The organism is Streptomyces sp. NPDC032091, from assembly GCF_055580265.1.
Genome location: NZ_JBVILR010000030.1, coordinates 57,672 through 104,469, shown reverse-complemented (window position 1 = coordinate 104,469; position 46,798 = coordinate 57,672). Strand labels below are relative to the sequence as shown.

Genomic DNA, 46,798 nt, shown 5'->3' with positions numbered 1-46,798 from the left:
AAGTACGTCCAGTACGGCGGCGCCCCGCCAAGGCGGCGATGCACGGCACCGGACGACGCGGGCTTGACCGGCAAGATCCGAAAGAGACGACCTAGTCCGGCGCCGGCGCCCGCGTCGGGTCCGCGGCCGGCGTCGACGGCAGCAGCCGGGGCGTGGCCGGGGGGAGCAGGGTCAGCGGGTTGCGGTAGGCGTCCTCGCCCGCCAGGAGCCCCCAGTGCAGGCAGGTCCCCGGACAGTGCGAGCCCTCCGTGAGCACCGCCACCACCTGGCCCGCCGCCACCGCCTCCCCCTCCGCCACCAGCGGCCGCACCGGCTCGTACGTGGTCCGCAGCCCGCCCGGAAGGGTGAGCGACAGCACGCCCCGCCCCGCGACCGGCCCCGCGAAGTGGACCCGGCCCGGTCCCACGGCCCGTACCTCCGCCCCCGCCGGGGCCGACAGGTCCACCCCGCGGTGCCCCGCCGCGTACGGGGTCGGGGGCGGATCCCACCACCGGGTCACGGACAGCGGCGCGGGGAGGGGCCTGACCGCCCGGAAGGGCGCCTGCGCGGCGGACCCGGCCGGGGCCGTCGGCAGCGCCCCGGACAGGGCGAACAGCAGGGTGAGCAGCAGTGTCGTCGTCATGCGCCCAGGGTCCCGCGCGGGACCGGCGGCCCGCCCGCGCCTGTGGACGGGCGAAAGGGTGTGGACAAGGGCGTCACCCGGCATACCGCCGGGTCCCGTACACTTCTTGTGGCGATCCGGGTCACCGGGTCGACTTCGCACGCCCCAGCGCCGACCGGTTCCGGTCGGGCGACAGCGTCTCTCGGTCCCTTCCAGGGGCAGGGCGCGGCGGGGCGTCAGGAACCAAAACCGAGAAACCAAGGAGATGGCCATGGCCGTCGTAACGATGCGGGAGCTGCTGGAGAGCGGCGTCCACTTCGGTCACCAGACCCGTCGCTGGAACCCGAAGATGAAGCGCTTCATCTTCACCGAGCGCAACGGCATCTACATCATCGACCTGCTCCAGTCGCTGTCGTACATCGACCGCGCCTACGAGTTCGTGAAGGAGACCGTCGCGCACGGCGGTTCCATCATGTTCGTCGGTACGAAGAAGCAGGCGCAGGAGGCCATCGCCGAGCAGGCGACCCGCGTCGGCATGCCGTACGTCAACCAGCGCTGGCTGGGTGGCATGCTCACCAACTTCTCCACCGTCTACAAGCGCCTCCAGCGTCTGAAGGAGCTTGAGGCGATCGACTTCGAGGACGTCGCCGCCTCGGGTCTCACCAAGAAGGAGCTCCTGGTCCTCTCCCGCGAGAAGGCCAAGCTGGAGAAGACCCTCGGTGGTATCCGCGAGATGTCGAAGGTTCCCAGCGCCGTCTGGATCGTCGACACCAAGAAGGAGCACATCGCCGTCGGCGAGGCGCGCAAGCTGCACATCCCGGTCGTCGCGATCCTCGACACCAACTGCGACCCCGACGAGGTCGACTACAAGATCCCGGGCAACGACGACGCCATCCGCTCCGTCACCCTGCTCACCCGCGTGATCGCCGACGCCGTCGCCGAGGGCCTCATTGCCCGCTCCGGCGCTGCGACCGGTGACTCGAAGCCGGGCGAGAAGGCCGCCGCCGAGCCGCTCGCCGAGTGGGAGCGCGACCTGCTCGAGGGCGAGAAGAAGGCTGACGCCGAGGCCCCCGCAGCCGAGGCCCCGGCCGTCGAGGCCCCGGCTGTCGAGGCCCCGGCCGCCGACGCCGAGCAGGCCTGACCCTCTGAGAGCGCCCGGCGTTCATCCGCCGGGCACTCGCAGCACGGACGATGACGGCGGGGGAGCCGTGCCACGAGCGCGCTCCTCCGCCGTTCACCCGTAGATCTACGACTTCGAGAGAGAATCACAGACTCATGGCGAACTACACCGCCGCTGACGTCAAGAAGCTCCGCGAGCTCACCGGCGCCGGCATGCTGGACTGCAAGAACGCGCTCGTCGAGGCCGACGGCGACGTCACCAAGGCCAACGAGATCCTGCGCGTCAAGGGCCTGAAGGGTGTCGCCAAGCGCGAGGGCCGTTCCGCCGAGAACGGTGCCGTCACCTCCCTGATCTCCGAGGACGCCACCTCCGGCGTGCTCGTCGAGCTCAAGTGCGAGACCGACTTCGTGGCCAAGAGCCCGAAGTTCCTGGCCGTCGCCGACCAGCTTGCCGCCCACGTGGCCGCCACCAAGCCCGCCGACATCGAGGCGCTGCTGGCGTCCGAGATCGAGGCCGGCAAGACCGTCCAGGCGTTCGTGGACGAGGCCAACGCCAACCTCGGCGAGAAGATCGTCCTCGACCGCTTCGCGGCGTACGAGGGTGCCTTCGTGGCCTCCTACATGCACCGCACCATGCCCGACCTGCCCCCGCAGATCGGTGTCCTGGTCGAGCTGGACAAGGCCGACGCCGACCTGGCCAAGGGCATCGCCCAGCACATCGCCGCCTTCGCGCCGAAGTACCTCACCGCCGAGGACGTCCCGGCCGAGATCGTCGAGTCCGAGCGCCGCGTCGCCGAGGAGACCACCCGCGCCGAGGGCAAGCCCGAGGCCGCGATCGCCAAGATCGTCGAGGGTCGCGTCAACGGCTTCTTCAAGGACGCCACGCTGCTCGGCCAGCCGTACGCGCTGGACAACAAGAAGTCCGTCCAGAAGGTTCTGGACGAGGCCGGTGTCACCCTGAAGCGCTTCGCCCGCATCAAGGTCGGCATCTGAGTCCGTCCGTACGCGACGGACACCGGACCCCGATAGGGTCTGAGGCAGTCGTCCGAGCTTGCGCCGGACGACCGCAGATCTGACGAGGAGGCCATTGCCGCAGAGGGAACCGCGAGGACCCACCGGCAATGGCCTTCTTCGTATGTGCACGAGGAGATCTCCATGAATCAGGGCGTGGACACCCACACCGCATCCCACGACAAGAGCGACCACGACAAGAAGGGTCGCCGCTTCATGCTGAAGCTGTCCGGCGAAGCCTTCTCCGGCGGCGGCGGGCTGGGTGTCGACCCTGACGTCGTGCACGCCATCGCCCGCGAGATCGCGGCCGTGGTCCGAGACGGCGCCGAAATCGCGATCGTCATCGGCGGCGGCAACTTCTTCCGCGGCGCGGAGCTTCAGCAGCGCGGCATGGACCGGGCCCGGTCCGACTACATGGGCATGCTCGGCACCGTCATGAACTGCCTCGCCCTCCAGGACTTCCTGGAGAAGGAAGGCATCGACAGCCGCGTCCAGACCGCCATCACCATGGGCCAGGTCGCGGAGCCGTACATCCCGCTGCGCGCCGTCCGCCACCTGGAGAAGGGCCGCGTCGTCATCTTCGGCGCCGGCATGGGCATGCCGTACTTCTCCACCGACACCACGGCCGCCCAGCGCGCCCTGGAGATCGACGCCGAAGCCCTCCTCATGGGCAAGAACGGCGTCGACGGGGTCTACGACTCCGACCCGAAGACCAACCCGGACGCGGTGAAGTTCGACGCGCTGGAGTACAACGAGGTGCTGTCCCGGGACCTCAAGGTCGCCGACGCCACGGCCATCACGCTGTGCCGCGACAACCGGCTCCCGATCCTGGTCTTCGAACTGCTCGCCGAAGGCAATATCGCCCGCGCCGTCAAGGGTGAGAAGATCGGCACGCTCGTGAGCGACCAGGGCACCCGGGCCTGAGCCCGTCGCACCGGGCCCCGCGGGGGCCCGGTCCGGGCGGCCCGACCGCCCCGCCCCGCCTGAACCATCCATATCTGACATGCAGGAGCACGTGGTGATCGAAGAAATCCTCCTCGAAGCCGAGGAGAAGATGGAGAAGGCCGTCGTCGTCGCCAAGGAAGACTTCGCGGCGATTCGCACGGGCCGTGCGCACCCGGCGATGTTCAACAAGATCGTGGCGGACTACTACGGTGCCATCACGCCCATCAACCAGCTCGCCTCCTTCTCGGTGCCCGAGCCGCGCATGGCCGTCGTGACCCCGTTCGACAAGAGCGCGCTGCGCAACATCGAGCAGGCGATCCGCGACTCCGACCTGGGCGTCAACCCCAGCAACGACGGCAATATCATCCGGGTGACCTTCCCCGAGCTGACGCAGGACCGCCGCAAGGAGTACATCAAGGTCGCCAAGAACAAGGCCGAGGACTCCCGCGTCTCCATCCGCTCCGTGCGCCGCAAGGCCAAGGACGCCCTCGACAAGCTGGTCAAGGACAAGGAGGCCGGCGAGGACGAGGTGCGCCGCGCCGAGAAGGAGCTCGACGACACCACCGCGAAGTACGTCGCGCAGGTGGACGAGCTGCTCAAGCACAAGGAAGCCGAGCTTCTCGAGGTCTGATGAACGACTCTCCCTGGGCCGCTGAGCCGGTACCGGCGGGTCCCGCATACGATGCGCTGGTGGGCCCGCAGACTGCGCCCATGCCCATCGTGCCCGATGCCGCCGGCCGTGCGTTCGACGACCGGGAAGCACGCGATCGGGGGGCCGCCTTCACCGGCGGCCCCCCGCTCCGTACCGAGATGCCGTTGCAGGAGCCCATGCCCAGCCCCCCGCCCCCGCCTTCGCAGGCTCCGCAGGACGCCTCGCCCCCGCCGCAGAAGAAGCGCGCCGGGCGGGATCTGCGTGCCGCCATAGGGGTCGGCGTCGGCCTCGGCGCGGTGATCTTCGCTTCGCTGTTCATCGTCAAGGCCGTCTTCGTCGGCGTGATCGTCGTCGCGGTCGTCGTCGGCCTGTGGGAGCTCACCTCCCGGCTCCAGGAGAAGAAGGGCATCAAGGCCCCGCTGGTCCCGCTCGCGGTCGGCGGCGCGGCGATGGTCATCGCCGGCTACGTCCGGGGGGCCGAGGGCGCCTGGGTCGCCATGGCGCTGACCGCGCTGGCGGTGCTCGTCTGGCGGATGACGGAACCGCCGGAGGACTACCTCAAGGACGTCACCGCGGGCGTCTTCGCGGCGTTCTACGTGCCCTTCCTGGCCACCTTCGTCGCGATGCTGCTCACGGCCGAGGACGGCCCGCAGCGGGTGGTCACCTTCCTCCTGCTGACCGTCGTCAGCGACACCGGCGCGTACGCCGTCGGCTGGCGCTTCGGCAAGACCAAGCTCGCCCCGCGCATCAGCCCCGGCAAGACCCGCGAGGGGCTCTTCGGCGCGGTGGCCTTCGCGATGGCGGCCGGCGCGCTGTGCATGGAGTTCCTGATCGACGGCGGCTCCTGGTGGCAGGGCCTGCTGCTGGGCCTGGCCGTCGCCGTCAGCGCGACCCTGGGCGACCTCGGCGAGTCGATGATCAAGCGTGACCTGGGCATCAAGGACATGGGCACGCTGCTGCCGGGCCACGGCGGCATCATGGACCGCCTCGACTCGCTCCTGCCGACGGCCCCCGTGGTCTGGCTGCTGCTGGCGGCCTTCGTCGGCACCGGCTGACCGGTCCGGGCCGGGTTATCCTGGAGGGCGCGCCGTGTTCCACGCGGCGCGCCCTTTCCGTCCGGCGGCGAGACGCCGCGGACCGGCCCTGCACGCGCGGGGTGACCCCCACCCCGTCGTACCGAGGAGTACCGCATGGCCCCCCGTCCCGTTCCGGGTGAGCTCACCTTCGTCGCCCCGCGAGGGGCCAAGAAGCCGCCCCGGCACCTGGCCGACCTCACCCCGGCCGAGCGCCGCGAGGCGGTGGCCGCGATCGGCGAGAAGCCGTTCCGGGCCAAGCAGCTCTCCCAGCACTACTTCGCCCGCTACGCCCACGACCCGGCGCAGTGGACCGACATCCCGGCGGGTTCGCGCGAGAAGCTCCAGCAGGAGCTGCTGCCCGAGCTGATGAACGTCGTCCGGCACATCAGCTGTGACGACGACACCACCCGCAAGACCCTGTGGAAGCTGCACGACGGCACGCTCGTCGAGTCCGTGCTGATGCGCTACCCGGACCGGGTCACCATGTGCATCTCCTCGCAGGCCGGCTGCGGCATGAACTGCCCGTTCTGCGCCACCGGCCAGGCCGGCCTGGACCGCAACCTCTCCACCGCCGAGATCGTGCACCAGATCGTCGACGGCATGCGCGCCCTGCGCGACGGCGAGGTCCCCGGTGGCCCGGCCCGCCTGTCGAACATCGTCTTCATGGGCATGGGCGAGCCACTCGCGAACTACAACCGCGTCGTCGGCGCCATCCGCCGCCTCACCGACCCCGAGCCCGACGGCCTGGGCCTGTCCCAGCGCGGCATCACCGTCTCCACCGTCGGTCTGGTCCCGGCCATGCTGCGGTTCGCCGACGAGGGCTTCAAGTGCCGCCTCGCCGTCTCCCTGCACGCCCCGGACGACGAGCTGCGCGACACCCTCGTCCCCGTGAACACCCGCTGGAAGGTCCGCGAGGTCCTCGACGCGGCCTGGGAGTACGCGGAGAAGTCCGGCCGCCGGATCTCCATCGAGTACGCCCTGATCCGCGACATCAACGACCAGGCCTGGCGCGGCGACCTGCTCGGCCGCCTGCTCAAGGGCAAGCGCGTGCACGTCAACCTGATCCCGCTGAACCCGACCCCGGGCTCGAAGTGGACCGCCTCGCGCCCCGAGGACGAGAAGGCCTTCGTGGAGGCGATCGCCCGCCACGGCGTGCCCGTCACCGTACGGGACACCCGCGGTCAGGAGATCGACGGAGCGTGCGGACAGCTCGCCGCGAGCGAGCGGTAGGCTGGCCCGCGTACATCTGCATATTCCGACAGGGGAGCGCCACAGCGCTGAGAGTGCGGCAACCGTCAGGCCGCAGACCCTCTGAACCTCGCCCAGGTCATTCTGGGTAGGAAGTTCGGTCACCACCTCAAGCTGTTGCGCCCTGCCCGGGCGCCCCGCTCCACCGAGCGCCCGGGCGGGGCCGCGTCTTCTCCTGGTCATACCCAGGAGGAATCAACCGTGAGCACCACCAAGAAGGTCGCGGGTGCGGCGCTGGCCGCGGCCCTCGGCGTCACCACGCTGACCGCGTGCGGCGGAGGCGGCAAGGACGAGGGCGGGGCCGCCGCGAGCGGGTCGCCGAAGTCCAAGACCGTCACCCTCGTCTCCCACGACTCCTTCAACGTGACCGACTCGGTCCTCAAGGAGTTCGAGCAGCAGAGCGGCTACACCGTCAAGGTCCTGAAGTCCGGGGACGCCGGCGCCGCCCTCAACCAGGAGATCCTCACCAAGGGCTCCCCGCGCGGCGACGTCTTCTTCGGTGTCGACAACACGCTCCTCTCCCGCGCCCTCGACAACGGGATCTTCACCCCCTACGAGGCCAAGGGCCTGTCCGAGGTCAAGCCCGAGTACGTCCTCGACAAGCAGCACCGGGTCACCCCCGTCGACTCCGGCGACATCTGCGTCAACTACGACAAGGCCTACTTCGCCGACAAGAAGATCGCCCCGCCGCAGACGCTGGACGACCTGGTCAAGCCGGAGTACAAGAACCTGCTGGTCACCGAGAACGCCGCGACCTCCTCGCCCGGCCTCGGCTTCCTCCTCGCCTCCGTCGGCAAGTACGGCGAGGACGGCTGGAAGGACTACTGGAGCAAGCTCAAGGCCAACGGCGTCGAGGTCGTCGACGGCTGGGAGCAGGCCTACAACGAGCGCTTCTCCGGCTCCGCGGGCGGCAAGAAGGCCAAGGGCGACCGTCCGCTGGTCGTCTCCTACGCCTCCAGCCCGCCGGTCGAGGTCCTCTACGGCGAGCCCCAGCCGGCCGAGGCCCCCACGGGCGTGGCCACCGGCACCTGCTTCCGCCAGGTCGAGTTCGCGGGCCTGCTGAAGGGCGCGAAGAACGAGGAGGGCGGCAAGGCCCTCATCGACTTCCTGATCGGCAAGAAGTTCCAGGAGGACATGCCGCTCCAGATGTTCGTGAACCCGGTGGTCAAGGACGCGAAGCTGCCGGAGGTGTTCACCAAGCACGGCGTGGTGGTCGACAAGCCGGAGAACGTGGCCCCCGAGGCCATCGCGAAGAACCGTGACCAGTGGGTCAAGGCATGGTCCTCGATCGTCGTGAAGTAGGACGCGACGGCTCTCCGCAGGAGGGCGGGCGGGCCACCGCCGTCAGACTCGCTCTGATGGCCGTGCCGCTCGCCTTCTTCGGGCTGTTCTTCGCCTGGCCCGTGGCCGCGATCGTCGGCCGCGGGTTCAAGGCGGAGGAGGGCTGGCGGTTCGGCCGGATCGGCGAGGTGCTCTCCGCGCCGGACATCGCCGGCGTGCTCTGGTTCACCACCTGGCAGGCGCTCGCCTCGACGGCGCTCACCCTGCTCGTCGCGCTGCCCGGCGCGTACGTGTTCGCAAGGTTCTCCTTCCCGGGCAAGCAGCTGCTGCGCGCCCTCGTCACCGTGCCGTTCGTGCTGCCGACCGTGGTCGTCGGCACGGCCTTCCTGGCGCTGGTCGGGAGGAACGGGCTGCTGGACGAGGTGTGGGGCGTCCGGCTGGACACCACCGTGTGGGCCATTCTGCTCGCCCACGTCTTCTTCAACTACGCCGTCGTCGTGCGGACGGTCGGCGGGCTGTGGGCCCAGCTGGACCCGCGCCAGGAGGAGGCCGCCCGGGTGCTGGGGGCCGGACGGTTCGCGGCCTGGCGGCGGGTGACCCTGCCCGCGCTCGCCCCGGCGGTGGCCGCCGCCGCGCTGATGGTGTTCCTGTTCACCTTCAGCTCCTTCGGCGTCGTGCAGATCCTCGGCGGGCCCTCGTACGCCACGCTGGAGGTCGAGGTCTACCGGCAGACCGCGCAGCTGCTGGACCTGCCGACCGCCGCGGTGCTGACGCTGGTCCAGTTCGCCGCCGTCGGGGTGATCCTCGGCGTGCACGCCTGGACCGTGCGCCGGCGGGAGACCGCGCTGCGGCTCGTCGACCCCGCGCGCACCGCGCACCCGCCGCGCGGCTGGGCGCAGCGCGGACTGCTGGGCGGGGTGCTGCTGACGGTGGCGCTGCTGATCGTGGCCCCGCTCGCGGTGCTGGTGGAGCGGTCCCTGGACGCGCCCGGCGGGTACGGGTTCGGGTTCTACCGGGCGCTCCAGGAGGCCGGTGCCGGGGGCGGAACGTTTCTGGTGCCGCCGCTGGAGGCCATCGGGAACTCCCTGCAGTACGCCCTCGCCGCCACCGGCATCGCCCTGGCCGTCGGCGGGCTCGCGGCCGCGGCGCTGGCCCGGCGGGCCGGGCGTTTCGTCCGGGGGTTCGACGCGCTGCTGATGCTGCCGCTGGGGGTGTCCGCCGTGACGGTGGGCTTCGGGTTCCTGATCACCCTGGACCGGCCGCCGCTGGACCTGCGGACCTCCTGGATCCTGGTGCCGCTGGCCCAGGCGCTGGTCGGCGTGCCGTTCGTGGTGCGGACCATGCTGCCGGTGCTGCGGGCGGTGGACGGGCGGCTGCGGGAGGCCGCGGCCGTGCTCGGGGCCTCGCCGCTGCGGGTCTGGCGGGAGGTGGACCTGCCGCTGGTGCGCCGGGCGGTGCTGATCGCGGCGGGCTTCGCCTTCGCGGTCTCGCTGGGCGAGTTCGGCGCGACGGTGTTCATCGCCCGGCCGGACCGTCCGACGCTGCCGGTGGCGGTGGCCCGGCTGCTGGGGCGGGCCGGGGAGATGAACTACGGGCAGGCGATGGCCCTGAGCACGATTCTGATGCTGGTGTGCGCGGTGTCCCTGCTGGTGCTGGAGCGACTGCGACCCGACACGACCTCGGGAGAGTTCTGATGACCCTGCTCCGGCTCGAAGGGGTGACGGTCCGCTTCGGCGACCGGGCGGTCGTGGACGCGGTGGACCTGGAGGTCGCCGAGCACGAGACCGTCTGCGTGCTGGGGCCGAGCGGCAGCGGCAAGTCCACCCTGCTGCGGGTGGTGGCCGGGCTGCAGCCGCCCTCGGCCGGACGGGTGCTGCTCGGCGGCGCCGACCAGGCCGGGGTGCCGGTGCACCGGCGGGGGGTGGGCCTGATGTTCCAGGACCACCAGCTGTTCCCGCACCGGGACGTCGGCCGGAACGTCGACTTCGGCCTGCGCGTGCGCGGCTCGGCGAAGCCGGAGCACGAGGAGCGGGTCGCGGACCTGCTGGAGCTGGTCGGCCTCCCCGGGGCGCAGCGCCGGGCGGTGGCCTCCCTGTCGGGCGGTGAACAGCAGCGGGTCGCGCTGGCCCGGGCGCTGGCCCCCTCCCCGAGGCTGCTGATGCTGGACGAGCCGCTCGGCCAGCTGGACCGGGGGCTGCGCGAGCGGCTGGTGGTCGAGCTCCAGGGGCTGTTCTCCCGGCTGGGCACCACCGTGCTGGCCGTCACCCACGACCAGGGTGAGGCCTTCGCGCTGGCCGACCGGGTGGTGGTGATGCGGGACGGGCGGATCGCGCAGGCGGGGACCCCGCTGGAGGTGTGGCAGCGGCCGGCGTCGGAGTTCGTGGCGCGGTTCCTCGGCTTCGAGAACGTGGTCCCGGCCACCGTCCGCGGGGACGCGGCCGCCACCCCGTGGGGTGAGGTCCCCGTACCGGCCGGCTCTCCCGAGGGCGAGCAGCGCCTGCTGGTCCGGCCGGCCGGGGTGGTGCCGGGCGCGGCCGGGCTGGAGTGCGTGGTGGAGTCCCGGACCTTCCGGGGCACGCACGTGGCCCTGCTGCTGCGGCCCGCGCGGGGACCCGTACTGGAGGCGGAGTGCGACCTGGCCGCCGCGCCGACCACCGGGGACCGGATCGCGGTGACCTTCACACCCTCCGAGGTGGTCGTCCTCCCGTCGGCTTAGACGGTCCAAGGGGGCGGCGGCCTATGCCGCCCGGATCCCGTCGACGGCGATCGGCAGGTGGCGCGGGCCGCGCAGGACCGCGTTCTGCCGGTAGGGGGGCGGGTCCTCCAGCAGCCTCGGGTTCTCCAGCCTGCGGGCCAGCTCGCTCAGCGCCAGGGCCGCCTCCAGCCGGGCCAGCGGCGCCCCGAAGCAGCTGTGGATGCCGCTGCCCAGGCCCAGGTGCTGGACGTCCGGGCGGTCGGGGTCGAAGCGGTCCGGGTCATCGAACCGCTTCGGGTCGCGGTTGCCGGAGGCCAGGATCAGCCAGAGGGAGGAGCCCTTGGGGACGGTGACCCCCGCCACCTCGATGTCGGTCAGCGTGCTGCGCTGCGGGAGCAGCTGCACCGGCGGCTCGAAGCGCAGCAGCTCCTCCACCATCGGTACCGCCAGGTTCGGCTCGGAGCGCAGCCGCTCCAGGTACTGCGGGTTGCGCAGCAGGGTGAGCATGCCGTTGGTGATCAGGTTGACGGTGGTCTCGTGGCCGGCGATCAGCAGCAGCGCCGCCGTGCTGAGCACCTCCATCGTGCTCATCGTGCCGTCCGGGCCCTGGCCGGTGGCCAGCTCCGAGAGCATGTCGCCGGTGGGGTTCTTGCGCCGCTCCTCGATCAGCCCGGCCAGGTACATGCCGAGCTCCATGCGGGCGCCCTCCGTCTTCTTGGCGCGTTCGGCGGGATCGGCGTCCGGGTCGGGGTCCAGGCTCGCGGCCAGGGTGTCGGCCCACACGTGGAAACGGGCCTCGTCCTCGGGCGGCACGCCCAGCAGCCGGCAGATGACCGTCACCGGGAAGGGGTAGGAGAACTCCTCGACGAGGTCGATCCGGGCCGGGTCGCCCTTCGCGGCGATCGTGTCCATCAGCCCGGTGACGATGCCGCCGAGCTCGCCGCGCATCTGCTCGACCCGGCGGGGGGAGTGCGGCGGTCCGAAGGGGCGGTTGGTCATCCGGCGCAGCCGGTCGTGGTCGGGCGGGTCCAGCTTCAGGAAGGAAGGCGGCAGCACCTCCGACCCGCCGCCCTCCTCGGCCTGGTTCAGCGGGTCGCCGGCCGTCGCCGTCAGGTTGCGGGCGTCGGAGCTGATGCGCGGGTCGTGCAGCAGGCCCTTGATCTCGTGATAGGTGCTGACGACGTACGGGCCGTCCCCGTCGTGGAACACCGGGGTCTTGCGGAGCTCCTCGTACAGCGGGTACGGGTTGGCGCGGCTGGAGTAGTCGAGGATCTGCCGCAGGATGCCTTGGGTCATGAGAGGTCCTCGTGCTCGTGCTCAGTTGTGCGCCGGAGTGAAGGTCATCCGCCGGTCGGCCGGCGAGTAGCCGCTCAGGGTGATGGTCGGGCCGTGGGTGGGCACCGACGGGTCCGGGAAGTCCGCGGCGAGCGGGCGGTCCCCCTCGGGCCTGCGGTCCACCGTCGGGAACGGCGGCGGGAACGGCGCGGTCTGCTGGATCTGCTGCTCGTAGAAGTCCAGCCAGCGGCTCTGGTCGAAGGTGACGGCCCCGATGACGCGGCCCTGGTACCCGTACACGCCGACGAAGCGGCGTTCGGCGCGCGAGCCCTGGGTGATGACGATCTCGGTGCCCATCGAGGGGACCCCGACCGACTTGATGTTGACGCCGAACTGGGAGGACCAGAACGCCGGGACCCACAGGTGCGGCCGGCGCTCGGCGCTCAGGCTGAGCATGTTGTGCGCGGCCGTCTCGGCCTGGGCCACGGCGTTGCCCCAGTGCTCCAGGGAGAGGAACTGGTAACCGAAGAGGGCGTGCGGGGAGCGGGCCACGTCGCCGGCCACGTAGATGTCGTCGGTGACGATGCCCCAGATGTCGAAGGCCCGGCAGCCCGCGTCGCAGGCGATGCCGCGCGGACCCGCGCCGAGCCCGGACCCGGCAAGCCACTCGGTGTTGCGCTGGGCGCCGAGCGAGACGACCACCACCTCCGCCTCCAGCGTGGTGCCGTCGGAGAGGTGCGCGGCGCGGACCCGGCCGGAGGAGTCGCCCTCCAGGCCCGTCACCATGATTCCGGTCCGCAGGTCGACCCCGTTCGCACGGTGCATGTCGGCCGCCACGGCCCCGATCACCCCGCCGAGCGCGCCGACGAGGGGGGCGTCGCCGCGTTCGGCCACGGTGACGGCGAGCCCGCGCTCCCGGCAGGCGGAGGCGATCTCGGAGCCCGTGAACCCGGCGCCGATCACCAGGACCCGGCCGGGCCCGGCGGAGAGGGCGCGTTCCAGGGCCGCCGCGTCGCCCCGGGTGCGCAGCGCGAAGACGCCGTCGAGGGCGGCCTCGTCGGGGTTCGGCCAGGGCCGGGCGCGTACGCCGGTGGCGATCAGCAGCCGGTCGTACTCCACCTCGTCGCCGTCGGCCATCCTGACCCGGCGGGCCGCCATGTCCAGGCCGGCGGCGGGTACCCCGAGGCGCCACTTCGCGTCGATGTCCCGGCGGCGGGGCAGGGCCGTCCCGTCGGCGGTGGCCATGCCCAGCAGGACCTGCTTGGACAGGGGCGGGCGGTCGTAGGGCTCGTGGGGTTCGTCGCCGATCATTGTCAGCTCACCGGCGAAGCCCTTCTCGCGCATGGTTTCGGCGGCCCGCAGGCCGGCCAGGGAAGCGCCCACGACGACGATGCGGCCCTCGCGCTTGAGCCGCTCCAGGGCTCCGTCACCGTTCACCGCTGGCCTCCGGAGTCTGGAGGGATCCGTTCATGGCGTCCAGGAGGATGGCCCGGACCGGGCAGGCGTGGGCGGCGCGCACGACGTTGTCGTGCTGGTCGTCGGGGGCCTGCGGGTTGTAAAGCAGTGACTCGTCGCCGTGCATGGCGAAGACGTCGGGTGCGAGGAACGCGCACTGGGCGTACCCCTGACAGCGGTTCAGGTCGACGACGAGCCTCATGAGGCATCAGCCTTTCCGTGCCCTGATGACCCCCGAACTGCCCCCGAGGCCCCCCGCCACCCCTCCAGCATGCGCGCGCGGGCCGCCCCCCGCCTGCCGGGCGCAGCGGGCGGCGAAGGCGCAGGTCAGGGGGTGCGGCGCAGGCCGGAGCGGAGGATGTGGAGGCTGACGACGAGGACCCAGAACGGGAAGACGAGCTCGATCCAGGGCACGCCCGATCCCAGCACGAGCAGCACCAGGCCGGTGGCGAAGCCCAGCAGGGCCAGCGGGCGGGGGAAGACGCCGAGGCGGCGGCCGATGGCCGAGGTCGAGAAGGTGAACACGGCCGCCATGCGCATCGCGTACGAGGTCAGGACCGTGTAGGCGAAGGGGCGGCCGAAGCCGGAGGGTGGGACGGGCTCGTCGAGCACGGTCCCCGCCGCCGCAGCGGCCACGAACAGGGCGGCGACGAAGACGAAGCCGCTGCCCAGGAACACCGTGGCGAAGAAACGATCCTCCACCGGGCCCGAGTGCTCCCGCAGCGCCCCCATGAACCAGAGGAAGAAGATCCCTGCGAACGGGACGATCTCCAGCGCCAGCCGCACGGCCCAGCGCCGGTCCGGAGCGACGGCGGCCTCGGCCGGGCTCCCGGAGGGGATGGCGGTCCGCATGAGCACGATCGCCGCCGCGAGCAGCACGGCGAAGATCACACCGGCCGTCCCGGCGGCGCGGGGCGTGCGCAGCCGTGTGGTGGTGGGGGAGTCCATGCCTTCAGCAGGCCCCCGCGGCCGCGGCGGCGCCACCCCGGGCACCCGTCGGGGTGAACGCCGGCGGCCCCGGAGTGGGGCCGGCCGGCTCAGCCCACCGGCTGCGGGACCTGCTCCTCGGCCGGGGCCCCGGCCCCGTCGTGGTTGCCGTACCAGGCCACGGCGACGGCGCCGGCCACCGCGAGCACGAACCCGACGGCCGCCAGCCAGGCCAGCCCGGGCCGGGAGGCGTCGCCGAGCCACAGGACGCCGATCGCGCCGGGGAGCACCGTCTCGCCGACGACCAGGGCGGCCGTGGCGCCGTTCACCGAGCCGATCTGCAGGGCGACGGTGTGCAGGTACATGCCGCCGACGCCGGCCACGAGGATCGCGTACAGCGCGGGGTCGGTGAGCAGCGTGCCCAGGTCGAAGGGGTCGATCCCGTCCAGGACGCGCACGCCCACGCCCAGCGCGCCGAAGGCCAGGCCCGACAGCAGGCCCGCCAGGATCGCGGCCCGCGCGCCGAGGAACCGTACGGCCACCGTGCCGCCGACGATGATCAGCAGGGTCACCGCCAGCAGCCACCAGTGGGTGGACATCGGGGCGTGGTGGCCGCCCTCGTGGCCGGCGGCCGTCGCGAGCAGCACCAGGGCCGCGCAGACCACCCCGATCGAGGTCCATTCCTTGCGGGAGAGGCGGATGCCCAGCATCTTCACGCTCAGCACGGCGGTGATCACGAGGTTGGCGCTGATCACCGTCTGGGAGAGGAAGAGGGGCAGCAGGCGCGCCGCCAGCGCGCCCAGCCCGAAGCCCACGAAGTCCAGGATCGTGCCGACGATGAACTCCCAGGTCATCGCGGCCTTGGCGGTGGAGGACAGGTTCGGGCCGCCGTGGGCGGTCACCCCGGCGGCGGCCGGCGCCGTCCGCGCGGCCCGGCGCGAGCCGACGGCTTGCAGGACGGAGCCCGTCCCGTAGCAGATGGACGCCGCGACAGCGGTCAGCAGGCCTATGAGCACAGAGGGCTCCGTTCAACGTCTGGCAGGTAAGGCGGTACCTCTGCCAGACGTCGGATCGGGCCGCGGAGTTGCCTCCGCAAGAGGGTTCGTTGACCTTTTCTTTGCCCGCCGGGCGGCCGCCCGCTCAGGCCAGGGCGGCCAGCGCGTCCGGGACCTCGTCCACCGCGTCGACGAGCGCGATCCGCCCCTCCATGGCGCGGCCCCGGGCCAGCGCCCGAAGCAGCGGCCAGGCGGGCAGCTCCTCGGTCCAGTGCCGGTGGCCGACCAGGACCATCGGGGTCGGCGCCGAGCCGGCGGCGTAGTAGTTCGGCGTCGCGTTGTCGAAGACCTCCTGGACGGTCCCGGCCGCGCCCGGCAGGAACACCACGCCCGCCGTGGACCGGGCGAGGAGCCCGTCCTCGCGGGTGGCGTTGGCGAAGTACTTGGCGATCTGCCCGGCGAAGGCGTTCGGCGGCTCGTGCCCGTAGAACCAGGTCGGGATGCCCACCGAGGCGCCGCCCGAGGGCCAGCGCTCCCGTACGGCGAAGGCCGCGCGCGCCCAGTCGGAGACGGACGGGGTGAAGGAGGGCGCCTTCGCCAGCACCTCCAGCGCCTCGGCCAGGGCCTCGTCGGGGGCGGGAGCCAGGTAGGCGCCGAGGTTGGCCGCCTCCATCGCGCCGGGGCCGCCGCCGGTGGCCACCGTCAGGCCGGAGCGGCTCAGGGCCCGGCCGAGTTCCGCCGCGCCGCGGTAGCCGTCCGTGCCCCGGGCCAGGGCGTGTCCGCCCATCACGCCGACCACGCGCGCGCCCGCCAGGGCCTCGTCGAGGGCGTCGGAGACGGCGTCGTCGTGGATCGAGCGCAGCATCGAGGAGAAGACGTCGCCGTCGGCCTTCGTCTCCTGGAACCAGGCGTACGCCTGGGCGTCGAGGGTGTTCTCGTAGCCTTCGGAGAGGCCCGCGAAGAGCTCCTCCGCCGTGTAGAGCAGCCCCCGGTACGGGTTGAAGGGCAGGTCGGGCACCGGGGGGAAGACCAGTGCGCCGTCCGCGCGCACCTTCACCGCGGCGTCGGGCTCCATGGCGCAGCCCAGGAACACGGCGGCGGAGGTGTCGGCGGACAGCAGGGCGAAGGTCCGCTCCAGCAGGTTGACCGACTGGACGCGGTAGCCGCTCAGGGAGCCCCGGGCGACGACCCGGTCGAACTCGGCGAGCGTCTCGATCTCGATGTCTGCGTGGACCATTCGGCCCACCCTAGGTCCTGGTCCGCTCAGCGGGTCAGGGCCAGCGACGTCAGCTGCGCCACACCCCACACGAGCGGGGCGCAGCCGGCGAGCAGGGCGGCGGCCCGCAGGCCGGCGGCGTTGCGCAGCACCGTGCCGGGGGTGCCCAGGTCGAGCAGGGCCGCCCGGGCCGCCCCGCGGGCCTGCCGGGACTCGACCGCGGCGGTGAGCAGGGAGGCGGCCGCGCAGACCGCCACGAGCACGGCGGCCGGTACGGTCAGCGGCCCCAGCGGGGTCGGTGCCCCGCCCTGGGCGCCGCGCGGGGCCAGGGTGACGGTGAGGGCGGCCGCGCCGACGGCGCACAGCACACCGAGTGGACGGCCCAGCCGGGACGCCTCCTCCTGGAGGGTCCGTCCGGCCAGCAGCCGTACCGCTCCCGGGCGGACGGCCTGGACCACGGTGCCGCAGGCGTAGGCGAGGCCGGGTCCGGCGAGGGCCAGGCCGACCGCGATCAGCCCGCCGGCCGCCGGCACCGCCGGGCCGTCCGGGCGGGCGTAGGCCAGGAGGGCGAGCCCGCACGCCGCGAGCGCCACCCCCCAGGGCACGCCCGTCTGGGGGGCCAGGCCGGACCGCGGGTCCCGCGTGCGCAGGGCGAGGGCCGTCGCGGCGGAGGCGGTCAGGGGGAGCAGGGCCAGCAGGGTGAGGGCGGCGGCCACCGGCAGGGGCCGGTCGGCGTGCAGCAGCCGGGCGCCGGCCCCGTCGAAGGGCAGTCCGGCGAGGTCGCCCCGCAGGTGGAGGAAGGCGGCGAGGGCGAGGGCGCTGCCCAGGGAGCAGGCGACGGCGGTGGACACCGCCGCGGCCAGGGCCAGGCGTACGGGTCCCAGTCCGACGGCGTCGAGCCCCTCGCGGGGCCGGGTCGCCGGGTCGGTACGGGCCACCGCGACGGCGAACTGGACCGCGGCGGCGAGCGGCACCAGCGCCCACAGCAGCCGGGGGAACGATCCGCCGCCCCGGGCCTCGGCGTCCGCGAGGACGTACAGCAGGAGGAAGCCGCTGCCGGCGCAGGCGGCGGCGACCAGGAGTCTGCGCAGCTGGACCAGGGGGCGGGAGCCGCGGACTAGGCGGAGAGAGAGCACGCGGCCTGCTCCTCCGTGGTTCCGGGGGAGTCGCCCGCCCCGGCTGCGGCGGCCGGGCGGCCGTCGATCAGGGCCAGGCGCCGGTCCGCGGCGCCGGCGGTCTCCTCGTCGTGGGTGGCGAGGACCACGGTGATCGCGTGCGAGCGGGCGGCCGTGGTGAGCGTACGGAGCAGCAGCGCGCGCTCGGCCAGGTGCAGCGGGGCGGTCGGCTCGTCGGCGAAGAGGACCGAGGGCTCCCTGACCAGGGCGCGGGCGAGGGCGACCCGCTGGGACTCGGCGCGGTTCAGGGCGCCGGGGCGCTTGCGTGCGAAGCCGCCGATGTCGAGCCGCTCCAGCCACTCGTGGGCGGCGGCCCGGGCGGCCCGGTGCGGGGCGCCGGCGATCAGCAGGGGCAGGGCGGCGTTCTCCCACACCTTGAGCTCGGGCAGCAGCTGCGGCTCGGGTCCGATCCAGGCGAACCGGGCGCGGAACAGCCGCTCGCGGGCCGGGGCGTGGAGGGTGTGGACCGGGATGCCGTCGAACCCGACCTCGCCCTGGTCGGGCACCAGCCGTCCGGCCAGGCAGCGCAGCAGGGTGGTCTTGCCGCTGCCGCGCGGGCCGGTCACGGCGAGGACCTCGCCCTGCCGGACTCCGGCGCCGACGCCGATCAGGCCGGGGGACCCCCCGTGCGAGTAGTGCAGGGACCGCGCCCAGAGGACGTCGTCGTCTGGCGGGGCACTGTCGGGTGGAGCCACCATGGCGTACACCTCCGTCCGGGGGAACGAAGCGGAGCCGCTTTCGGTCACTGGCCCGCACAGAGATGTAAAGAGATGAACCGCTTGGATGGTGACAGCACACGGCCCGGACCACCCCGTTCTCACTCGAACAGGCGATCCGGGCCATGGCGATGGGCCTATCTTCTGTTGTTTACAGCTTGGTCCAGGCCTCGGTGAGCACGCTGCGCAGGATGCCCTCGATCTCGTCGAAGGTGCCCTGGTCCGCGATCAGCGGCGGGGCCAGCTGGATGACCGGGTCGCCACGGTCGTCGGCCCGGCAGTACAGGCCGTTGTCGAAGAGCGCCTTGGAGAGGAAGCCGTAGAGCACGCGCTCCGTCTCCTCGTCCGTGAAGGACTCCTTGGTGGCCTTGTCCTTCACGAGCTCGATGCCGTAGAAGAAGCCGTTGCCGCGGACGTCGCCGACGATCGGGAGGTCGTGCAGCTTCTGCAGGGTGCTGAAGAAGTTGCCCTCCTGGTCCAGCACGTGCTGGTTCAGGCCTTCCTTGTCGAAGATGTCGAGGTTGGCCAGGGCCACCGCGGAGGACACGGGGTGCCCGCCGAAGGTGTAGCCGTGCAGGAAGGTGTTGTCGCCCTTGTAGAACGGCTCCGCGATCCGGTCGGAGACGATGCAGGCGCCGATCGGGGAGTAGCCCGAGGTCATGCCCTTGGCGCAGGTGATCATGTCCGGCACGTAGCCGAACTTGTCACAGGCGAACATCGTGCCGAGGCGGCCGAAGGCGCAGATCGTCTCGTCGGAGACGAGCAGCACGTCGTAGGTGTCGCAGATCTCGCGCACCCGCTGGAAGTAGCCGGGCGGGGGCGGGAAGCAGCCGCCGGCGTTCTGGACGGGCTCCAGGAAGACGGCCGCGACGGTGTCGGGGCCCTCGAAGAGGATCTGCTGCTCGATCTGGTCGGCGGCCCAGCGGCCGAAGGCCTCGGGGTCGTCGCCGTGGATCGGGGCGCGGTAGATGTTGGTGTTCGGCACCTTGTGCGCGCCGGGGACCAGCGGCTCGAAGGGGGCCTTCAGGGCCGGCAGACCGGTGATGGACAGGGCGCCCTGCGGGGTGCCGTGGTAGGCGACCGCACGCGAGATGACCTTGTACTTGGTGTGCTTGCCCTGCAGCTTGAAGTACTGCTTGGCGAGCTTCCACGCGGTCTCGACGGCCTCGCCGCCACCGGTGGTGAAGAAGACCTTGTTCAGGTCGCCGGGGGCATAGCCGGCGAGGCGCTCGGCGAGCTCGACGGCCTTGGGGTGCGCGTACGACCACACGGGGAAGAACGCGAGCTCCTGGGCCTGCTTGTAGGCGACCTCGGCCAGTTCCTTGCGGCCGTGACCGGCGTTGACCACGAACAGTCCGGCGAGACCGTCCAGGTAGCGCTTGCCCTTGTCGTCGAAGATGTAGGTGCCCTCACCCCGCACGATGGTGGGGACGGGCGCGTTCTCGTACGACGACATGCGGGTGAAGTGCATCCACAGGTGGTCGTACGCGGTTTTGGAGAGGTCCTGGCTCACGGGCTATCGAGTTCCCCACATGTAGGTCTGCTTCTTGAGCTTCAGATAAACGAAGCTCTCGGTTGATCGCACGCCGGGGAGCGTGCGGATCTTCTTGTTGATGGTTTCGAGCAGGTGGTCGTCGTCCTCGCAGACGATTTCCACCATCAGGTCGAACGACCCGGCGGTCATCACGACGTATTCGCACTCCGCCATGGCGGTCAGGGCGTCGGCCACCGGATCGAGGTCGCCCTCGACGTTGATGCCGACCATGGCCTGGCGCCGCAGACCCACGGTGAGCGGGTCGGTGACGGCGACGATCTGCATGACGCCCTGGTCGAGCAGCTTCTGCACGCGCTGGCGCACGGCTGCTTCGGAGAGGCCCACGGCCTTGCCGATCGACGCGTACGGGCGCCGGCCGTCTTCCTGCAGTTGCTCGATGATCGCCAGGGACACAGCATCGACCGAAGGGGACGGTTGTCTGTTCCTGGAATCTGCGCTTCGACTGACCACGACGCCACTGTGCACGAGGAGTCGTCGGTTCCGCAACCCGCAATCGATGAAATCCGTTGTGGATCGTCTCCAGATGCACGGATTTCGTAGTTGGCCGGGTCTGGCTCTGTCGAAAGCGTCGCCCGAGGGGCTACCCTTGGGACTTGTCTCAATCGTTGGACATGTGATCAGGAGAGTGGCTGTAGTGACCACCGAACTGCGTCGTCTGCGCAACTACATCGGCGGGGAGTTCAAGGACGCCGCCGACGGGCGGACCACTGAGGTGGTCAACCCGGCCACCGGCGAGGTGTACGCGACCGCGCCGCTGTCCGGCCAGGCCGATGTGGACGCCGCCATGGCCGCCGCCGCGGCCGCCTTCCCGGGCTGGCGCGACACCACCCCCTCCGAGCGGCAGAAGGCCCTCCTCAAGATCGCGGACGCCTTCGAGGCGCGCGCGGACGAGCTGGTCGCCGCCGAGTCGGAGAACACGGGCAAGCCGCTGGGCCTGACGGCCAGCGAGGAGCTGCCCCCGATGGTGGACCAGATCCGCTTCTTCGCGGGCGCCGCGCGCCTGCTGGAGGGCCGCTCCGCCGGTGAGTACATGGACGGGATGACCTCGATCATCCGCCGTGAGCCGGTCGGCGTCTGCGCCCAGGTCGCGCCCTGGAACTACCCGATGATGATGGCCGTGTGGAAGTTCGCCCCGGCGATCGCCGCGGGCAACACGGTCGTCCTCAAGCCCTCCGACACCACCCCGGCCTCCACGGTGCTGATGGCGGAGATCATCGACTCGATCCTGCCCAAGGGCGTCTTCAACGTCGTCTGCGGCGACCGCGAGACCGGCAAGGCCATGGTCGAGCACTCCACCCCGGCGATGGCCTCCATCACCGGCTCGGTGCGCGCGGGCATGCAGGTCGCCGAGAGCGCCTCGAAGGACGTCAAGCGCGTCCACCTGGAGCTCGGCGGCAAGGCCCCGGTCGTGGTCTTCGAGGACGCCGACATCGCCAAGGCCGTCGAGGACATCGCCGTCGCCGGCTACTTCAACGCCGGCCAGGACTGTACGGCCGCCACCCGCGTGCTCGTGCACCAGTCCGTCCACGACGAGTTCGTGGCCGCCCTCGCCAAGGCCGCCTCGGAGACCAAGACCGGCCAGCCGGACGACGAGGACGTGCTCTACGGCCCGCTGAACAACCCGAACCAGCTCAAGCAGGTCGCGGGCTTCATCGAGCGCCTCCCCGCCCACGCCAAGGTCGAGGCGGGCGGCCACCAGGTCGGCGAGAAGGGCTACTTCTACGCCCCGACCGTCGTCTCGGGCCTGAAGCAGGACGACGAGATCATCCAGAACGAGGTCTTCGGCCCCGTCATCACCGTCCAGTCCTTCACGGACGAGGCCCAGGCGCTGGAGTACGCGAACGGCGTCGAGTTCGCCCTCGCCTCCTCCGTCTGGACCAAGGACCACGGCCGTGCGATGCGCATGTCCAAGAACCTCGACTTCGGCTGCGTGTGGATCAACACCCACATCCCGCTCGTCGCCGAGATGCCCCACGGCGGCTTCAAGAAGTCCGGCTACGGCAAGGACCTCTCCGCCTACGGCTTCGAGGACTACACCCGCATCAAGCACGTGATGACCTCGCTCGACGGCTGAACCGGCCCGGCGGCCGGCTGATCCGTGCGCGCGTGTCCACCGCGCACTGATCACCGCAGGTCACTGAAGGGGCGGGTGGTAGACAAGTTGTCTATTGCCCGCCCCTTTCGTGTTGACCGAGGCTGAGCCCATGCCTGAACTCCCCTTCTCCCGCCGCGCCGCGCTGCGCGGCCTCGGTGCCGCGGGCCTGCTGGCCGCCCTCGCCGGCTGCGGTGTCCCCGCCGCCTACGTCCCGGAGGACCGCAGGCAGGGCCAGGACCTCTCGGAACGGGAGCGGAGCCTCGCCTTCTCCAACTGGCCGCTGTACATAGACACCGACGACCAGGACGAGGAGAAGCGCCCGACGCTGGACGCCTTCTCGGCGAAGACCGGCATCGCGGTCCGGTACACCGAGGAGATCAACGACAACGACGAGTTCTTCGGCAAGGTCAGCCCGTCCCTGATGAACCACCAGGCGACCGGCCACGACCTGGTGGTGGTCAGCGACTGGATGGCGGCCCGCTTCGTCCACCTGGGCTGGGCCCAGACGATGGACCGCGCGGCGCAGGCCAACGTGGCGAAGAACCTCGACCCGCAGCTGCGTTCCCCCGCCTTCGACCCGGGCCGGCTGCACACCGTCCCCTGGCAGTCCGGGATCACCGGTATCGCCTACAACCGCAAGGCGCTGGGCCGGGAGATCAAGTCCGTCCAGGACCTGTGGCACCCCGACCTCGCGGGCAAGGTGACCCTCTTCTCCGGTCTCGACGAGTCCTTCGCCCTGCTGATGCAGGGCAACGGCACCGACACCACCCGCTGGACCGAATCCGACTTCCACCGGATGTGCGACCAGGTGGAGAGCATGGTGAAGAAGAAGCACATCCGCCGCTTCACCGGCAACGACTACACCTCCGACCTCGGCAAGGGCGACGTCCTGGCCTGCCAGGCCTACTCCGGCGACGCCATCCAGCTGAAGGCCGACAACCCCGACATCGAGTTCGTCGTCCCCGAGGAGGGGGCGGAGCTGTGGGCGGAGAGCATGCTCATCCCCAACCTCGCCCGGCACAAGGCCAACGCGGAGGCGCTGGTCGACCACTACTACGACCCGGCGGTGGCGGCGGAGCTGGCGGCGGCGGTCAACTACGTCTGCCCGGTCCCCGCCGCCCGCGAGGTCCTGGCCGCCTCCCCGGACAGGAAGACCGCCGAACTGGCCGAGAACCCGCTGATCTTCCCCGACGACTCCATGCGGCGGCGCCTGGTCGTGGCCCGCGACATCTCCTCCTCGGAACGCCGCTCCTTCGCCCCCCGCTGGAACTCCATCGTCGGACTGTGATCACGATCGCACGCCCGGGCTGAACATGTTCATAAAGTTGCCTGAACGTGTTCAGTTCTGCGTGTAGGCTCCCTTCCATGAGCGAGAGAAACGCCCTCCGGCGGCGGATCCGTGCCTGGCTTGCGCTGTTCCTGGTCTGCCTGGTCCTCAGCGGGCTCACCGCCTTCCCCCTCGTCACCGAACTCCACTGGCTCAACTCCCTGGTCACCCACGACTGGCTGCGCCGGGTCGGGGACGGGCTGGACCGCGCCGACGCCGAGTACCCCTTCCTCCTCTACGGCACCGACTGGCTCGCCTTCGCCCACCTGGTGATCGCGGTGTTCTTCTACGGGGTCCACCGCGACCCGGTCCGCAACGTGTGGATCGTCGAAGCCGGCATGGTCGCCTGCGTCGGCATCATCCCGCTCGCCCTGATCTGCGGGCAGGTCCGCGGGCTTCCCTTCGGGTGGACGCTGATCGACATGTCGTTCGGCGTCTTCGGGATCGTCCCCCTGCTGGTGCTGCGCCGCCTGATCAAGCGGCTGGAGGTACTTCAGGAGGCCGAGGCCGCCGGTTACTTGGCGAAGGCCGCGCCGATGATGCCGTAGGACACCGCGTTCATGTCCCGGCCCTTGGCATCCGTGGCGTTCACCGAGTAGACCAGCGTGCGCGACAGGTCGCGGGTGCCGCCGATCACCGTGCTGTAGCCGAACCGGGAGCCCGTCTTGCCGTAGAGCTTCGTGCCGTCCGGGAGGACGAATTCCTTCAGGCCGGCCGTCTGCACGGCGTGCTTGCCGCTGTCGGCGTCCGCCACGTCGGGAACGGTGAACATCTCCTCCAGCTGCGCCCTCGGCACCACCCGGCCGCCGAACAGGGCCACCGTAAACCGCTCCAGGTCCGCCGTCGTCGAGATCAGGTCCCCCGCCGCCCAGTTGGACGAGGAGTTCCAGTCCGACACGTCGACCAGCGTGCGGCTGCCGTCCTCCCGCGCCACCGCCTGGTAGCCGTGGTTGTACGGGCCCGGTATGCGGTTCTGGGTACGGGCCGGGAACGAGGTGTGGCGCAGGCCCAGCGGCTTGATGATCCGCTCTCCGACGGCCTTCTCGTACGTCGTCCCCGTCAGCTTCTCGATCAGCACGCCCAGCACCGTGTAGTGGATGTTGCTGTACCGCTGCTTCTCGCCGGGCCTGGACTCCGGCCCCTTCGCCACCGCGTTGGCGATCAGCGCGTGCGGGTCGACCAGGTCGAAGCGGTGGGCGTACTCGTCCTCGAAGGCGTCCCCGGGACCGTCGGCGGACCGCAGCCCGCTCGTGTAGTTCAGCAGCTGGCGCACCGTCACCGGCTCGAACCCCGGCAGCAGCCCCGGGAGGTAGTCCTGCACCGGACGGTCCAGGTCCACCTTGCCCTCGGCGGCCAGCTGGAGCACCACCGCCGCGGTGAAGGTCTTCGTCACCGACCCGGCCCGGAAGCGGGCGTCCTCCACCGCCGCCCGCCCACTGCCGATGTCCGCGACACCGGCGCTGCCCCGCCAGCTTCCGCTCGTCCCGCCCACCCGGACCAGCGCGGCCGTCGCGTCCTTGCTCTGCGGCCCGACCCCGGCGATGGCCTTCCGCAGCGCCGCCGCGTCCGGCGGGGCGGTGAAGACCGGGGACGGGACCGACGCCGTCGCCGATGTCGGAGCCGGAACCGACGCCGGAGCCGGGGCGGCCTGGGCGGCGGCCACCGGACCGGCGGCGAAGCCCAGGACCAGAGCGGTGGCGACCAGTGTGCGCGTACGTGCCTTCATGACGGTTCCCCCTGTGTGCGACCGAGCGGCCCGCTGCCCCCCGATGACCTCAATGCTGCAGGTCAGAGGGGTCACCGCACATCACCATCCAGAGGGGTCTTCAGCGGTACGACAACTCGCCGGTGCGGGGGATACGACCCGCCGCCCCCTCACTCCCCAGAGGGAGATACCCCAGAGGGATCCGCCGCGCCCGCCGCGATCAGACCCGTCTCGTACGCGCAGATCACCGCCTGGATCCGGTCCCTCAGCCCCAGCTTCGCCAGTACGTTCCCCACGTGCGACTTCACCGTGTGCTCGCTCACCACCAGCGCCGCCGCGATCTCCGCGTTCGACAGCCCCCGCCCCAGGTGCAGCAGCGTCTCCCGCTCCCGGGCCGTCAGCACCTCCAGCCGCTCCGCCGCCAGGGCCGGGGCGGCCGGCGGCCGGGCCGTCGCCGCCGTGTACTCCTCGATCAGCCGCCGCGCGACCGACGGCGCCAGCAGCGACTCGCCCGCCGCCACCACCCGCACCGCGTGCACCAGGTCGTCCCGTCGCACGTCCTTCAGCAGGAACCCGCTCGCCCCCGCGTGCAGCGCCTCGTACACGTACTCGTCCGAGTCGAAGGTCGTCAGCATCACCGTCCGGCACGCGCCGCCCCGCGCCGAGATCGCCCGGCAGGCCTCGATCCCGTCCAGCACCGGCATCCGGACGTCCAGCAGCGCCACGTCCGGGGCCAGCCGCTCCACCGCGGCCACCGCCGCCGCCCCGTCCCCGACCTCCGCCACCACCTCGATGTCCTCCTGGACGTCCAGGATCATCGCGAACCCGCTGCGCACCAGCTCCTGGTCGTCGGCCACCACCACACGGATCGTCAATTCCCCACCTCCAGCGGCGAGGTTACAAGCACCGTGAACCCGCGCCCGTCCGGCCCCGGCCCGGTCCACGCCGTCCCGCCGTGCGCCGCGGCCCGCTCCCGGATCCCGATCAGCCCGTGCCCGCCCGCGGCGCCCCCGGCCGCACCCCGGCCGTCGTCCGTGACCCGGACGGCGAGCTCCCGCGGCCCGTACTCCAGACGTACGTCCACCGCCGAGGCCCCCGCGTGCTTCACCACGTTGGTCAGCGCCTCCTGCACCACCCGGTGCACCGTCGCCCCCAGCGCCGCCGGCAGCTCGCGCACCGCGCCCGTCCGCTCGTACGACACCGCCAGCCCGCTCGCCCGCACCCGCTCCACCAGGGCCCCGAGCTCCCCGATCCCCGGCTGCGGAGCGCGCGGAGCCGCCTCCTGCGTCCGCAGCACGCCCAGCATCGTCCGCAGCTGCGCCATCGCGTCCCGCCCCGTCTCGGCGATCGCCTCGAACGCCGCCTCCGCCCGCTCCGGGGCCCGGCGCACCGCCACCGGCCCGGCCTCCGCCTGCACCACCATGATGCTGACGGCGTGCGAGAGGATGTCGTGCATCTCCCGCGCGATGCGCGCCCGTTCGCGCGCCGCCGCCTGCTCCGCCTCGATCCGGTTCGCGCGCTCCAGCTGCGCCGCCCGGTCCTCCACCGCCGCCGTGTACGCCAGCCGCGTGGCCTGCAGCCGCCCGAGCGCGAACGCCGCCGCGAACACGAAGAGCGAGAACAGCAGCTCCCGGGCCGTGCCGGTGTTCAGCCCGACGGACACCGCGATCACCAGGACCAGCGCCGCCGCGACGGCCAGCCGCACCCGCGGCGGCCGCAGCAGGGCGATCGAATAGACGCAGACCAGCCCCGCGTACGGCAGCGGCTGCCCCGGACCGTCCAGCGCCAGCCGGTAGACCGAACCGGCGACGAGCACCCCCAGCAGCGCCGCCACGGGAGCCCGGCGCCGCCACAGCAGCGGTACGTTCCCCAGCGTCGTCAGCAGGTACGCCGTCCATGTCGCCGGGGAGTCCGCCGGATCGCGGGGCACCACGAAGGGGATGGTCGCCGCCACCTGAACCAGCAGCGTCAGCCCCGCGTCCCGCCAGCGCGGATCCGCCCGCAGGGCCCGCTCCCGCAGGCGTTCGCCGAGCCCGCGCCTCACCGCCCGAGCTCGGCCCGTACGGCGGCCAGCGCGTCCAGCCGGTTCGTGGTGACGGAGTCCACCCCGGCCCGCAGCAGGGCCCGCATCGACCGCTTCGTGTCCGCCGTCCAGGCCGACACCAGCAGCCCGTCCCGGTGCAGGGCGTCCGTGAGCTCCCGGCTGACCAGCCCGAAGCGGTAGTTGAGCCAGCGCGGGGACACCGCGTCGATCAGCACCCGGCGCGGCGGCGACAGGGTGGTCCAGGTCAGCGCGATCTCCGCACCCGGGTCGGCGGCGCGCACCGCCAGCATGGTGTTCGGGCCGGCGCAGTAGTAGGTGCGGTCGCGGGCCCCGCACTCGCGCACCAGGTCGACGACGGTCCGTACGGCCTCGAACGTGGCCCCGGGCAGGTCGATCATCAGCCGGCCGGCCCCGGCCTCCATCAGCGCCTCGCGCAGGGTGGGCACCCCGCCCCCGGCGAGCTCCTTCAACTGCGGTGCGGTGACGGCGTCGAGCCGTACGTCGTGGCCCCACAGCCGCTTCAGCGTCTCGTCGTGCAGCAGGACCGGCACGCCGTCGCGGGTCAGCCGCACGTCGATCTCCACCGCGTCGGCCCCGCGCGCGAACGCGGAGCCGATCGAGGCGAGGGTGTTCTCACGGACTCGGTAGGGATCGCCGCGGTGGCCGACGGCAGTCAGGGTGCTCATGCCCCCATTCTCGGGGGCCGGAGCGATCAAGGGGAGTCAGCGGGCCAGCCATTCGGCCGTGTACGCGTCGATCTCCGCGGTCAGCCTCGCCTTGCCGGCCGGGTCCAGGAAGGAGGCCTCGACGGCGTTCTTCGCCAGCTGGGCGAGGCCGCGCTCGTCGAGGTCGAGGAGCCGGGCGGCGACCGCGTACTCGTTGTTGAGGTCGGTGCCGAACATCGGCGGGTCGTCGCTGTTGATGGTGACGAGCACGCCCGCCCGCACCATCTCCTTGACGGGGTGTTCGTCGAGGTCGGCCACGGCGCGGGTGGCGATGTTGGAGGTCGGGCAGACCTCCAGGGCGATGCGGTGCTCGGCGAGGTAGGCCAGCAGCTCCGGGTCCCGCGTGGAGCTGGCGCCGTGGCCGATGCGCTCGGCGCCCAGTTCGCGGACGGCGTCCCAGACGGTCTCCGGGCCCGTGGTCTCGCCCGCGTGCGGCACGCTGTGCAGGCCGGCCGCCCGGGCCCGGTCGAAGTACGGCTTGAACTGCGGGCGCGGCACGCCGATCTCCGGGCCGCCCAGGCCGAAGGAGACCAGGCCCTCGGGGCGCAGGTCGACGGCGAGGCGGGCGGTCTCCTCGGCGGCCTCCAGGCCGGCCTCGCCGGGGATGTCGAAGCACCAGCGCAGGATGACGCCGAGCTCGGACTCGGCGGCCTTGCGGGCCTCCTCGATGGCCTCCATGAAGGCGCGCTCGTCGATGCCGCGGCGCGTGGACGAGTAGGGCGTGATGGTCAGTTCGGCGTAGCGGATGTTCTGCCGGGCCATGTCGCGGGCGACCTCGAAGGTCAGCGTGCGGACGTCGTCGGGGGTGCGGACCAGGTCCACGACCGACAGGTAGACCTCGATGAAGTGGGCGAAGTCCGTGAACGTGAAGTAGTCGGCCAGGGCCTCGGGGTCGGTGGGGACCTTCGAGTCCGGGTGGCGGGAGGCGAGTTCGGCGACGATGCGCGGGGACGCCGAGCCGACGTGGTGGACGTGGAGTTCGGCCTTCGGCAGCCCCGCGATGAAGGGGTGCAGGTCGGACATGGGGGCCTCCGGTGGGACGCTGGTGCGTGCAGGTCTGCTTCATCGTAGGCAGGCCCGGCCCTGTCGGCGGCAGCGCTTAGCATGGCTGTACGAGAGGGGGGCGCCGTATGACCGACCAGAGCCCTGAGCCGAGGGACCCGTGGGCGCCGCCCGAGGGGCGGGCGGGCGAACCGGGCGGTGGCCCGCGCCAGGCACCGGGGACCCCGGGGGGCCCGCCGTCCGTGCACGACCAGCAGACGGTCGTCGGGCTGCCGGGAGCCGACGGGACGCCGCCCGTGTCCGGCCCGGCGCCCTTCGCCGCACCGCCTCCGGCCTCCGCACCGCCTCCGGCCTCCGCACCGACGCCGCCGGCGCCGGGCGCCGCGTACGGATACCCCGCCCAGGGCGGGTACGGGCAGCCCGGTCCCGCCGCGGCCCAGCCGCCCGGCCAGCCCGGGTACGGCTATCCCGGCTACCAGCCCCCCGCCGGCCACCAGGCCCCTCCGGCGTACCCGGGCGCGCCCGGCTACCCGGCCCCTCCCGGCTACCCGGGCTACCCCGGCTACACCGGGTACCAGCCGTACGGACCCGGCCCGAACAACGGCTTCGGCGTCACCGCGCTGGTCCTCGGGATCCTCGCGGTCGTCGGGTGCGTCACGAGCTTCTTCGCCATCGCGCTGGGCATAGCCGCGGTGGTCTTCGGGGTGCTCGGCCGGGGCAAGGCGAACCGGGGCGAGGCCACCAACGGCGGCGTCGCCCTCGCCGGCATCATCCTGGGCGCGATCGGCATCGTGCTGGGCGCCCTCCTGGTGGCGGTCATGTTCGCCGGGTTCATGGCGGACACCCTCAACGAGACCCCGGACGGCGGCTCGCACTCGAACACGCAGGTCCGCGAGCGGGTCTGACACCGAGGCACCCGGCAGGACCGGCGCGGCCCCGCGACGGCGGACACGGTGAAGGGCCGGTCCCGGGCAGCAGCTGCCCGGGACCGGCCCTTCACCGTTCCCGCGGGGGGCCTACGCGGCCCACGGCCAGTCGGCGTCCCGGCCGCCCTCGATCAGGGAGACCATCCGGAAGGCCGCGTCGGTGAGCCCGCCGAAGGTGTGCCGGTTCGCCGTACCGGACGGCGCGTGGCCCACCTGGTAGCCGGCCAGGTTCCAGGTGTAGACGGGGACCTTCCCGGGCACCAGGGCCGTCGGATCGCCGCCGTACGCGTAGTCGGCCTGCTCGTCGGTGACGATCAGGACCCGGTCGTGGCGCTTGTAGTGCCGGCGCACGGCCTCCGCGGTGTTGGTGCCGCCGAGGCTCTCGAACCGTTCCAGCACCTTGAGCACCGACTCGCCGCGCCGGTACGCGACCTCCTTGCTCACGGTGCCGAACTGCACCAGGTCCGCCCGCTCGGCCCGCAGGGCCAGCGCCGTGCCGAACACGGCGGCCGCGTCGGCCCGGTTGAGCTGCGAGCGGGCCGACAGCGGCGACCACATCGAACCGGAGCGGTCGACCAGGATCAGCGTCCGGCCGGGCAGCTCCGGCACGTTGGCCAGCGCGTGCCCCAGCGCCTGCTCCAGCGGGTACGACCAGCGCAGCGAGGGCGCGTGCTGGTAGGCGGCCAGGTAGCGGAAGGGGAACTGCCGCGACCGGGCGACGGACTCGGGATCGCTGATCCTCCCCGCGACCTCCCGGGCCACCGCGTCCGAGACCCCCGCCTGGTCGAAGTTGCGCAGGTTCCGCAGCAGGGCCATCGAGCCCATGGACGGGATGACCGCCTCCCACACGGCCGCGTCCATCGGCCCCTGGAGCCAGCCGGCCAGCGCCTCCCAGGTCATGCCCGCCTCCGCGAGCCGGTCCGCCCCGTCCTTCCCCGTCACCACGGCCCGGCGCCGCTCGACCGGGAGTGCCATGAGCTCCCGGTGGGCGGTCAGGGTGCGGTCGCCGGCCGGGACCTCGGCGGTCTCCGGGTGGTGGCGCCGGTCGAGGGCGTAGCGGAACAGCTCGCCCTGCCAGGGCCTGGCCGGGTCGGGCGAGGCGTGCACCAGGTTGAGGACGTCACCGAAGCGGAAGCCCTTCGACGCGGTGTCGTACTTCAGCAGCGAGGCACTGGAGTAGAGGCGGCGCACGGCGTCGGCGATGCCGCGCTTCACGGGCTTGGGGACGTTGCGCCCGTGCACCGCCGTCCAGTAGGCCAGCAGTTCGCCGGGCTCGTCGGCGCGCAGCAGTACGGAGTCCACGACCCGCCGGTTGGACGGCCCGTCCGTGGCGCCGGCGTCGAGGCGCGCCTTGACGTACTCGGCGGCTCCGACGAGGGAGGCCGTCCGCATGCTGCCGTCGCGACGCAGCCAGTGCAGCAGGCCGGCGGTCCACTCCGGGTCCTCGACGGCGAGCCGGCGCACGAGTGCGGCGAAGCGGTCGTCGCGGTCCCCGCCGGACTCGTACGCGGTGTTCTGCGTGACGAAGTTGGCGACGGCCAGCAGGAACAGCTCGGAGCGGGCGTCGCGGACGAAGCCGGGGCTGCCGTGGTGGTTGGCGGTGCGCCGGCCCGTGGAGCGCACGGGCGAGGCGGGCGCGGACGTGGTCCTGGACGCGCGCTGGTTGAAGCGGGCCATGTGAATCCCCCCGAATTCAGGACGAAGAGCGGGGGAGGCGTGCCGGTGGGGGATGCCCGAGATCGGAGTCGGAGACGGTACACATGCCCGGCGAGCCACCAAGCTGCTCCACCGGCCCGTGCCCTCGCGGGTGTGGGCCGGGTGGGATTCGAACCCACGACCTCCGGGTCCCGGAAGTAACCGTCGCCTGCGCACCGGGCATCCCCCACGCGGGCCTCCCGAGATCAGATGGGGCGGCGGCATGATTTCTGCGAGAAGTAGCCGCCGCCGGGCGCACCGGGAGGTGCGTGACGACTAGGTGTCCAGAGAACAAGGCCGGCGAAACCACAAGGTGCTCTGCCGACTGAGCTACACCGGCACGAGTACCGGTGGCGGGACTCGAACCCGCGACCGCCCGATGAGTAGTCGAAGTAGGTCTCGCCTTCGCACCTGGACGAGGTCCACGTTAGGGTCCGCCCCACCCGCGCCGCCACGCATTTACGGAGCCCTCAGCAGGCCTCCTCGCGCAGCCGCGTACGCGCCTCCATCAGGGCGAACCCCAGCAGGTTCAGGCCACGCCAGCGCGCCGGGTCCAGGACGCGGTCGTCGTCGGGGGCCAGCCCGACACCCCAGATCCGGTCCACCGGGCTCGCCTCCACCAGCACCCGCGCCCCCGTACCCAGCAGGTACGCGCGCAGCGCCGGGTCGGAGCCGAACTTGTGCACGCTGCCCTCCACGACCAGCGCGAACCGCTCCCGCTGCCATATCGCCTCGTCGAAGCCGCGCACCAGGCGCCCGGCCTTCTTCGCCTGCGCCGGACTGCCCGCCTCCAGAGCGGCCCGCTCGGCCTCCGGATCCCCGAACAGGCGGGCCTTCCCGGCCATCATCCAGTGCTCGGCCGTCGCATACCGGACGTCACCCACAGTGAAGGGGGACGGCCACCACTGGCTGAGGCAGCTCGGCCCCAGGCTCCCGTCCGGGCGCGGCCGGTGTCCCCAGAACGGCAGGAACTTCACCCGCTCACCACGGCTGACCTGCCCGATCAGAGCGTCGATCTTCTCCATGCACGCGAGTCTGCCAGCCACCACTGACACTTCGTACGGGATTTGCGGCGCGCCTCGACACATGGTCGACCGATTCCGTCGCGTAATCAAAAGGCAACAACGGAATCACTTGGCGGAGGGAAAGCCCTCTGTCAGGATCGGCACTCAATTCGAGCTGTAGCTACGGAGAGCGTGAGAGCGTGATGGGTAACCGCTTCCAGGTCAAGGACCGCTTCGCAGACGGCGCGCAGTACATCGACGGCCGCCTCCGGCCCGGTACCTCAGGACGGTCGCACACCGTCGTCGACCCCGCCACCGGCCAGGACGTGCTCACCTACGAGCTCGCCGGCCCGGCCGACGTGGACGAGGCCGTCGCCGCCGCCAAGCGGGCCTTCCCGGCCTGGTCGGCCGCCACCCCGGGCGAGCGCTCGGACGCCCTGCACCGGCTGGCCGCCGTCCTGGCCGAGCAGGCGAAGGACTTCGCGTACGCCGAGTCCCTCCAGTGCGGCAAGCCGCTGAAGCTGTCCACGGAGTTCGACGTCCCCGGGACCATCGACAACACCGCCTTCTTCGCGGGCGCGGCCCGCCACCTCCAGGGGCAGGCGGCCGGCGAGTACTCCGGCGACCACACCTCCTACGTACGCCGCGAGGCCATCGGGGTCGTCGGCTCCATCGCCCCCTGGAACTACCCCCTCCAGATGGCCGCCTGGAAGATCCTCCCGGCCGTCGCCGCGGGCAACACCATCGTCCTCAAGCCCGCCGAGCTCACCCCGCTGACCTCCCTGATGTTCGCCCAGGCGGCCAAGGAGGCGGGGATCCCCGACGGGGTGATCAACATCGTCACCGGCGCCGGCCGCGACGCGGGCGAGCACCTGGTCGGCCACCCCGACGTGGTCATGACCTCCTTCACCGGCTCCACCGCCGTCGGCAAGCGGGTCGCCGAGATCGCCACCGCCACCGTCAAGCGGCTCCACCTGGAGCTCGGCGGCAAGGCCCCCTTCGTCGTCTTCGACGACGCCGACGTGGAGGCCGCCGCCCACGGCGCCGTCGCCGCCTCCCTCATCAACACCGGCCAGGACTGCACCGCCGCCACCCGCGCCTACGTCCAGCGCCCCCTCTACGAGGCCTTCACCGCCCGCGTCGCCGAGCTGATGGAGACCGTCCGCCTCGGCGACCCCTTCGAGCCCACCACCGACCTCGGCCCGCTGGTCTCGCACGCCCAGCGCGACCGGGTCGCCGCCTTCGTCGAGCGCGCCCGCGCGTACGCCACCGTCGTCACCGGCGGCGAGACCCCCGGAGGGGATCTCGCCGAGGGCGCCTACTACCGGCCCACCCTGATCACCGGCGCCGCCCAGGACAGCGAGGTCGTCCAGTCCGAGATCTTCGGCCCGGTCCTCGTCGCCCTGCCCTTCGACACCGACGACGAGGGGCTGGCCCTGGCCAACGACACCCCGTACGGCCTCGCCGCCTCCGCCTGGACCCGGGACCTCTACCGGGCGAACCGGGCCACCCGCGAGCTCAAGGCGGGCTGCGTCTGGGTCAACGACCACATCCCGATCATCAGCGAGATGCCGCACGGGGGCTACAAGGCCAGTGGCTTCGGAAAGGACATGAGCTCTTACTCTTTCGAGGAATACACGCAGGTCAAGCACGTGATGTACGACAACACCGCGGTGGCCGCCAAGGACTGGCACCGCACGATCTTCGGGGACCGATAGCCGCAGCGCCGCCTGACCAGCGGCCCTCCCTCCCGAAAGGGCAACGCGCATGGAGCAGTTCGAGCCCGACCGCCTCTCGGCGGCGCAACTCGCCGCGATGCGGCGCAGTCTCACCAGTGGCCGCGGCGCCCTCACCCGCCGCTCGCTGCTGCGCGCCTCCGGAGCCGGGGCGCTCACCCTGGGCGGCCTCGCCGCCCTCACCGCCTGCGGCATCCCGCCCGCCAAGCGCGAGGGCGGCCAGGCGGCGCCGTCCGACGACCACTCGGACCAGGAGAAGGAGATCATCTTCTCCAACTGGACCGAGTACATGGACACGAGCGACGACGAGAAGTCCCGTCCGACGCTGGAGGCGTTCACCAAGCGCACCGGCATCGAGGTCAAGTACACCGAGGACATCAACGACAACGTCGAGTTCTTCGGCAAGATCCGCCCCCAGCTCGCGGCCGGCCAGGACACCGGACGCGACCTGATCGTCGTCACCGACTGGCTCGCCGCCCGCATCATCCGGCTCGGTTGGGCGCAGAAGCTGGACCCCGCCCACCTCCCGAACGCCTACGCCAACCTGATTCCCCAGTTCCGCAACCCCGACTGGGACCCGGGCCGTGCCCACAGCTACCCCTGGACCGGCATCGACACCGTCATCGCCTACAACGTCAAGGCCACCGGCGGCAACAAGGTCGACTCCGTCACCCAGCTGCTCGACGACCCCACCCTCAAGGGCCGCGTCGGCTTCCTCACCGAGATGCGCGACACCGTCGGCATGACCCTCCTCGACCAGGGCAAGGACCCGGCGAAGTTCACCACCGCGGACTACGACGCCGCCCTCGGCCGCCTCCAGAAGGGCGTCGACACCAAGCAGATCCGCCGCTTCACCGGCAACGACTACACCGCCGACCTCGACAAGGGCGACATCGCGGCCTGCCTCGCCTGGGCGGGCGACGTCATCCAGCTCCAGGCCGGCAACCCCGACATCAAGTACGCGATCCCGGCCGCCGGCTACATCACCTCCAGCGACAACCTGCTGGTCCCCGCCAAGGCCCGGCACAAGGCCAACGCCGAGAAGCTCATCGACTACTACTACGAGCCCGCGGTCGCCGCGCAGCTGGCCGCCTTCATCAGCTACGTCTGCCCGGTCGACGGCGTCAAGGACGAGCTGGCCAGGATCAAGCCGGAGCTCGCGGACAACCCGCTGATCGTCCCGGACAAGGAGATGGCCGCCAAGGCCCACGCCTTCCGCTCCCTCAGCAGCGAGGAAGAGACGGCGTACGAGGAGAAGTTCGCCAAGCTCATCGGCGCCTGACCGGCCCCCTCGCCGGCCCTCCGCGCGCCCCCGCCCCCCTTCCACGACACACCACCGAAGGCCCAGGCCCATGACCGACACCACCGCGAGCGGCGACGTCCGCCTCGCCGGGATCAGCAAGCACTACGGCTCCTTCACCGCCGTGCACCCGCTGGACCTCACCATCCCGCAGGGCTCCTTCTTCGCCCTCCTCGGCGCCTCGGGCTGCGGGAAGACCACCACCCTGCGCATGATCGCCGGCCTGGAGGAGCCCTCCACCGGCACCATCAGCCTGGGCGAGCGCGAGGTCACCCACCTGCCGCCCTACAAGCGCCCGGTGAACACCGTCTTCCAGAGCTACGCGCTGTTCCCGCACATGGACATCTTCGAGAACATCGCCTTCGGCCTGCGCCGCCGCGGCATCAAGTCGGTCAAGAAGCAGGTCGACGACATGATCGACCTCGTCCAGCTCGGCGAGCACGCCCGCAAGAAGCCCCACCAGCTCTCCGGCGGACAGCAGCAGCGCGTGGCCGTCGCCCGCGCCCTGATCAACCACCCCCAGGTCCTCCTCCTCGACGAGCCGCTCGGCGCCCTCGACCTCAAGCTGCGCCGCCAGATGCAGCTGGAGCTCAAGCGGATCCAGACCGAGGTCGGCATCACCTTCGTGCACGTCACCCACGACCAGGAGGAGGCCATGACCATGGCCGACACGGTCGCGGTGATGAACGGCGGCCGCGTCGAGCAGCTGGGCGCCCCCGCCGAGCTCTACGAGAACCCGCGCACCACCTTCGTCGCGAACTTCCTCGGCACCTCCAACCTGATCGAGGCCTCCGTCGAGTCCGCCGGCTCCGACGTGACCGTCTCGGCCTCCGGCGCCACGCTCCGGCTGCCGGCCGCCCGATGTTCGACGACGCCCCGCACCGGCGGAAAGCTGCTGGTCGGCGTGCGTCCCGAGAAGATATCCCTGGTCCCTGCCGAGGAGGAGCAGACCGTCCCGGCCGGCCGCAACAAGATCACCGGCAAGATCGCCGACTCCTCCTTCATCGGCGTCTCCACCCAGTACGTGATCGACAGCCCGGTCTGCCCCGAGCTGGAGGTCTACGTCCAGAACATCGAGCGCGACGCCCGCCTGGTCCCCGGCGCCGAGGTGGTCCTGCACTGGAACCCGGAGCACACCTTCGGCCTGGACGCCGCTCAGGACATCGACGCGGGCATCGAGACCGTCGAGGAGAGCGCGTGACCGCCACCGCCGCGCCCCCGCGGGCCGAAGCCCCGGCCGAGCCCCCCGTCCACCGGGCCTCGCTGAAGAAGCGCCTGATCCCGTACTGGCTGCTGCTCCCCGGCATCGTCTGGCTGCTCGTCTTCTTCGTGCTGCCGATGGTCTACCAGGCCTCCACCTCGGTGCAGACCGGCTCCCTCGAAGAGGGCTTCAAGGTCACCTGGCACTTCCAGACCTACTGGGACGCCTTCACCGAATACCTCCCGCAGTTCCTGCGCTCCCTGGCCTACGCCGGCACCGCGACCGTGCTGTGCCTGCTGCTGGGGTACCCGCTCGCCTACCTGATCGCCTTCAAGGCGGGCCGCTGGCGAAACCTTTTGCTGGTCCTCGTCATCGCCCCGTTCTTCACCAGCTTCCTGATCCGCACCCTGGCCTGGAAGACGATCCTGGCCGACGGCGGCCCGGTCGTCGGCGTCCTGCACACGATCGGTTTCCTGGACGTCACCAGCTGGCTCGGCATCACCGAGGGCAGCCGGGTTCTGGCCACCCCGCTCGCGGTGGTCTGCGGCCTGACGTACAACTTCCTGCCCTTCATGATCCTGCCGCTCTACACCTCGCTGGAGCGCATCGACACCCGTCTCCACGAGGCCGCCGGCGACCTGTACGCCACCCCGGCCACGGTGTTCCGCAAGGTGACCTTCCCGCTCTCGATGCCGGGCGTGGTCTCCGGGACCCTGCTGACCTTCATCCCCGCCAGCGGCGACTACGTCAACGCCGAACTGCTCGGCTCCACGGACACCCGGATGATCGGCAACGTCATCCAGTCGCAGTACCTGCGGATCCTCGATTACCCGACGGCGGCCGCGCTGTCCTTCATCCTCATGGCCATCGTGCTGATCATGGTCACCGTCTACATCCGCCGAGCGGGAACGGAGGACCTGGTCTGATGCGTTGGCTCCGCCGCAATCTCGTCGTCATCGCGGGCCTCGGCACGCTCGCGTACCTGATCCTGCCGAACGTCGTCGTCACGGTCTTCTCCTTCAACAACCCCACCGGGCGCTTCAACTACGCCTGGCAGGAGTTCTCCCTCGACGCCTGGAAGGACCCCTGCGGGGTCGCCGACCTGTGCGGCTCCCTCGCGCTGTCCCTCCAGATCGCCCTGTGGGCGACCATCGGCGCCACCGTCCTCGGCACCGCCATAGCCTTCGCGCTCGTGCGCTACCGGTTCCGGGCGCGCGGGGCGGTCAACTCGCTGATCTTCCTGCCGATGGCCATGCCCGAGATCGTGATGGCCGCCTCGCTGCTCGCCCTGTTCCTCAACATGGGCATCCAGCTGGGCTTCTGGACCATCCTGATCGCCCACGTGATGTTCTGCCTCAGCTTCGTCGTCGCCGCCGTCAAGGCCCGCGTGCTGTCGATGGACCCGAGGCTGGAGGAGGCCGCCCGCGACCTCTACGCCGGGCCCGTGCAGACCTTCCTGCGCGTCACCCTGCCGATCGCGGCCCCCGGTATCGCGGCGGGCGCGCTGCTGTCCTTCGCGCTCTCGTTCGACGACTTCATCATCACCAACTTCAACTCGGGCAACACCGTCACCTTCCCCATGTTCGTGTGGGGATCGGCCCAGCGCGGTACGCCCGTCCAGATCAACGTCATCGGCACGGCGATGTTCGTCATCGCGGTGCTGGTGGTCCTCGCCGGCCAGTGGGCCGGCAACCGCCGCAAGAAGGCACAACCGAAGTAGACCCCTGTAGGGAGTTGGAAGCCATGGCCCCAGTCGCCATGCGTAGTGTTGCGAAATCCCTTTCCGAAGCGAAGCCGGTCTCGTACTGGCTGGACGACCCCGGCCGCCCCGACCCGCAGCCGGCCCTCACCTCCGACGAGAAGTGCGACCTGCTCGTCATCGGTGCCGGCTACAGCGGGCTGTGGACCGCGCTGCTCGCCAAGGAGCGCGACCCCGGCCGGGATGTCGTACTGATCGAGAGCAAGGAGGCGGGCTGGGCCGCCTCCGGCCGCAACGGCGGCTTCTGCGCGGCCTCCCTCACCCACGGCTTCGCCAACGGCCTGGCCCGCTGGCCCGGCGAGCTGGCCAAGCTGGAGGAGCTCGGCGCCCGCAACCTCGACGCCATCGAGGAGGCGGTCGCCCGCTACGGCATCGACTGCGACTTCGAGCGCACCGGCGAGATCGACGTGGCCACCGAGCCGCACCAGGTCGAGGAGCTGCGCGAGCTCCACGAGGAGGCCCTGAGGCTCGGCCTCGCGGACGGCTCCGAATGGCTGGACGGCGAGGCGCTGCGCGCGGAGGTCGACTCCCCGACCTTCCTCGCGGGCCTGTGGGACCGCGAGGGCGTCGCCATGCTCAACCCCGCCAAACTGGCCTGGGGACTGAAGCGGGCCTGCCTGGAGCAGGGCGTGCGGATCTACGAGAACACCCGCGGCCTCAGGATGGCCCGGGCGGGCGCCGGGATGACCGTGGAGACCCCGTACGGCACGATCCTGGCCCGCCGGGTCGCCCTGGGCACCAACATCTTCCCGTCGCTGGTCAAGCGCATCCGCCCGTTCACCGTCCCGGTCTACGACTACGCGCTGATGACCGAGCCGCTGACCGAGGAGCAGCTGGCCTCCGTCGGCTGGAAGAACCGCCCGGGGCTGGGCGACAGCGCCAACCAGTTCCACTACTTCCGCATCACCAAGGACAACCGCATCCTGTGGGGCGGCTACGACGCGATCTACCCCTACCGGGGGAAGCTCGACTCGGAGTACGACCACCGCCCCGAGACCTACCTGAAGCTGGCGGAGCACTTCTTCACCGCCTTCCCCCAGCTGGAGGGGCTGCGCTTCAGCCACGCCTGGGGCGGGGCCATCGACACCTGCTCCCGCTTCTCGGCCTTCTTCGGCACCGCGCACTCCGGCCGGGTCGCCTACGCCGCCGGCTACACCGGGCTCGGGGTGGGCGCGACCCGCTTCGGCGCGGACGTGATGCTGGACCTGCTGGACGGGCTCTCCACCGAGCGCACCCGGCTTGAGATGGTGAGGTCCAAGCCGATGCCGTTCCCGCCCGAGCCCCTGGCCTGGACCGGGATCGCCCTCACCAAGTGGTCGCTGGCCCGCGCCGACGCCCGGGGCGGCCACCGCAACCTGTGGCTGAAGACGCTGGACCGCTTCGGCCTCGGCTTCGACAGCTGAGGCCGCCGGCGGGCGCGCCCCGGCGCACTCCCGCGCCGGGGGCGTGACCCGCTTCACCTCCATGGAGTAACCCGACCCGCGTCATAGCCACGCCCGGCCCCGCTCTCTCCCGGTGAGACACCCTCACACCGCGAGACGAACGGAGGCCGGGCGATGGCGTTCCCGGGGACCAGGACGGCAGTGGAGTGGCTGGCGGCGGCGGCACCCGACCCGGACGCCTGCCGGTGGGAATGGGAGCGGAGCCCCCTCGGGGTCGCCCTCCTGCCGGCGGGCGTGCACTGGGACCTCCTGATCACCCCGGGGCCGCTGGGCTCGGCGGCCCTCGGAGTACTGCGCCGGCTGCCCGCCCCGCCCGGCCCGGTACTCGCCGCCGGCCGGACCTCCCGCCTGGGCTTCTTCGTGCCCGCGGGCACCGCCGCCCACTGGGTCGGCACGGGCGTACGGGGCGCCGGGCGCGGGAGCTGGATCGCGGTCCCGTACCCCGCCCGGGCGACGGGCGGCCCGCGCTGGCTGCACCTCCCGGACGGCCGCGGCACCCTGACGGACCCGGCCCTGCTGGAGCTCGCCCTGCACGAGGCGGCGGCCAGGGCCCTGGCGGGGGAGGGCTGATCGGATGTGACCGGGCGCTGAACGGGGACCGCTTCGGCGGCCGGGAGTTCAGCCGGAACTTCGAGGCGTACTCCGGCCGGCCGCCCACCGCACGCCGAGCAGCGGGGGCGTGCACAGGAGCAGGCTGGCCATGACGTCGAGCGGCCAGTGGAACCCGCGCAGGACCAGGCCCGCCGCGGTCAGGGCCGTCAGGGCGGCCGCGGCCGGCAGGGGCCAGCGGCGGCGGGTGTGCGGGGTGACGAGCAGGGCCGCGGCCGTGTAGGCCGTCAGGGCCGTGGCCGTGTGGCCCGAAGGGTAGTAGCCGGCGGCCCAGGGTTCCAGGGGGCCCGGGCGGGCGGTCCACTCCTTGAGCGGCACGATCAGCGCCGGCACCAGGGCCATCGCGGCGCCGGCCGCGAGGGCGGCGAGGCGCCGGCCACGCCGGACGGCGAACGCCATGGCCAGGGCGAGGACGGGGACGGCGACCGGGATGTTCCCGAGGTCCGCGAGGCGCTCGGTGACGGAGTCCGGGACGGTCCGCACCAGCGCGCGGCTCAGTGCCCGGTCCGGGGCCAGCAGCGGGCCGCCGACGAGGACCTGCCAGGTGACCAGGGAGAGCAGGACGGCGCACAGGGCCGACAGCAGCAGGGGGAGGAAAGAGGCCGGCCGTCCCGGAACAGGGGGGATGGTTCCGGGACGGCCGGCCGGATCGGGTTGCCGTGCGCCCCGGGGGGTTTGGGGCGGACGGCCGTCCGATCGGAGAGGAGTGTGCGCGAACGCATGCCCAGTACGGCGCTGGGGAAGCCCTGTACCGGTTTCGCCCCCGGTTGCCCGGGAGCGGTCTGTCTCACTCATCTGCAGAAACCGTACGGCAGCCGAGGGGGGACCGACAGCAGGAACGGCCTCTTGTCATCGGCCCCCCACAGCTTCTTCACAGCGCCCGACCGTTACCGGCGGTACCGGCGGGCTCCTGTGTTCGGCGGCTCGCTCAGACGTCCGTGCCGATGGCCGCGAACGCCGCCTCGATGAGGTCCAGGCCCTCGTTCAGCAGCTCGTCGCTGATGACCAGCGGCGGCAGGAAGCGGAGCACGTTGCCGTAGGTGCCGCAGGTGAGGACGAGCAGGCCCTCGGCGTGGCAGGCCTTGGCGAGCGCGCCGGCCGCCTCCGGGAACGGGGTCTTGGACGCCGGGTCCTTGACGAGCTCGATCGCGATCATGGCGCCGCGGCCGCGGATGTCGCCGATGATGTCGTACTTCTCCTGCATGGCGGAGAGGCGGGACTTCATGAGGGACTCGATGTTCTTCGCCTTGGCGTTGAGGTCGAGCTCCTTCATGGTCTCGATGGAGCCGAGCGCACCGGCGCACGCCACCGGGTTGCCGCCGTAGGTGCCGCCCAGGCCGCCCGCGTGAGCGGCGTCCATGATCTCGGCGCGGCCCGTCACGGCGGCGAGCGGCAGACCGCCCGCGATGCCCTTGGCGGTGGTGATCAGGTCCGGGACGATGCCCTCGTCCTCGCACGCGAACCACTGGCCGGTGCGGCAGAAGCCGGACTGGATCTCGTCGGCGACGAAGACGATGCCGTTCTCGTTGGCGAACTTCACGATCGCCGGCAGGAAGCCCTTGGCCGGCTCGATGAAGCCGCCCTCGCCGAGGACCGGCTCGATGATGATCGCGGCGACGTTCTCGGCGCCGATCTGCTTGGTGATCTGGTCGATCGCCTGGGCGGCGGCCTCGGGGCCGCAGTTCTCGGCACCGGTGGGCCAGCGGTAGCCGTAGGCGACCGGGACGCGGTAGACCTCGGGGGCGAACGGACCGAAGCCGTGCTTGTACGGCATGTTCTTCGCCGTCAGCGCCATCGTGAGGTTGGTGCGGCCGTGGTAGCCGTGGTCGAAGACGACGACGGCCTGGCGCTTGGTGTACGCACGGGCGATCTTGACGGCGTTCTCGACGGCCTCGGCGCCCGAGTTGAACAGGGCCGACTTCTTGGCGTGGGTGCCCGGGGTCAGCTCGGCGAGGGCCTCGCAGACCTCGACGTAGCCCTCGTAGGGGGTGACCATGAAGCAGGTGTGGGTGAAGTCGGCGAGCTGCGCGGAGGCGCGGCGCACGACGGCCTCGGCGGAGGCGCCCACGGAGGTCACGGCGATGCCGGAGCCGAAGTCGATCAGGCGGTTGCCGTCGACGTCCTCGATGATGCCGCCGCCCGCGCGCGCCGTGAAGACGGGGAGCACGGAGCCCACGCCGCCGGCCACCGTCGAAAGGCGGCGGGCCTGAAGCTCCTGCGACTTGGGGCCGGGGATCGCGGTGACGATGCGGCGCTCCTGCGGGACAGCGGTCATAGAGGGCTCCCTGGGGGGTGTTTTCGGACGCACTTGTGTCTTTGTCCGCAGGCTAGGCCCGGGGGAGGGGGTAAGGCATGCTCCGTTAGGGAGTGGTGTCCGCGTGTCCTTGTCCGTGACGGCCATAGGAAGGATGCGGCGCGTGGCCCGTCGAACCCGCCCGGGTGCGGGCCCAAGTGGCGGGCCGGGCACTAGATTGAGCGCCGCGGCGTTACAGGGAACGGCATGGCACGGCAGGGGGCAGGGGTTCATGGACAGCGAGGGCACCTACGACGGACAGGCGACCCGCGCGGGGCAGGTCCCCCGCCCGTCCCCACCCGCCCCGGCCCCGCCGAAACCCCGCCACGCGCCGACGGCGGGCGCCGGCGCCCCGCTCGCGGACTGGCTCCGCACGGCGCGGCCGGAGGCCGAACCGGGGGTGTGGCGGTTCGGGTACGTACCGCGCAAGGGGGGCGCGGCGGATCCGGCGGGGGACCGGTCCCTGTTGAGTGGGGCGGTCATTTCGTTCCTCGCCTGCGTGCTGGCGTGGTCCCTGCTGACCAACGGCTACATCCCCTACATCGAGGTCCCACTCAAGCTCTTCACCCCCCGGGACTGGTGGGCACTGGGCGGTGGGGCCGTAGACCACCGGGGGCAGGCCGCCCAGCAGGTGTACGAGCTGCTTCTGACAGGCGGGCTGGTGGCGTGGTTCAGCCGCCTCGGTGCCTGGAGGACGGCTTTCGACCGGCTCGTCGCCGCCCGTGGGGCACGGGCCCGCAGGACGGGCGCCGTGGCCGGCGCCCTGCTGGTGGCGCTGCTCATCTGGACCAATACCGTTCCCGCGGATGCCCTCTTCTTCGAGCACCTGCCGTGGGGAGACATGCCGCCGGTGATGGGGCTGGTGGTCAGCCTGCTGCTGAACGTCCTGCTCTACGGCTCCGTCGCCGTCTACTTCGCCCGCGTCGGCGGGTGGTGGGGGGCCCCAGGGCCGGAGCGGACCGTGCCGTCAGGAGCCGGGGTCGCAGCAAAGGCGACGGGACCCGGTCACTCGGCGCCGCACCCGGTCGAGCCCGGTTCGAGCGCCGACCCCGCCTCCTGGCCCGAGTTGCGGGATGCCGGGCTCGGGGAGGTGGCCGAGCGGCTCGGGGGGGAGGTGCGGGGCGGGCGGATGAACGACGTGGACTACGCGCGGATCCGCCGGGCCTGGGAGTCCGTGCGGGCCGACCCCACCCGGCTGTCGGCCTTCGCCGACGCCGTCCGCGCCAAGGGCGCCGCCGCCTGCGTCCACCCCTCCGGCGACCGCGACCTCCCCGTCCGCGCCGCCCGGCACGACCTGCTGGCCCGCCAGGTGCTCCTCGGCACCGTCGAGGACGGCGAGCGCAACCCCTACGCCCGCCGCGGCACCGGCCTCGCCCTCGGCCCCGACGTGCTCGGGACCTCCCTGCTCGCCGTCGGCCCCTCCGGCAGCGGGAAGACCGCCCGCCTCGTGCGGCCCGTCGTCGAGTCCCTCGCGCTCCAGGCGCTGGCCGGGCAGGCCGCCGTCATCGCCGTCGGCGCGGCCGGCTCCCGGCTCGGCCCCGACGAGGCCTACGACATCGTGGTCCGCGTCGGCGACCCCGACTCCGTCCACGACCTCGACCTCTACGGTGGCACCGGCGACTGCGACGAGGCCGCCGCCCTGCTCGCCGAGGCCCTCGTCGCCGACGTCCCCGGCGCCGACGTCCGCCGCGCCGCCACCGCCCTCGCCCAGCTGCTCGGCCCCTTCCGCGCGGCGCACGGCCGCTTCCCCTCCGTCCCCGAGCTGCGCGAGCTCCTCGACGGGGTGCCCACCGCCGTCACCTCCCTGCGCCAGGCCCTGGAGGGGGCCGGGCAGCAGGCGATGCTCCGCGAGCTCGCCGCGCGCGAGCGCCAGTACGGGGCCCACGGCGACCCCGGCCCGGCCCTCGCCGACCGGATCGCCCTGCTCGACCGGCCCGCCTTCGCCGGCTTCTTCGACACCACCGGCCGCGGCCGGCCCTTCTCGCTGCGTGCCCTCGAACACCCCGTCCGGGTCCGCGTGGACCTGCCCGAACGCGGGCACGCCGACGCCTCACGGATGCTGGCCCGGCTGCTGCTCGCCCAGTTCAACGCCTCCGCCGCCGCCCGCGCCGACCGCTCGCTGTTCGCCTTCCTCGCCCTCGACGACGCCTCGCACACCCTGACCCCGGAGACCGTCCGCGGGCTCCAGCGGCTGCGCTCGGCGAACGCCGGGGTGCTGCTCTCGCTCCGCTCGCTGGACGACGTCCCCGAGGCCCTGCGGACCCCGCTGCTCGGGGCCGTCGGCTGCCGGATGGCCTTCTCCGGGGTGACCACCTGGGACGGGCAGCGCTTCGCCGAGGCCTGGGGCACCGAGTGGGTCGAGACCCGCGACGTCACCCACCGCACCGTCTTCGCCGACCAGCCGCTGACCCGGGCCATCCACGCCTTCCGCAAGATGGTCACCGGCAAGGCGGTCACCACCGACGCGGTCACCGTCCGCCAGGTGGAGCGCGAGCGCTGGTCCGCGTCCGAGCTGGCGCACGCCGTGCCGCCCGGCTGCGCGGTCCTCTCCCTCACCTCCGTCCGAGGGGAACGAGCAGCTCCGCTTCTGCTCCGGCTGGGCGGAACGGGCTGAGGGAACCCGTACGGGGTGGCAGAATCGAGAGGGGTCGTTCATACGGCGTGGAGCAATCTCCGGACCGCGGGACCCCAGGATCGAGAACACCCCGCCCGCCGCTCCCCGCCCTCCCCCTAAGGCCTCTGGTACCCGATGCCGCTCACCCTCGCCTCGCTCGTCCAGCACTCGGCCCTCAAGCTCAGCGTCCGGGCGGGGGAGGGCCGCCTAGACACCCCCGTCCGCTGGGCCCACGTCAGTGAGCTCGCCGACCCCGTCCCCTACATGGAGGGCGGCGAGCTGCTGCTCGTCACCGCCATGAAGCTGGACGCCGAGGACCCCGAGGAGATGCGGCGCTACGTGCGGCGCCTCGCGGCCGCCGGGGTCGTCGGCATCGGCTTCGCCGTCGGGGTGAACTACGAGGCCGTCCCCGAGGCGCTGGTCCAGGCCGCCCGGGAGGAGGACCTGCCGCTGCTGGAGGTGCCCCGGCGCACCCCGTTCCTCGCCATCAGCAAGGCCGTCTCGGCGGCCCTCGCGGCCGACCAGTACCGGGCCGTGACCGCCGGCTTCGAGGCGCAGCGCGAGCTGACCCGGGCCGCGCTCTCCTCCGACGGCCCCGGCGACCTGCTGGCGAAGCTCGCCGCCCACGTGCACGGCTGGGCCGCGCTGTACGACACCTCCGGCGCCGTCGTCGCCGCCGCCCCCGACTGGGCCGCGCGGCGGGCCGCCCGGCTGACCCCCGACGTGGAGCGGCTGCGCGAGCGGCCGGCGCCGGCGAGCGCGGTGGTGGGCGGGGCCGAGGACCGGGTCGAGCTCCAGTCCCTCGGCACCGGGCGGCGGGCCCGCGGCGCGCTCGCCGTGGGCACCGCCGCCCCGCTGGGCACCGCCGAGCGGTACGCGGTGCACTCCGCCGTCGCCCTGCTGACCCTGACCACCGAGCGCTCCCGGTCGCTGCACGACGCGGAGTCCCGGCTGGGCGCGGCGGTGCTGCGGATGCTGCTGGAGGGGGAGCCCGGGCACGCGCGGGCGGTGGCCGGGGACCTGTACGGGGCGCTGCTGGAGGCGCCGTTCCGCATCGTCGTCGCCGAGCCGGCGCTGCCGGGGACGGCCCAGCCGGAGGGGCTGGCGCTGCTGGCCGACGCCGTGGAGTCGGCGGCCTCGCGGACCGGGGAGGCGCTGCTGGTGGTGCCGGAGCCCGGACGGCTGGTGGTGCTCGCCGCCGACGGGGGAGCGGCGGTGCAGGCCTGCGCGGACCACGCCGAGGCGCTGGAGTCCCGGCGCGGGCGCGAGACGGCCGGGCCGGAGCCGGACGAGCTGGTGGTGGGGCTCTCGGCCCCGGCCGGGCCGGAGGGCGTGGCCGCCGCCTTCAAGCAGGCCGACCAGGCGCTGGCCGTGGCCCG

Annotated in this window: 42 protein-coding genes (1 of these 42 running past the window's edge); 22 read left to right on the top strand and 20 right to left on the bottom strand. The window is 72.3% G+C overall.

Annotation, left to right across the window (positions count from 1 at the left end):
- Nucleotides 1-91 precede the first annotated feature (91 nt).
- Nucleotides 92-622, bottom strand: a complete 531-nt coding sequence (locus ACZ5NJ_RS33940; protein WP_468770123.1) for a M23 family metallopeptidase — start codon at nt 620-622, stop codon at nt 92-94.
- Nucleotides 623-872: 250 nt separating this feature from the next.
- Here ACZ5NJ_RS33940 and rpsB point away from each other — a divergent pair, with 250 nt between their 5' ends.
- The 9 genes from rpsB to ACZ5NJ_RS33895 all read left to right on the top strand — a co-directional run bounded on the left by rpsB (nt 873) and on the right by ACZ5NJ_RS33895 (nt 10,649).
- Nucleotides 873-1,742 carry a 30S ribosomal protein S2 gene (gene rpsB / locus ACZ5NJ_RS33935; protein WP_468770121.1) on the top strand — a complete coding sequence of 290 codons (870 nt, stop codon included), beginning with the start codon at nt 873-875 and terminating at the stop codon, nt 1,740-1,742.
- Nucleotides 1,743-1,876: 134 nt separating this feature from the next.
- On the top strand, nt 1,877-2,713 hold the full coding sequence (tsf, locus tag ACZ5NJ_RS33930; protein WP_358892690.1) for a translation elongation factor Ts: 837 nt from the start codon (nt 1,877-1,879) through the stop codon (nt 2,711-2,713).
- A gap of 162 nt (nt 2,714-2,875) precedes the next feature.
- Entirely contained in the window at nt 2,876-3,655 is a 780-nt protein-coding gene (gene pyrH / locus ACZ5NJ_RS33925) for a UMP kinase (protein ID WP_468770118.1), read from the top strand.
- Between the two features lie 94 nt (nt 3,656-3,749).
- Nucleotides 3,750-4,307: a ribosome recycling factor gene (gene frr / locus ACZ5NJ_RS33920; protein ID WP_079431974.1), complete on the top strand. Its 558-nt coding sequence runs from the start codon at nt 3,750-3,752 to the stop codon at nt 4,305-4,307.
- Nucleotides 4,307-5,383 carry a phosphatidate cytidylyltransferase gene (locus ACZ5NJ_RS33915; protein WP_468770116.1) on the top strand — a complete coding sequence of 359 codons (1,077 nt, stop codon included), beginning with the start codon at nt 4,307-4,309 and terminating at the stop codon, nt 5,381-5,383. Before frr ends, ACZ5NJ_RS33915 begins: the two co-directional genes overlap by 1 nt.
- 135 nt (nt 5,384-5,518) lie before the next feature.
- Nucleotides 5,519-6,634 carry a dual-specificity RNA methyltransferase RlmN gene (gene rlmN / locus ACZ5NJ_RS33910; protein ID WP_468770114.1) on the top strand — a complete coding sequence of 372 codons (1,116 nt, stop codon included), beginning with the start codon at nt 5,519-5,521 and terminating at the stop codon, nt 6,632-6,634.
- A gap of 219 nt (nt 6,635-6,853) precedes the next feature.
- The gene (locus tag ACZ5NJ_RS33905) at nt 6,854-7,954 is read left to right on the top strand and encodes a thiamine ABC transporter substrate-binding protein (protein WP_468770112.1); all 1,101 of its coding nucleotides are present in this window, start codon (nt 6,854-6,856) and stop codon (nt 7,952-7,954) included.
- A gap of 56 nt (nt 7,955-8,010) precedes the next feature.
- Nucleotides 8,011-9,627 (top strand): ABC transporter permease, encoded by a 1,617-nt coding sequence (locus ACZ5NJ_RS33900; RefSeq protein WP_468770111.1) that lies wholly within the window; start codon nt 8,011-8,013, stop codon nt 9,625-9,627.
- Nucleotides 9,627-10,649 (top strand): ABC transporter ATP-binding protein, encoded by a 1,023-nt coding sequence (locus ACZ5NJ_RS33895; RefSeq protein ID WP_468770109.1) that lies wholly within the window; start codon nt 9,627-9,629, stop codon nt 10,647-10,649. The genes ACZ5NJ_RS33900 and ACZ5NJ_RS33895 overlap by 1 nt, the downstream gene beginning before the upstream one ends.
- A gap of 21 nt (nt 10,650-10,670) precedes the next feature.
- Here the strand turns inward: ACZ5NJ_RS33895 and ACZ5NJ_RS33890 are convergent, their stop codons facing one another.
- The 10 genes from ACZ5NJ_RS33890 to ACZ5NJ_RS33845 form a co-directional block, all read right to left on the bottom strand.
- Nucleotides 10,671-11,924 (bottom strand): cytochrome P450, encoded by a 1,254-nt coding sequence (locus tag ACZ5NJ_RS33890; RefSeq protein WP_468770107.1) that lies wholly within the window; start codon nt 11,922-11,924, stop codon nt 10,671-10,673.
- Between the two features lie 21 nt (nt 11,925-11,945).
- Nucleotides 11,946-13,340 carry an NAD(P)/FAD-dependent oxidoreductase gene (locus ACZ5NJ_RS33885; RefSeq protein WP_468770105.1) on the bottom strand — a complete coding sequence of 465 codons (1,395 nt, stop codon included), beginning with the start codon at nt 13,338-13,340 and terminating at the stop codon, nt 11,946-11,948.
- Nucleotides 13,330-13,560, bottom strand: coding sequence for a ferredoxin (locus tag ACZ5NJ_RS33880; RefSeq protein ID WP_362053656.1), 231 nt, complete (start codon nt 13,558-13,560; stop codon nt 13,330-13,332). Before ACZ5NJ_RS33880 ends, ACZ5NJ_RS33885 begins: the two co-directional genes overlap by 11 nt.
- 125 nt (nt 13,561-13,685) lie before the next feature.
- A complete protein-coding gene (locus ACZ5NJ_RS33875; protein ID WP_468770103.1) occupies nt 13,686-14,306 on the bottom strand; it encodes a hypothetical protein in 621 nt (206 codons plus the stop codon).
- Between the two features lie 89 nt (nt 14,307-14,395).
- Entirely contained in the window at nt 14,396-15,301 is a 906-nt protein-coding gene (locus tag ACZ5NJ_RS33870; RefSeq protein WP_468770101.1) for a DMT family protein, read from the bottom strand.
- Between the two features lie 124 nt (nt 15,302-15,425).
- Nucleotides 15,426-16,517 carry an LOG family protein gene (locus ACZ5NJ_RS33865; RefSeq protein WP_468770099.1) on the bottom strand — a complete coding sequence of 364 codons (1,092 nt, stop codon included), beginning with the start codon at nt 16,515-16,517 and terminating at the stop codon, nt 15,426-15,428.
- A gap of 26 nt (nt 16,518-16,543) precedes the next feature.
- Entirely contained in the window at nt 16,544-17,632 is a 1,089-nt protein-coding gene (locus tag ACZ5NJ_RS33860) for a hypothetical protein (RefSeq protein ID WP_468770096.1), read from the bottom strand.
- On the bottom strand, nt 17,614-18,378 hold the full coding sequence (locus ACZ5NJ_RS33855; protein WP_468770129.1) for an ABC transporter ATP-binding protein: 765 nt from the start codon (nt 18,376-18,378) through the stop codon (nt 17,614-17,616). The genes ACZ5NJ_RS33860 and ACZ5NJ_RS33855 overlap by 19 nt, the downstream gene beginning before the upstream one ends.
- A 160-nt stretch (nt 18,379-18,538) precedes the next feature.
- Nucleotides 18,539-19,900: an aspartate aminotransferase family protein gene (locus tag ACZ5NJ_RS33850; protein WP_468770094.1), complete on the bottom strand. Its 1,362-nt coding sequence runs from the start codon at nt 19,898-19,900 to the stop codon at nt 18,539-18,541.
- Between the two features lie 3 nt (nt 19,901-19,903).
- Complete coding sequence (locus tag ACZ5NJ_RS33845; RefSeq protein WP_042814156.1) at nt 19,904-20,407, bottom strand: Lrp/AsnC family transcriptional regulator; 504 nt, start codon at nt 20,405-20,407, stop codon at nt 19,904-19,906.
- A 169-nt stretch (nt 20,408-20,576) separates the two neighbouring features.
- Here ACZ5NJ_RS33845 and ACZ5NJ_RS33840 point away from each other — a divergent pair, with 169 nt between their 5' ends.
- The 3 genes from ACZ5NJ_RS33840 to ACZ5NJ_RS33830 all read left to right on the top strand — a co-directional run bounded on the left by ACZ5NJ_RS33840 (nt 20,577) and on the right by ACZ5NJ_RS33830 (nt 23,912).
- A complete protein-coding gene (locus ACZ5NJ_RS33840; RefSeq protein WP_468770092.1) occupies nt 20,577-22,016 on the top strand; it encodes a gamma-aminobutyraldehyde dehydrogenase in 1,440 nt (479 codons plus the stop codon).
- Nucleotides 22,017-22,146: 130 nt separating this feature from the next.
- Nucleotides 22,147-23,325, top strand: coding sequence for a polyamine ABC transporter substrate-binding protein (locus ACZ5NJ_RS33835; RefSeq protein WP_468770090.1), 1,179 nt, complete (start codon nt 22,147-22,149; stop codon nt 23,323-23,325).
- Nucleotides 23,326-23,402: 77 nt separating this feature from the next.
- The gene (locus ACZ5NJ_RS33830; protein WP_468770088.1) at nt 23,403-23,912 is read left to right on the top strand and encodes a hypothetical protein; all 510 of its coding nucleotides are present in this window, start codon (nt 23,403-23,405) and stop codon (nt 23,910-23,912) included.
- On the opposite strand, the gene ACZ5NJ_RS33825 is transcribed toward ACZ5NJ_RS33830, so the two are convergent.
- The 5 genes from ACZ5NJ_RS33825 to ACZ5NJ_RS33805 all read right to left on the bottom strand — a co-directional run bounded on the left by ACZ5NJ_RS33825 (nt 23,879) and on the right by ACZ5NJ_RS33805 (nt 28,861).
- Complete coding sequence (locus ACZ5NJ_RS33825; protein WP_468770086.1) at nt 23,879-25,090, bottom strand: serine hydrolase domain-containing protein; 1,212 nt, start codon at nt 25,088-25,090, stop codon at nt 23,879-23,881. The two genes, ACZ5NJ_RS33830 and ACZ5NJ_RS33825, sit on opposite strands and share 34 nt — an antisense overlap.
- Nucleotides 25,091-25,239: 149 nt before the next feature.
- Nucleotides 25,240-25,944, bottom strand: a complete 705-nt coding sequence (locus ACZ5NJ_RS33820) for a response regulator transcription factor (protein WP_468770084.1) — start codon at nt 25,942-25,944, stop codon at nt 25,240-25,242.
- Entirely contained in the window at nt 25,941-27,113 is a 1,173-nt protein-coding gene (locus ACZ5NJ_RS33815) for a sensor histidine kinase (protein ID WP_468770082.1), read from the bottom strand. Before ACZ5NJ_RS33815 ends, ACZ5NJ_RS33820 begins: the two co-directional genes overlap by 4 nt.
- Nucleotides 27,110-27,799 carry a glycerophosphodiester phosphodiesterase gene (locus tag ACZ5NJ_RS33810; RefSeq protein WP_468770080.1) on the bottom strand — a complete coding sequence of 230 codons (690 nt, stop codon included), beginning with the start codon at nt 27,797-27,799 and terminating at the stop codon, nt 27,110-27,112. Before ACZ5NJ_RS33810 ends, ACZ5NJ_RS33815 begins: the two co-directional genes overlap by 4 nt.
- A gap of 36 nt (nt 27,800-27,835) precedes the next feature.
- Complete coding sequence (locus tag ACZ5NJ_RS33805) at nt 27,836-28,861, bottom strand: adenosine deaminase (RefSeq protein WP_468770078.1); 1,026 nt, start codon at nt 28,859-28,861, stop codon at nt 27,836-27,838.
- Between the two features lie 221 nt (nt 28,862-29,082).
- On the opposite strand from ACZ5NJ_RS33805, the gene ACZ5NJ_RS33800 reads away from it, so the two are divergent.
- Nucleotides 29,083-29,745 carry a DUF4190 domain-containing protein gene (locus ACZ5NJ_RS33800; protein WP_468770076.1) on the top strand — a complete coding sequence of 221 codons (663 nt, stop codon included), beginning with the start codon at nt 29,083-29,085 and terminating at the stop codon, nt 29,743-29,745.
- 111 nt (nt 29,746-29,856) lie between these two features.
- Here the strand turns inward: ACZ5NJ_RS33800 and ACZ5NJ_RS33795 are convergent, their stop codons facing one another.
- Together ACZ5NJ_RS33795 and ACZ5NJ_RS33790 are read right to left on the bottom strand one after the other, a co-directional pair.
- Complete coding sequence (locus ACZ5NJ_RS33795; RefSeq protein ID WP_468770074.1) at nt 29,857-31,443, bottom strand: vWA domain-containing protein; 1,587 nt, start codon at nt 31,441-31,443, stop codon at nt 29,857-29,859.
- 488 nt (nt 31,444-31,931) lie between these two features.
- A complete protein-coding gene (locus tag ACZ5NJ_RS33790) occupies nt 31,932-32,486 on the bottom strand; it encodes an NADAR family protein (RefSeq protein ID WP_468770072.1) in 555 nt (184 codons plus the stop codon).
- Between the two features lie 182 nt (nt 32,487-32,668).
- Here ACZ5NJ_RS33790 and ACZ5NJ_RS33785 point away from each other — a divergent pair, with 182 nt between their 5' ends.
- The 7 genes from ACZ5NJ_RS33785 to ACZ5NJ_RS33755 all read left to right on the top strand — a co-directional run bounded on the left by ACZ5NJ_RS33785 (nt 32,669) and on the right by ACZ5NJ_RS33755 (nt 40,473).
- The gene (locus ACZ5NJ_RS33785) at nt 32,669-34,183 is read left to right on the top strand and encodes a gamma-aminobutyraldehyde dehydrogenase (RefSeq protein WP_468770127.1); all 1,515 of its coding nucleotides are present in this window, start codon (nt 32,669-32,671) and stop codon (nt 34,181-34,183) included.
- A gap of 49 nt (nt 34,184-34,232) precedes the next feature.
- Nucleotides 34,233-35,483: an ABC transporter substrate-binding protein gene (locus ACZ5NJ_RS33780; RefSeq protein WP_468770070.1), complete on the top strand. Its 1,251-nt coding sequence runs from the start codon at nt 34,233-34,235 to the stop codon at nt 35,481-35,483.
- Nucleotides 35,484-35,553: 70 nt separating this feature from the next.
- Nucleotides 35,554-36,702: an ABC transporter ATP-binding protein gene (locus ACZ5NJ_RS33775; RefSeq protein WP_468770068.1), complete on the top strand. Its 1,149-nt coding sequence runs from the start codon at nt 35,554-35,556 to the stop codon at nt 36,700-36,702.
- Nucleotides 36,699-37,628 carry an ABC transporter permease gene (locus ACZ5NJ_RS33770; RefSeq protein ID WP_468770066.1) on the top strand — a complete coding sequence of 310 codons (930 nt, stop codon included), beginning with the start codon at nt 36,699-36,701 and terminating at the stop codon, nt 37,626-37,628. The genes ACZ5NJ_RS33775 and ACZ5NJ_RS33770 overlap by 4 nt, the downstream gene beginning before the upstream one ends.
- Nucleotides 37,628-38,422 (top strand): ABC transporter permease, encoded by a 795-nt coding sequence (locus tag ACZ5NJ_RS33765; RefSeq protein WP_045947668.1) that lies wholly within the window; start codon nt 37,628-37,630, stop codon nt 38,420-38,422. The genes ACZ5NJ_RS33770 and ACZ5NJ_RS33765 overlap by 1 nt, the downstream gene beginning before the upstream one ends.
- A gap of 23 nt (nt 38,423-38,445) precedes the next feature.
- The gene (locus ACZ5NJ_RS33760) at nt 38,446-39,864 is read left to right on the top strand and encodes an NAD(P)/FAD-dependent oxidoreductase (RefSeq protein ID WP_468770063.1); all 1,419 of its coding nucleotides are present in this window, start codon (nt 38,446-38,448) and stop codon (nt 39,862-39,864) included.
- A gap of 153 nt (nt 39,865-40,017) precedes the next feature.
- Nucleotides 40,018-40,473 carry a hypothetical protein gene (locus tag ACZ5NJ_RS33755; protein WP_468770061.1) on the top strand — a complete coding sequence of 152 codons (456 nt, stop codon included), beginning with the start codon at nt 40,018-40,020 and terminating at the stop codon, nt 40,471-40,473.
- Nucleotides 40,474-40,521: 48 nt separating this feature from the next.
- On the opposite strand, the gene ACZ5NJ_RS33750 is transcribed toward ACZ5NJ_RS33755, so the two are convergent.
- Both ACZ5NJ_RS33750 and gabT read right to left on the bottom strand, forming a co-directional pair.
- Nucleotides 40,522-41,307: a phosphatase PAP2 family protein gene (locus tag ACZ5NJ_RS33750; RefSeq protein ID WP_468770059.1), complete on the bottom strand. Its 786-nt coding sequence runs from the start codon at nt 41,305-41,307 to the stop codon at nt 40,522-40,524.
- A 133-nt stretch (nt 41,308-41,440) separates the two neighbouring features.
- Nucleotides 41,441-42,787 (bottom strand): 4-aminobutyrate--2-oxoglutarate transaminase, encoded by a 1,347-nt coding sequence (gene gabT / locus ACZ5NJ_RS33745; RefSeq protein ID WP_468770057.1) that lies wholly within the window; start codon nt 42,785-42,787, stop codon nt 41,441-41,443.
- 250 nt (nt 42,788-43,037) lie between these two features.
- Here gabT and ACZ5NJ_RS33740 point away from each other — a divergent pair, with 250 nt between their 5' ends.
- Both ACZ5NJ_RS33740 and ACZ5NJ_RS33735 read left to right on the top strand, forming a co-directional pair.
- Nucleotides 43,038-45,419 (top strand): ATP/GTP-binding protein, encoded by a 2,382-nt coding sequence (locus ACZ5NJ_RS33740; RefSeq protein WP_468770054.1) that lies wholly within the window; start codon nt 43,038-43,040, stop codon nt 45,417-45,419.
- Nucleotides 45,420-45,554: 135 nt separating this feature from the next.
- Nucleotides 45,555-46,798, top strand: partial view of a PucR family transcriptional regulator gene (locus tag ACZ5NJ_RS33735; protein WP_468770052.1) — the 5' portion only. The gene runs 337 nt beyond the window's last position; only the first 1,244 of its 1,581 coding nucleotides appear in the window; its start codon is at nt 45,555-45,557; its stop codon lies beyond the right edge, outside the window.

Excerpts from the sequence above, each read along its gene's own strand:
- ACZ5NJ_RS33940 (WP_468770123.1), bottom strand. The coding sequence starts at position 622 with ATGACGACGACACTGCTGCTCACCCTGCTGTTCGCCCTGTCCGGGGCG.
- rpsB (WP_468770121.1), top strand. The coding sequence starts at position 873 with ATGGCCGTCGTAACGATGCGGGAGCTGCTGGAGAGCGGCGTCCACTTC.
- tsf (WP_358892690.1), top strand. The coding sequence starts at position 1,877 with ATGGCGAACTACACCGCCGCTGACGTCAAGAAGCTCCGCGAGCTCACC.
- pyrH (WP_468770118.1), top strand. The coding sequence starts at position 2,876 with ATGAATCAGGGCGTGGACACCCACACCGCATCCCACGACAAGAGCGAC.
- ACZ5NJ_RS33915 (WP_468770116.1), top strand. The coding sequence starts at position 4,307 with ATGAACGACTCTCCCTGGGCCGCTGAGCCGGTACCGGCGGGTCCCGCA.
- rlmN (WP_468770114.1), top strand. The coding sequence starts at position 5,519 with ATGGCCCCCCGTCCCGTTCCGGGTGAGCTCACCTTCGTCGCCCCGCGA.
- ACZ5NJ_RS33900 (WP_468770111.1), top strand. The coding sequence starts at position 8,011 with ATGGCCGTGCCGCTCGCCTTCTTCGGGCTGTTCTTCGCCTGGCCCGTG.
- ACZ5NJ_RS33895 (WP_468770109.1), top strand. The coding sequence starts at position 9,627 with ATGACCCTGCTCCGGCTCGAAGGGGTGACGGTCCGCTTCGGCGACCGG.
- ACZ5NJ_RS33890 (WP_468770107.1), bottom strand. The coding sequence starts at position 11,924 with ATGACCCAAGGCATCCTGCGGCAGATCCTCGACTACTCCAGCCGCGCC.
- ACZ5NJ_RS33880 (WP_362053656.1), bottom strand. The coding sequence starts at position 13,560 with ATGAGGCTCGTCGTCGACCTGAACCGCTGTCAGGGGTACGCCCAGTGC.
- ACZ5NJ_RS33875 (WP_468770103.1), bottom strand. The coding sequence starts at position 14,306 with ATGGACTCCCCCACCACCACACGGCTGCGCACGCCCCGCGCCGCCGGG.
- ACZ5NJ_RS33865 (WP_468770099.1), bottom strand. The coding sequence starts at position 16,517 with ATGGTCCACGCAGACATCGAGATCGAGACGCTCGCCGAGTTCGACCGG.
- ACZ5NJ_RS33835 (WP_468770090.1), top strand. The coding sequence starts at position 22,147 with ATGCCTGAACTCCCCTTCTCCCGCCGCGCCGCGCTGCGCGGCCTCGGT.
- ACZ5NJ_RS33830 (WP_468770088.1), top strand. The coding sequence starts at position 23,403 with ATGAGCGAGAGAAACGCCCTCCGGCGGCGGATCCGTGCCTGGCTTGCG.
- ACZ5NJ_RS33825 (WP_468770086.1), bottom strand. The coding sequence starts at position 25,090 with ATGAAGGCACGTACGCGCACACTGGTCGCCACCGCTCTGGTCCTGGGC.
- ACZ5NJ_RS33810 (WP_468770080.1), bottom strand. The coding sequence starts at position 27,799 with ATGAGCACCCTGACTGCCGTCGGCCACCGCGGCGATCCCTACCGAGTC.
- ACZ5NJ_RS33805 (WP_468770078.1), bottom strand. The coding sequence starts at position 28,861 with ATGTCCGACCTGCACCCCTTCATCGCGGGGCTGCCGAAGGCCGAACTC.
- ACZ5NJ_RS33795 (WP_468770074.1), bottom strand. The coding sequence starts at position 31,443 with ATGGCCCGCTTCAACCAGCGCGCGTCCAGGACCACGTCCGCGCCCGCC.
- ACZ5NJ_RS33790 (WP_468770072.1), bottom strand. The coding sequence starts at position 32,486 with ATGGAGAAGATCGACGCTCTGATCGGGCAGGTCAGCCGTGGTGAGCGG.
- ACZ5NJ_RS33785 (WP_468770127.1), top strand. The coding sequence starts at position 32,669 with ATGGGTAACCGCTTCCAGGTCAAGGACCGCTTCGCAGACGGCGCGCAG.
- ACZ5NJ_RS33780 (WP_468770070.1), top strand. The coding sequence starts at position 34,233 with ATGGAGCAGTTCGAGCCCGACCGCCTCTCGGCGGCGCAACTCGCCGCG.
- ACZ5NJ_RS33775 (WP_468770068.1), top strand. The coding sequence starts at position 35,554 with ATGACCGACACCACCGCGAGCGGCGACGTCCGCCTCGCCGGGATCAGC.
- ACZ5NJ_RS33765 (WP_045947668.1), top strand. The coding sequence starts at position 37,628 with ATGCGTTGGCTCCGCCGCAATCTCGTCGTCATCGCGGGCCTCGGCACG.
- ACZ5NJ_RS33760 (WP_468770063.1), top strand. The coding sequence starts at position 38,446 with ATGGCCCCAGTCGCCATGCGTAGTGTTGCGAAATCCCTTTCCGAAGCG.
- ACZ5NJ_RS33755 (WP_468770061.1), top strand. The coding sequence starts at position 40,018 with ATGGCGTTCCCGGGGACCAGGACGGCAGTGGAGTGGCTGGCGGCGGCG.
- ACZ5NJ_RS33750 (WP_468770059.1), bottom strand. The coding sequence starts at position 41,307 with ATGAGTGAGACAGACCGCTCCCGGGCAACCGGGGGCGAAACCGGTACA.
- gabT (WP_468770057.1), bottom strand. The coding sequence starts at position 42,787 with ATGACCGCTGTCCCGCAGGAGCGCCGCATCGTCACCGCGATCCCCGGC.
- ACZ5NJ_RS33740 (WP_468770054.1), top strand. The coding sequence starts at position 43,038 with ATGGACAGCGAGGGCACCTACGACGGACAGGCGACCCGCGCGGGGCAG.